This is a genomic window from Streptococcus mitis (genome assembly GCF_000722705.1).
Classification (GTDB): Bacteria; Bacillota; Bacilli; order Lactobacillales; family Streptococcaceae; genus Streptococcus; species Streptococcus mitis_P.
The window spans coordinates 461,373-519,043 of sequence record NZ_JPFW01000008.1 but is presented as its reverse complement, the minus strand read 5'-3'; the positions used below and the strand labels follow the sequence as shown (position 1 = coordinate 519,043).

Genomic DNA, 57,671 nt, shown 5'->3' with positions numbered 1-57,671 from the left:
ACACCAAGTGTAACGCCATTAAAAGTAACACCTGAAAATAAATCAACAACGAATATTCAAGGATTACCACAAGAAGCAACACCAACATTTAAACTTCCAAAAGGAGTAACAAATGCTGTAGTTACAGAACGTAAATTGATAGACCCAATCACTAAAGCTCTAACAAATTCTGTAACAGTAGATGGAAAAGGAACATTTACAATTAATGCAAATGGAAAAGTAACATTTACACCAGTACCGTCATATGTTGGTGATGTACCTGCCATTGAAGTACAAGGAACGATAACTGTCCTAAATGGTAATAATGATAGTACGACAATGACATCAAAAGCGACCTACAAACCAATTATTGTTCCAATTGAGTTAGAAAAAACTCCAGCGGAATCTACAAATGTTCAAGGATTGGTTCAAAAAGGTACTCCAACATTTACTCCACAAAGCGTAGATGTAAATGGTGTTGAAAAAACAGTTACTGTTAAACCAAATAGTTATAAACTTGTAAAAGATGGAACAGAAACTGATACAATTCCAGCATATAAAAAGGACACTCAAGAAGTCATTGGTAAATATACAATTGATCCACAAACAGGAGAGGTAACATTTACGCCTACGGATAAAACTTATACAGGTGAAGTAGAACCAGCAACTGTACAAGCAACAGGATCAAACAATGTAAAAGTACAAACAACCTATACTCCAATTATTAAACCTGTAAGACCTGTAGGAACAAATGCAGGTTCAGAAGGAATCCAAGGTGCGGTACAAGAAGGAACACCAACGTTTAAGTCAGGAAATGAAAATATTCCAATGACAGTAAGTGCAACAAATCCAGCGAAATTAGTAGATCCAACTACTAACCAACCAATTGAAGCAACAGAAATTGATGCTAAAAATACAGCTGGAGAAAAAGTTGGTAAGTACACAATTGATCCTGCAACAGGTAAAGTTACATTCACTCCAGAACCAGGATTCTCAGGAACACCAGTACCAGCAACAGTACAAGCAAAAGATGGTAATGGAACACCAACAACAGCAACTTATACACCAGTTGTAAAAGCAGCAGTACCATCAGGAGATAATCAAGTAACAACAGGAATCCAAGGTGCTGTACAAAAAGCAACACCAGTATTTACACCAGGTAAAAACACTGTAAATAATCAAGAAGTATCAGTACCATTTGAAGCAACAAGCAAAGCGAAACTAATCGATCCAAGCAAGACTGGAGAAGAATCTGAAGTAACAACGCTTGTAGTTGAAAACCAAGGAACTTATACAATTGATGACAATGGTCTTGTAACATTCACACCACTTCCAACATTCAAAGGGGAAGCGACAGCAGTATCTATCGTTCGTAAAGATAAAAATGGAACACCAGCAACAGCAACTTACAAACCAAGTGTTGTAGGAGTAACACCAAGCGCAACTGAAGCAACGACAACGAAAGTACAAGGTGCAACACAGGAAACACCAGTAACCTTCACGCCAGGTAAAGCAACAATTGGAACTGAAGAAAAATCAGTACCAATGGATCCAACTGCTTACAAACTATTAGGTGGACAAGAAGGTAAAACATCATTAGATACAGTTCCAGCAATGTCAGAAGATGGAACAAAAGAAGTAGGTACTTATACAATTAAAGTTGTAGATGGAAAACCAGTTGTAACATTTACCCCAACAGATAAAACTTATGCTGGAAAACTAAAACCAGTAACGGTTCAAGGTAAAGATACAAATGGCACAGAAGCGACTACAACCTATACACCAGTCATTACACCAATCGTACCAACAGCTGAAAATGGAACATCAGAAGGACCACAAGGTGTTGAACAAACAGGAAGTGTAACATTCAAGCCAGGTAAAGAACCAGGAACAGAAAACACACCTGTAGCGATTGATAAAACTAAGATGACACTACTAGGAACGGATGGAAATCCAGTAGAATCATTAACAGTAAGTAAAGATGGTAAAGTAATTGGTACTTATACACTTGTGAAAGATCCAAGTGGCCTACCAACTGGAGAAGTGAAATTCGTACCAAGTGATAAATCATATGTAGGAGAAGTTCCAGCAGCAACTGTACAAGTAAAAGACGCGAATGGAACACCAGCAACAGCAACTTACACACCAACATTTACAGAAGTAAATCCAACATCTAAACCATCAGAAACTACAGGTTTCCAAGGATTGCCACAAACATCACGTGTAGTTCTAGATGAAAAAGATGAAGCAGATAATACAACTGTAAACTTTGATAAAGGTAACGATAAAGTAGCCTTAGTTCCAAGTACATTAACATTAGTGAACGCGGATGGAGCAAAAGTTACAAGTGTAACAGTTCCAAATGAAGGAACATATGAATTAAGTAATGGTGCAATTACATTTACACCACTACCAACATTCCATGGAAAAGCTTCAGGAGTAAGTGTTCAAGCAGAAGACGTTAATGGTAAAGTAGCTAAAACTACGTATACACCAACAGTGACTGAAGTAAGACCTGTAGGAACAGATGCAGGTTCAGAAGGAATCCAAGGTGCAGTACAAGAAGGAACACCAAGCTTCAAGTCAGGAAATGAAAATATTCCGATGACAGTAAGCGCAACAAATCCAGCTAAATTAGTAGTAGATGGACAACCAGTAGCTGATACTACAATTCCTGCAAAAGATGACCAAGGTCAACAAGTAGGAACATATACAATTGAACCAGCAACAGGTAAAGTTACCTTTACACCAAACCCAGGATTCTCAGGAACACCAGTACCAGCAACAGTACAAGCAAAAGATGGTAATGGAACACCAACAACAGCGACTTATACACCAGTTGTAAAAGCAGCGGTACCATCAGGTGATAACCAAGTAACAAGTGATATTCAAGGTGCAAAACAAACAGTAACACCAGTATTTACACCAGGTAAGAATACTGTTAATAATCAAGAAGTATCAGTACCATTTGAACCAACAAGCAAAGCGAAACTAATCGATCCAAGTAAGACAGGAGACGAAAGAGAAGTAACAACGCTTGTGGTTGAAAACCAAGGAACTTATACAATTGATGACAATGGTGTAGTAACATTCACACCACTTCTAACATTCAAAGGGGAAGCAACAGCAGTATCTATTGAACGAAAAGATAAAAATGGAACAGTTGCAACTGCTACGTTCAAACCAAGTGTAGTAGGTGTAACACCAAGCGCAACAGCGGCAACAACTACGAAAGTACAAGGTGCAACACAGGAAACACCAGTAACCTTCACGCCAGGTAAAGCGACAATTGGAACAGTAGAAAAAACAGTTCCAATGGATTCAACATCTTACAAACTATTAGGTGGACAAGAAGGTAAAACATCATTAGATACAGTTCCAGCAATGTCAGAAGATGGAACAAAAGAAGTAGGTACTTATACAATTAAAGTTGTAGATGGAAAACCAGTTGTAACATTTACCCCAACAGATAAAACTTATGCTGGAAAACTAAAACCAGTAACGGTTCAAGGTAAAGATACAAATGGCACAGAAGCGACTACAACCTATACACCAGTCATTACACCAATCGTACCAACAGCTGAAAATGGAACATCAGAAGGACCACAAGGTGTTGAACAAACAGGAAGTGTAACATTCAAGCCAGGTAAAGAACCAGGAACAGAAAACACACCTGTAGCGATTGATAAAACTAAGATGACACTACTAGGAACGGATGGAAATCCAGTAGAATCATTAACAGTAAGTAAAGATGGTAAAGTAATTGGTACTTATACACTTGTGAAAGATCCAAGTGGCCTACCGACTGGGGAAGTGAAGTTCACTCCAACAGATAAATCATATGTAGGAGAAGTTCCAGCAGCAACTGTACAAGTAAAAGATGCGAATGGAACACCAGCAACAGCAACTTATACACCAACATTTACAGAAGTAAATCCTACAGGTAAGGATTCAACAACTACAGGATTACAAGGCTTTGCTCAAAAATCTCCAATCGTCTTCAATCAAAAAGATGAAGAAGATAAAACAACTGTTAACTTTGACACTGGTCACGAAAAAGTAACATTTAAACAAGATACTTTAACATTAGTGAACGCAGCTGGAGATAAAGTGACAACAGTTACTGTACCAGATGTTGGAACTTATGAATTAAAAGATGGCGTGATTACATTTACACCGTTGAAAACATTCAAAGGGAAACCTGAAGGTGTAACAGTACAAATTGAAGATGCTAATGGTAAAGTTGTTAAGCAAAAATATGTACCTAATGTAGTAGAAGTTCTTCCAACAGGAAAAGATACAACATCAACAGGACTTCAAGGAAAAGTACAAACAGGAAAACCTGAATTTACACCAGGTTCTCCAGAAGTACCAATGGACGATGAAGTACCAGCAACATTTGAAGATGGAAATGTAACTAAGACAGTTGATAAAGTAGGAACATACGCAGTAGCTAAAGATGGAACAGTAACATTCACACCAAACAAAGACTTCTCAGGCGAAGCGCCAGAAGTAACGGTTAAACGTGTAGATAAGAATGGAACATCCGTAACAGCGAAGTACAAACCTACAGTTACAAAAGTAACACCAACAGGAACAGATACAACATCAACAGGACTTCAAGGAAAAGTACAAACAGGAACACCAGTGTTCACACCAGGTTCTCCAGAAGTACCAATGGACGATGAAGTACCAGCAACATTTGAAGATGGAAATGTAACTAAGACAGTTGATAAAGTAGGAACATATACAGTAGCTAAAGATGGAACAGTAACATTCACACCAAACAAAGACTTCTCAGGCGAAGCGCCAGAAGTAACGGTTAAACGTGTAGATAAGAATGGAACATCCGTAACAGCGAAGTACAAACCTACAGTTACAAAAGTAACACCAACAGGAACAGATACAACATCAACAGGACTTCAAGGAAAAGTACAAACAGGAACACCAGTGTTCACACCAGGAAATCCAGAAGTACCAATGGATGATGAGTCACCAGCAACATTCGAAGATGGAAACATCACGAAGACGGTAGACAAAGTAGGAACATACACAGTAGCAAAAGATGGAACAGTGACATTCACACCAAACAAAGACTTCTCAGGCGAAGCGCCAGAAGTAACGGTTAAACGTGTAGATAAGAATGGAACATCCGTAACAGCGAAGTACAAACCTACAGTTACAAAAGTAACACCAACTGGTAAAGACATAACATCAACAGGACTTCAAGGAAAAGTACAAACAGGAACACCAGTGTTCACACCAGGAAATCCAGAAGTACCAATGGACGATGAAGTACCAGCAACATTTGAAGATGGAAACATCACGAAGACTGTAGATAAAGTTGGAACATTTACAGTTGCTAAAGATGGAACAGTGACATTCACACCGAATAAAGAATTCGTTGGCGAAGCACCAGAAGTAACGGTTAAACGTGTGGATAAGAATGGAACATCTGTAACAGCTAAGTACAAACCTATAGTAGCTAAGGTATTACCAAGTGGTGAAAGCTCAGAAACAGAAGGAGCAAAAGGAAAACCACAAACATCGACAGTTGTCTTCGATAAGAAAGATGAAGATAAATCAACAGTAAACTTCAATAAAGGTGATGAAACAGTATCTCTTAACCCATCGACATTAACATTGGTAGATAAGGATGGAAATCCATCTACGGAAGTGAAAGTCCCAGGTGAAGGAACATATACATTAGCCAATAATGTCATTACATTCACACCAGAAAAAGACTTTGCTGGAAAAGCTACTGGAGTAACGGTGCAAGTTAAAGATATTAATGGTACATCTATTGAGAAAACTTATACGCCAACTGTTCGTGCTGTTACAACATTTGTAGATCCTTCAGGTAACCCAATTACAGTTGATAAGAACAATAAACCAGTTGAGTCTGAAGTAGATGGTTCTAAACAACCAACGAAAGATATCTATGGATATAAATTTGTTCGTACAGAAACTGATAATAAAGGCAATACAAAACATATTTATGAACAAGCTGAAGGAAAATCTGTTAAAGTAACTTATGTATCAACTACTGGTGAGACATTGAGTGATTCACAAACAGTAGAAACAAAAGATAAGTTTATTGGAACAGATTACGATGCATCAATTGAAGCGTTGAAACTTGAACGTATCGAAAAAGACGGCAAAGTATATCTATTGAAAGAAAGAAAAGCTGATTCAGCTACAGAAACTGGAAAACTAAGTGATAAAGAACAAACAGTTACTTATGTATACGAAGAAGTAAAAGAACCAGCTTCAAATCAAAAATATGGTAATGTAGTGGTTGTCTATAAAGACAAATTTGGACGTCCAATTTCAGGTACTACTGAATCTGGCAAAGAAGTTACAAGCACAGTAATTGATACACCAAATTCACCATTAACAACTAAATATGATACGACTGATCATAAACCTCAAACGATTACTACTAAAGATGGTAAGAAATATAAACTAATTAAAGTATTGAAAACATCTGATGCAGAAAAATCAGGGGTTAAAGCTAGAACTTCAGTGATTACGTATGTTTATGAAATGTTAGATAATACAACGGAATATCCAGAAGCACATATCGGATTAGTGTTAGTAAACTATTTAGATGTAGAAGGTAACCCAATTTCTGGTAAAACACCAGAAGGTAAAGTTGTACCAAATATGGTAGTTGATACTGAAGCAGACTTAGTTGGTAAAGATTACGATACAACTGATCATAAAGTGTCAACGATTATTGTTGAAAACGGTGATGTATATGAACTTCTAAAAGTATCAGAAACATCCGTTGAAAAGGGTAAACTTACAGAAGGTGAAACAAATGTTGATTACATTTACCGTAAAGTAGTTACAATATTTGTTGATGAAAATGGTAAAGAAATTAAAACACCAGAAAAAGGAAGAACAGATAAGAAAGATATTCCAGAATATACTTTCAAAGAAACGAAGAAAGACGCAAATGGTAATACTGTATATGTATATACTAAGAAATCCTCTTCAACACCTGTTACACCAACTCCAACACCATCAACTCCAAGTAAGGAAAAAGAAACTTTATACATAGATGCAAACGGTAAACCTCTTCAACCAGCTAAGAAGGGTCAACATCCGCAAGATAACATTCCAGGCTATGAATTTGTTGGTACAGAAACAGATGCAAATGGCAATGTACGTCATCTATATCGTAAGATTCAATCTACAATTCCAGTTGAGCCAGTTCAACCAACTGCTCCAACTATGCCTGAACAACCAGCACAACCAGAAGTGCCAACTAGTCCAGCGCAACCAGTTCAACCAACAGAAGTGAAAGAAGTTGAAGCTAAACGTGAATTGCCAAATACTGGTACAGAAGATCATGCTAGCCTTGCAGCACTTGGACTTCTTGGTGCCTTGAGTGGATTTGGACTTCTTGCTAGTAAGAAGAAAGAGGACTAATCAATAGCATTGATGTTCATTGTTTGTAGTGAACAAGAAATCCTTAAAACTGATGAATCAGATGATTCATCAGTTTTTTGGCTCTATGTAGGCGTGCCGTATATCTGAGGCATAAGGTAACCGCCCAATAACTAAGTATATTGAAAAATCTCCAGACTAGAGAACTCACAGATAGTTCCTAATCTGGAGATTTCTTATCTGCGCTTTTCCTATATGGTTTCATACTTCTATAAGATGTATTTATTCTTTTCTGTCTAACTTTATTTTATAATTTTCATCATTTTTTGACTTTATTCCCAATACTTATTCCAGATAAAATAAAAATCAAATTCTTTTTATTTTATTGGTAAAAATGATATAATGTATCAAGTTATATATGTCTAGTCTATTATGCATATATATATATATATATATATATAAAGGTGGAAATTATGTTTAAACTATCGAGACAAGAAAAAGATCATCGTTATTTTTGTGGGAATAAATATGAAAAATATTCTATCAAAAAACTAAAAATTGGTGCAGCAAGTGTATTGGTTGGGACAGGATTTTTATTCGGTTACAATTTGGATCAAGTAAGCGCTAATGAGCAAAGTACTGAGACTACAACTATTGTAACATCAAAGGATGGAGATGGTGCTCAATCCACAGACAAGCTAAATCTTACAACTGAACCAAAACAAGAGAATACTCCAGAACGAGTTACAGAAACACCAAAATCTGAATCAAAAGTAGATGTAGTTTCAGAAACAAGTTCGCAAGCGATTGAAACTAAGGAAGTATTAGAAAATAAATCAAACAAAGTAGACAAAGAAACTGTCAACTCATCTATGTTGAGAGCTAACTTAGCAGATTTGGAAGCTCAAATTGAACGTATCCGAGGAAATAAAAAACAAGCCTCTCAAATTCAAAATGCTGAAAAACTTGTTGCAGAAGCTAGACAATATCTAGAAGCTTTAGATACTACTCAAAAAGAAGTAGATACTAAAGCAAAACAAATTAGTTCATTAACTTCAATCTTAAAATCAATTAAAGCAGAAGAAACAGTAAAAGAAAGTAAAAATCAAGACAGCCGTAATGGTAAAAAGATGGAAGAAGGAGTAAGTTTCAGAACAGATACAGCTGCGGGTACAGGTATCTCAGCAGATGTAAAAGATGCAACAAGTACACCAGCTGCGACAAGAGATGGTTATACTGATAGAGCTACTGCGGAATCACTAACAAAACAAATTACATGGTTAGATTTTGGTGATGTTGCTAACTGGCAAAATGTAGATAACGAAGGTGGAAAGATTTACTTAAAAGAAGGTTCAATTTATAAAAAAGAAGTGATTTCAGGATACGTTATTAATATTAAAGTGAAATCATTGAAACCTTTCCAAGCAACAGAAATCTATAGAAAACGTATGGAAGCAGCTAATGCTTCAGAAGAAGAAAAAGCAACTTTCAATCCAAATGCTACAAATCAATTTTTTGGTGTTAAAAGTGGACCTGCTAGAATAACAGCTAACAAACAAGATGATACATGGTCTGAAATTCGAAATAATGGAATTAATACAGAAAATAAGAAAACAGCGATTGGTTCTGAAAGCGATTGGTCAAATGTAGGGGTTCAATTTGAAATTAGTGCAACTTATAAGGGTAAAAACGTTCGCCCTGCAGTTATTATGAATGATTCCGAGAGTGCGAACCATGGAGAAAATATCATTTTAACAACAAATGGTAGCCCGTGGGAGCGAGTTCTTGAATTGAAAAAAGAAAGGTTTGTAGGAGGAACATTTACACCTACACCTTATAAACCAATCAATAATTATAATTTAAGACATGAAGATTATCCGCAATCAGGAAGTCAAAATAATGCAAGTGATTTATTATGGCATTCAAGAGAAGGTCTTCTAACTTTTGCTGACGGAAGAAAGCTGGCACCGAAATACTTTACTAATCCTGATCAAGAAACGGGTGGTCTAGGAACAGGAGTATTTGGTCCTGTAACTTCTTCTGGTGGATATAGTCTTCCAGTATTGATGACAAAAGATGCAACTGAAGTTGGATTATATATTTTATCATCAGGAATACAAACTGCTATGATGGGTGTGATTCCAATTGATGAAGGAGATGCTCCTGAAAGTTATGGAAAAGCATCTCATACGATTAATACTGTAAATGGTGTAACGGGTGGTGAAGTAAAACAACCATATTTAGGAAGTACACGACCAGATATGGATACAGGCACTACTAAAGATTGGTATGGTGATGATAATGATATCGATGCTGACGAAGGTGTAAATCAATTACTTCCTGAAAACCTTAAAGGAAGTGAAGGAAATATAATTAAAGCTAATATTTCTAAATCTGGGAACTATACATTAAATGTTCAAGCACATACAGGTGGTGCAGAGAAAGCTTACATTCGTTCTTGGATTGACTTTAATAAAAATGGTCAATTTGATGCAGATGAAGCTTCTGAAATTGCTACTATTACAACAGATGGTACTGTAAAATTAAACTTTAAAAATAAGAGATCAGCTGATGTAGAAACGCTACTAGAGGCAGGAGCAAGAGTTCGTATTGCAACTGAAGAATCAGAAATTGAAAATCCTACAGGAACTGCATTTTCTGGGGAAGTAGAAGACTTTATTGCAAAAATTACACATCCACCAAAAGGTGAGAAGAAAACAACTGTTGGGAACATAAAAGAAACTCAACGTGAAGAGATTCACTTCACAGCACAAGGTAAAAATGTATATCTAGAAGATCATCCTAATGCAGAGATTGATACAACTGTTCAACCGACATATATTGATAATAAAACTGGTCAAGAAGTGACATTATCAAGTGATGGTACTTATACAGTTGAAGGCGAAGGTACTTATAAATTTGCTATTTCTGACAATGGAAAAGATGTAAAAGTTGAATTTACCCCAGCAGATGGTTTTGTTGGTAAAGCAAATGGTATTACAATTCGTCGTCAAGATACGAATAAAACTACAACAGATTGGGGTACTCCTGATGCTACAACTCTTCCAAATGTAAATGATTCATTAAATACAATGGATGGATTGTATATTCCAGAAGTAACAGTTCCAACTTCAGTAAATGCAACTCCAGTTAATGCTGAAAGTCAAAACTTACAAGGATTACCACAAAAAGGTAAACCAACATTTAATGTAGAATCTGCCAAAGAACCAGTGACAGCTTCAGCTAAATATCCAGCAAAATTAGTGGATCCAAGAACAAATGTAGTTACAGAATTAACAACAGTAGATGCATTTGAACAAGGGACAACTAACAAAATTGGTACCTATACAATTGTACCTGAAACAGGAGAAGTTACATTTACACCAAACAAAGATTTCAAAGGAATTCCATCACCAGCAACGATTTCTGCTGACGTAGAATTAACGCATGATAAAGATGGTAATATTACGAAGAAAACTTTAACAGCTAACTATACACCAACAATTATTCCTGTTGTACCAACTGCGGAAGCTTCAACAACAAGTGATATAATTGGGAAAAAACAAGTATCTCCAATCAAGTTAGATACAGAAGAAACTGGAGACGATAAAGGTAAGACAGTGAACTTCAACAAAGGTGCTCAAACAGGACCAAATGGAGAACGTGTTGAACTAAATCCAGATACTCTAACATTATTAGATGGGGAAAATGAAGTAACAAGTGTTACAACAACTGATGGTAAGTATGAATTAGACAAAGCTAACAAGACCATTACATTTACTCCAAATGCAACTTTCACAGGTGTAGCTAAACCTGTTAGCGTTCGAATCAAAGATGCGAATGGTACAAAAGTGGATACTACTTACACTCCAACAGTTACAGATGTAACAATGGAAGGTACTCCTAAGGAGACAGAAGCGCCTCAAGGGCAAACACAAACAGGAACGCCAGAATTTACAGTATCTAATCCAGATGTTCGTATTACAGGATATAAATTAATTAATCCAACAACAAACACTCCAGTAGAAGATGAAGAAATTGAAGTACCAAATCAAGGAACATATAGAATTGATAAAACAACTGGGACAGTGAAGTTTATTCCAAAAGCAGGATTCACAGGGCCAGCGGATGGAATTAATGTACAAGCGGTGACTGATGTTGGAAAAACACATGAAGCGAAGTATACACCAACAGTAAATCCGTTTGTTATCATTGCTGTGAGTCAAGAGTCTAAAAATATCCAAGGTGTACCACAAGAAGGAACTCCAACATTTACAATTCCTGAAGATGTCACAAGTGCTTCTATTACAAGTCGTAAATTAGTTGATCCATCAGATAACACACCAAAAGACTCAGTAACGGTAGAAGGAAAAGGAACATTCGTTATTGACGAAACTGGTAAAGTAACCTTTACACCAGTACCAAGTTACACAGGTGAAGTACCAGCAATTGAAGTAAAAGCAACAGCAACAGTAACAAATGAGAAGAACGAAACTGCAACAGTTACTCAAACAGCAACATACCAACCAGAAATTGTTCCTCTAGAGTTAGGTAAAACACCAGCAACTTCAACAAACTTACAAGGATTAGAACAAAAAGGAACACCAACATTTACTGGAAGTACAGTAGAAGTAAATGGTGAACAAAAAGAAGTAACGATTACACCAAATAGTTACACACTTGTAAAAGATGGAGCTGAAGTAACAACAACTCCAGCATACAAAAAAGGAACAACTGAAGAAATTGGTACGTACACAATTAATCCAGCAACTGGAGAAGTAACACTTACACCAACAGATAAGACTTATACAGGTGAAGTAGAACCAGCAGTTGTACAAGCAACAGGATCAAATAATGTAAAAGTACAAACAACGTACACACCAACAATTACTCCAGTAACTCCAACAGCTGAAAAATCTGAAACAAGTGATGTACAAGGAAAAGTACAAACATCACCAATCAAGCTAGATACAGAAGAAACTGGAGACGATAAAGGTAAGACAGTTAACTTTGATAAAGGAACTCAAACAGGACCAAAAGGAGAACGTGTAGAGTTAGATCCTGAAACTCTAACTTTATTAAATGAAGCTGGCGAAGAGGTAACTAGTGTAACAACACCTCAAGGTAAGTATGAGTTAGACAAAGCTAACAAAACAATTTCGTTCACACCAAATAAAGACTTTGTAGGAACAGCAACACCAGTTAAAGTTCAAATCAAAGATGTGAATGGAACAAAAGTTGAAACAACTTATACTCCAACAGTTACAGATGTAACAATGGAAAGTGTTGATAAGACATCAGAAGCACCACAAGGACAAACACAAACTGGAAAACCAGAATTTACAATTTCAAGTCCAAATGTGCAAATTACAGGATACAAACTAGTAGATCCAGTAAGCAAAACACCTGTAGATAGTACTGAAATCGAAGTTCCAGAACAAGGAACATACAAGATTGACAAGACAACTGGTCAAGTAACATTCATTCCAAAACCAGGATACACAGGAACAGCTGACGGAATCACAGTACAAGCAACAGATGAAAACGGAGAAACAAAAGATGCGAAGTATACACCAAAAGTAACTCCATTAACAGTAACTCCAGAAAACAAAACTTCTAAAAATATCCAAGGTCTACCACAAGAAGGAACACCAACCTTTACAATTCCAGAAGGTGTACCAAATGCATCAATTACAAGTCGTAAACTAGTTGATCCATCAGACAACACACCAAAAGACTCTGTAACAGTAGAAGGAAAAGGAACATTTGTCATTGACGAAACTGGAAAAGTAACCTTCACACCAGTACCAAGCTACACAGGTGAAGTACCAGCAATTGAAGTAGAAGCAACAGTAACTGTAACAAACGAGAAGAATGAACCAGCTACAATTACTTCAAAAGCAACATACACACCAGAAATTGTACCTGTAAAACCAACAGCTGAAAGCTCAACAACAAGCGATGTACAAGGTAAAGTACAAACTTCATCAATCGTGCTAGATACTGAGGAAACTGGAGACGATAAAGGGAAAACTGTTAACTTCAATAAGGGAATTGAGCAAGGTCCTAAAGGTGAAAGAACAGAATTAAATCCAGATACATTAACATTATTAAATGAAGCTGGAGAAGAGGTAACTAGCGTAACAACTCCTCAAGGTAAGTATGAATTGGATAAAGCTAATAAAACTATTACCTTTACACCAAATAAAGACTTTGTAGGAACAGCAACACCAGTTAAAGTTCAAATCAAAGATGTGAATGGAACAAAAGTAGAAACTACTTACACTCCAACTGTTATCGAAGTAACGCCAATAGGTAAAGATTCAGCAACGACTGGACCACAAGGAATTGCTCAAACATCACCAATCGTATTCAATCAAAAAGATGAATCTGATAATACAACAGTAAACTTTGAAACAGGTCATGAAAGAGTTGAATTAAAACAAGATACATTAACATTAGTCAATGGAAATGGTGAAAAAGTTACAACGATTACTGTACCAGCAGTTGGAACATATGAATTGAAAGATGGTGCGATTACATTTACACCAGTTAAGACATTCACAGGAACAGCTGAAGGAGTAACCGTTCAAGTTGAAGATGAGAATGGTAAAGTTGTTACGAAGAAATATGTACCAACAGTTACACCAGTAACACCAGAAGGAACACCTGCAGAAACAACAGGAATTCAAGGAGCAACACAAGAGGGAACACCAACATTCAAACCAGGAAACCCTAATGTGCCAATCGATGAAACAGTAGCACCAACATTAGAAGGTGCAAATCCTGAAGGAAAAGTTGTAGTACCAGGAGAAGGAACATACACAGTTGACAAAGACGGTAAAGTAACCTTCACTCCAGAACCACAGTTCACAGGAACAGCAAAAGGAGTAACAGTAAAACGTGTAGATAAGAACGGAACACCAGTAACGGCTAACTACACACCAACAGTAACACCGGTAGTACCAACAGGTGAAAATTCAGAAACTGAAGGACCAAAAGCACAACCTCAAACATCAACAATCGTGTTTGATAAGAAAGATAATGATACAACTACAGTAAACTTCGATAAAGGTCACGATTCAGTGCCATTAGATTCAACAACTACAACATTAGTTGGGAAAGATGGACTACCAACTACAGAAGTAAAAGTTTCAGGTGAAGGTACATATACATTAGCTAATAATGTGATTACATTTACACCAGAATCAGATTTTGCTGGAAAATCTACAGGAGTATCAGTACAAGTGAAAGATGCAAATGGAACAGTAGTAACGAAGACTTACACACCTACAGTTCGTCCAGTTACAACATTTGTAGATGCTTCAGGAAATTCAATCACAGTTGATAAAAACAATACACCAGTTGTGCCTGAAGAAGATGGTAAACAACCGAATAAAGATATCTATGGATATAAATTCGTTCGTACAGAAACTGATAATAAAGGTAATACGAAACATGTTTACGAATTAGCTAAAGGTCAATCTGTTAAAGTCACTTATGAAACAACTACTGGAGAGGGATTGAAAGATCCAGCAACAGTACAACCAAAAGATACATTGGTGGGAACAGACTACGATGCTTCAACAGAAACAATCAAGTTAGAACGTATCGAAAAAGATGGTAAAGTATATCTACTGAAAGAAAGAAAAGCTGATTCAGCTTCTGAAAATGGTAAAGTAAGTGATAAAGAACAAACCATCACTTATGTTTATGAAGAAGTAAAAGAACCAGCACCAAAACAAAATTACGGTAGTGTAGTAGTAGTGTATACAGATAAATTTGGACGTCCAATCTCAGGTATTACTGAAACAGGTAAAGAAGTAGGAAATACAGTATTGGATACATCAAATGCACCATTAAATACTAAATACGATACAACTGACAATAGACCACAAACAATTACTACAAAAGATGGTAAGGTTTATACACTGAAGAAAGTTACGAAGAACTCTGATGCTGAACAATCAGGTGTTAAAGGTAGAACTTCTGTTGTAACTTATGTTTATGAAATCTTAAATAACACTGAAGAATTCCCAGAAGCACACATCGGAGTAGTATTAGTAAACTATCAAGATGAAGAAGGAAATCCAATTTCAGGAAAAACTCCAGAAGGAAAAGCTATTACGAATGTAGTAGTAGATACTGATGCAACTTTAGTAGATACTGAGTATGATACAACTGACAACAAACCTTCAGTCATTATCGCTGAAAATGGCGATGTCTATGAACTTGTAAAAGCTTCAGATACATCAGTTGAAAAAGGTAAAGTTGTAGAAGGTGCAACAATTGTCGACTATGTATACCGTAAAGTTGAGACGAAATTCGTTGATGAAAATGGTAATGAACTTAAATCACCTGAAAAAGGTAGAAAAGATAAATCAGATATCTCAGGATATGAGTTCAAAGAAACGAAGAAAGATGAAAAAGGAAATAGAGTTCACGTTTATCAAAAAGTTTCAACTCCTCGTGAAGAGAATGAATCTAAAGTGAACAAACCATCTGAAAAAGTTACATCATCAAATCCATCTACTTCTACACCATCTATTGATTCTGTTTTAACAACGTTTGTGGATGAAAACGGTAATGTGATTATCCGTGAAGAAAATGGTTCACATCCAGGTAGAGAAATAGAAGGATATGAGTTGATTGGTGTCAAACGAGATTCTAGAGGCAATGTTCGCAATGTTTACCGTAAGATTCAATCTCAAAAACCAGTACAACCGGTAGAGCCAGCAACTCCAGCAATGCCTGAACAGCCAGCTAAATCAGAGGTACCAGCAACTCCAGCACAACCAGTACAGCCAACAGAAGTGAAAGAAGCTGAAGGTAAACGCGAATTGCCAAATACTGGTACAGAAGACAATGCTCGTCTAGCAGCACTTGGACTTCTTGGAGTATTGAGCGGATTCGGTCTTGTAGCTCGTAAGAAGAAAGAAGACTAAGCTTTCTAATTGATATGATTTGTTTGCAATGAGCATATCATCCCTTAAGAGCCTGGGACAAAATAGTTCTCAACCACAAAAAGCTAGAGATTTCCAATTGCGGAACTCTAGCTTTTTATATTTAAGTTTAGATTTTTATCCCAGATTCTTTTTGGGAAATTAGAGAAATGCATAGTAAGAGAGTTCTAACAAGGTATTGAAAAATCTCCAGACTAGTGAACTAAATTCATAGTTTCTAGTTTGGAGATTTTATATTTGAGCCACTTTTTTTGTATTAGTTCAGTCTAGGGTAAATGGACATCTAATACTCTTCGAAAATCAAATTCAAACCACGTCAGCGTCGCCTTACCGTACTCAAGTACAGCTTGCGGCTAGCTTCCTAGTTTACTTTTTGATTTTCATTGAGTATAAAATATTTTCATCTTTCTGTCTGATTTAGTATGACCGATTTCCCTTTACTTTCCATATTTTTGGTAAAAATCAACTTTTACTTGGATGAAGGTTTTAGCTTCACGTAGGAGTTGGAGGAGCGTGGCACGGGTTTCAAATTCTTCTCTTGTCTTGGGCAGACTGCGGTTGCGAAAGACTTCTAGATAGCGTTCGATTTCATCTAGCAAATCAGAAGCAGGATTTTTCTGGCTTAGTTGCCCTGCAATTTTTGAAAAGAGTTGTGCTAAAATCAGGCTTTCACTGGCAGCAAGGTGGCAAGTGTTAATCTGCTGGGCCATATTTCGTAGGATACGACTTTGTCGCTGTCTCATCTCAAAGTAGTGGATATGGTAGTCGGTTTGGTGAAAGAGGTGGTCAGAGTGATCTAGGTAGACCAGTCTGAGGGCTTCTTCCAAAAGGGTGTCTAATTCTTCTACCAGCTGTGCTCGATTGCGCCCATCCCCTCTGGATAAATAATATTTAAAGCGCTGGAGTATATCTTTTAACTTTTCTTCCACCAGCGTGTAGTAGTACTGGATTTCCTTCTCTCGTGAAGGCATATAGAGATTAACTAGTAAGGCAAACCCTGTACCGATAGCAAAGAGAAGAAATTCATTGACTAGAAGGTCTAGAGAGGTTGACTCTTGTACCAAGAGATGGCTAACCAAAACGCTACTTGGTGTGATACCAATTTCCCAGCCCATCTTGTAGGCTAGAGGCACATAAAGAGCCAGATAGAGACCAAGGCTCCAGATATGAAATCCGCTCAAGTGAAAAGCCAGAACACCGATAGCCAGAGCTAGAAGCATGGAAAAGAGTCGATTTTGTGCCAGTTTTAAGGTGCTTCTACGGGTATCAGATAAACTTAAGAGAGCGATAATTCCAGCTGAGACAGCTGAAGAAAGATTGAGAAAATAAGCGACAAAACAGGCTAGACAGGTAGCTAAGACGAGTTTGGTCGTACGTTGGCTAATAGACATAAGAATTTCCTAATAAGTTAGAATAAAAGCGGAAAAGACAAGACCTGAGCAGGCTTGTCTTTATGTGTTATTTTTTACGGGCTGCTGCGTATTCGGCAACGGCAGTAAAGAGGACATCTGTAGAAGAGTTAATAGCTGTTTCGCATGAGTCTTGAATGACACCAATCACAAATCCAACCCCCACAACTTGCATGGCAATATCATTAGAAATGCCGAAAAGACTACAAGCGACTGGGATAAGGAGGAGGGAACCACCAGCGATACCAGAAGCGCCACAGGCTGAGATGGCTGCTACCACACTAAGGACAAAGGCTGTCGCAAAGTCAACAGGGATTCCAAGAGTATTTACTGCAGCAAGGGTCAAAATGTTAATAGTAATAGCGGCCCCTGCCATGTTGATAGTAGAACCGAGTGGGATAGAAACTGAATAGGTATCTGGGTTGAGTCCAAGGTCATGACAGAGCTTCATGTTGACAGGGATGTTAGCAGCAGAACTACGAGTGAAGAAGGCTGTCACACCACTGACACGCAAACATTTCCAAACGAGGGGATAAGGATTTCTCTTCATAAAGAGGAAGGCAATTAGCGGATTGACTACCAGAGCAACAAAGAACATAGTTGTCACCAAGAGGGCAAGCAAGATTCCATAGTTTGCAAGACTGCCAATTCCTTTATCGGAGATAGTTTTAAAGACAAGGCCTAGGATTCCAAATGGAGCTAGGTTGATGATCCATTCGACAATTTTAGAAGTCACATCGGCTATGGTGTTCAACAATTCTTTACTATTTTTGCTGGCTTCTCTCATGGCAATCCCGAAAATTACTGCCCAAGATAGGATTCCAATGTAGTTGGCTGTGACGAGGGCATTGACAGGGTTGTCTACGAGTTTAAGCAAGAGATTGCTAAGAACCTGACCTATACCATCAGGAGGCGTAACCTCTGTATTAGTACTATTTAAGGTAATTTCAACTGGAACGATGAAACTAGCAAAGACAGCCACAAGTGCCGCTGCAAAGGTTCCTACTAGATAAAGGAAGATAACAGTTTTCATATTGCTATCCTGTCCCTTTTGGTGTTTGGAAAGGGCATTGGCAACGAGGGCAAAGACTAGAATCGGTGCGATGGCCTTGAGACCACCAACAAAGAGATCTCCGAGTAGGCCGATTCCAGATACAGTAGGAAGTGTTAATCCTAGGATTCCTCCACAAAGCATACCAATCAAAATACGTTTGATTAGGCTTGCCTTATTCCAAGTATGAATGAGTTTTTTCATAATAACCTCCTTATACTCTTCGAAAATCAAATTCAAACCACGTCAGCTTCACCTTGCCGTACTCAAGTACAGCCTGCGGCTAGCTTCCTAGTTTGCTCTTTGATTTTTATTGAGTATTAGTTGTGTAATGTTTATGATTATAGTATAAATATGAACTAAAATCAAGAATTTTCTGTCTATTTTTGAAATTATTTTTGAATATTTATGGAGAATGACACTCTGTGAAAGTATGGTATAATAAATGAAAGGAGTTTTCTATGCAAGAATTTATTCAAACCTATCTCAATAAGCTTGATGTAACAGCGATTATCGAGAGTATCTTAACCAAGCTACTTTCTCTGTTATTTCTATTTTTGCTATTCTACATAGCTAAGAAAATGCTCCATACTATGGTGCAGAGAATTGTCAAACCTTCTCTAAAAATGTCTCGCCACGATGTCGGGCGTCAGAAAACCATCTCACGTCTGTTAGAAAATGTGTTTAATTATACCCTTTATTTCTTTTTACTTTACTGTATCTTGTCTATTTTAGGTTTGCCAGTTTCTAGTTTGCTGGCTGGCGCTGGAATTGCTGGGGTGGCTATTGGGATGGGAGCCCAAGGTTTTCTGTCTGATGTGATCAATGGTTTTTTCATCCTCTTTGAACGTCAACTGGATGTGGGAGATGAAGTTGTTTTGACAAATGGTCCTATTACTGTATCGGGTCAGGTTGTCAGCGTCGGTATTCGGACAACGCAACTCAGAGGAGAAGACCAGGTTCTACACTTCGTTCCCAATCGCAATATCACTGTCGTCAGCAATTTCTCTCGTACAGACCAGACCTGAAATGTTAGCAGATTTATGGTACAATAGAAAGAGTTTGGTAAAGGAGAGAAGATGTTTTTAGAAAAACAGTTGGGCAATGGTTGTGCCTGGATTAACCTAGATTTGGACAAGTTGAAAAAACTAGAAGACCTTTCTGAAATCTACGGTTTGGACAAGGAAACCATTGAATACGCACTGGATAGGAATGAGCGCGCCCACATGGATTATCACCGCGAAAATGGGACTGTGACCTTTATCTACAATGTCTTGAACTTGAAAAAGGACAAGGAATACTACGAAGCCTTTCCCATGACCTTTATCGTGGAACATCGTCGCCTGATTACCATTAGTAATACCAAGAACGCTTATGTCATTGAACAGATGACTCGTTATCTGGACAGTCATGACACGCTTTCGATTTACAAGTTTCTCTTTGCCAGTCTGGAAATCATCAGCAATGCCTACTATCCTGTCATCGAGCAGATGGACAAGAGTAAGGATGAGGTCAATGGCCTCTTGCGTCAGCGGACGACCAAGAAAAATCTCTTTGCTCTGTCTGACTTGGAGACTGGTATGGTTTACCTCACTGCGGCTGCTAAGCAAAATCGCATGTTGCTGGAACATATCCAAGGGCATGCCCTTTATCGCAGTTTTAACGAAATTGAGAGAGCAATTTGATGATGCCATGATTGAGGCTCATCAGCTAGTGTCCATGACAGACTTGATTTCTCAAGTTCTCCAACAACTATCAGCATCTTACAACAACATTCTAAACAATAATCTGAATGATAATTTGACAACATTGACCATCATTTCAGTCTTGCTAGCCGTTCTGGCAGTCGTGACAGGCTTTTTCGGAATGAATGTTCCGCTACCTTTAACAGATGAGCCCCATGCTTGGCTCTACATCAGTTTGGCTAGTGCAGGTTTGTGGATTGTTTTGTCATTGTTATTAAGGAAAATTGCGAAAAAAAGTTAAGAAAAGGAGCCAGAATGGCGATTGAAAATTACATGCCAGATTTTGCTGTGGAAGCAGTTTATGGTCTGACAGTCCCAAGCCTGCAGGCGCAGGGAATCAAGGCTGTTTTGGTCGATTTGGACAATACCCTCATTGCTTGGAACAACCCTGATGGGACACCAGAAATGAAGCAATGGCTACATGACCTCCGTGACGCGGGTATTCGCATTATCGTAGTGTCAAATAACACCAAAAAACGAGTTCAACGCGCAGTTGAAAAGTTTGGGATTGATTACGTTTATTGGGCCTTGAAACCCTTCACATTTGGGATTGACCGTGCCATGAAGGAATTTCACTATGAGAAAAGTGAAGTGGTCATGGTCGGTGACCAGCTGATGACCGATATTCGAGCAGCCCACCGTGCAGGCATTCGCTCAATCTTGGTCAAGCCCTTGGTCCAACACGATTCTATCAAGACGCAGATTAACCGAGCTCGTGAGCGCCGTGTCATGCGAAAAATCACTGAAAAGTACGGACCGATTACATATAAAAAAGGAATTTAAATATGGAAGAAATTCTCTGTATTGGTTGTGGAGCAACCATTCAGACGACAGACAAGACTGGTCTTGGTTTTACCCCCCAGTCGGCACTTGAAAAAGGTTTGGAGACTGGCGAAGTCTATTGCCAACGCTGTTTCCGTCTCCGCCACTACAATGAAATCACGGATGTCCAGTTGACGGACGATGATTTCCTCAAGCTCTTGCATGAGGTGGGAGACAGTGATGCCTTAGTGGTCAATGTCATTGATATCTTTGATTTTAATGGCTCTGTCATCCCAGGTTTGCCACGTTTTGTATCGGGTAACGATGTCCTCTTGGTAGGAAATAAAAAAGATATCCTGCCTAAGTCAGTTAAGCCTGGTAAGATTAGCCAGTGGCTCATGGAGCGTGCCCATGAAGAAGGACTTCGTCCCGTTGATGTCGTCCTAACTTCAGCCCAAAACAAACATGCCATTAAGGAAGTCATTGACAAGATTGAACACTACCGTAAGGGCCGTGATGTCTATGTGGTCGGGGTAACCAACGTTGGAAAATCAACTCTTATCAATGCTATTATCCAAGAAATCACAGGTGACCAGAATGTCATTACGACTTCACGTTTCCCAGGAACAACCTTGGACAAGATTGAGATTCCGCTTGACGATGGATCTTATATCTACGATACACCAGGAATCATCCACCGTCACCAAATGGCTCATTACTTGACGGCTAAAAACCTCAAGTATGTCAGCCCTAAAAAGGAAATCAAGCCCAAAACCTATCAGCTCAATCCTGAACAAACCCTGTTTTTAGGTGGACTCGGACGATTTGATTTCATTGCGGGAGAAAAGCAAGGTTTCACAGCCTTTTTTGACAACGAATTGAAACTCCATCGTACCAAGCTTGAAGGTGCTAGTGCTTTCTACGATAAGCACGTCGGAACCCTTCTGACACCACCAAATAGTAAGGAAAAAGAAGATTTTCCAAAACTAGTTCAGCATGTATTTAACATTAAGGAAAAGACAGACCTAGTCATCTCAGGCCTAGGCTGGATTCGCGTAACAGGCACAGCCAAAGTCGCCGTCTGGGCACCAGAAGGCGTCGCCGTCGTCACACGAAAAGCAATTATTTAAACACAGAAAGGAAAGGGTTATCTGAATTTGGGCGAGCAGGGCGAGCCCATAGAGAATACTTTTCGCTGTGGTGTCAGTTGGTACAAGTGCTTGTACCAACTGCGGAAAATTTGAGACCTTAGGCTTAAATTTTAGTCATGAAAGTCCGAAGGACTTTGCTGACGTCCGTCACCACTTCAGAAAAGTATAAAAAGAAACTCTTTTAAGAAAATTATGTCATTAACATCAAAACAACGTGCCTTCCTCAACAGCCAGGCACACACTCTTAAACCCATCATCCAAATCGGGAAAAATGGACTGAACGACCAAATCAAAACCAGTGTCCGTCAGGCTCTTGACGCCCGCGAATTGATTAAAGTAACGCTCTTGCAAAACACAGATGAAAACATCCACGAAGTAGCTGAAATTTTGGAAGAAGAAATCGGTGTGGATACTGTCCAAAAAATCGGACGCATCTTGATTTTGTTTAAACAATCTAGCAAGAAAGAAAATCGCAAGATTTCTAAAAAAGTCAAAGAAATCTAAAAAACTACTCCAAATAACTGTTTTTACAGAGAAATAAAGGAGACTAGCCTATGGCAATCGAACTATTGACTCCCTTTACCAAGGTAGAGTTGGAGCCAGAAATCAAGGAGAAAAAACGCAAGCAAGTCGGGATTTTAGGGGGAAATTTTAACCCTGTTCACAATGCCCATCTGATCGTTGCGGACCAAGTACGCCAACAGTTGGGATTGGATCAGGTTCTGCTTATGCCTGAATACCAACCTCCTCATGTAGATAAAAAAGAAACCATCCCTGAACACCATCGTCTCAAGATGCTTGAATTGGCGATTGAGGGGATTGAAGGTCTGGACATTGAAACTATTGAGTTGGAGCGCAAGGGCATTTCCTATACCTACGACACCATGAAGATTTTAACAGAGAAGAATCCAGATACGGATTATTACTTTATCATCGGTGCCGACATGGTGGACTATCTACCTAAGTGGTACCGAATTGATGAACTGATTGATATGGTTCAGTTTGTGGGGGTTCAACGCCCACGCTACAAGGCAGGGACTTCCTATCCCGTTATCTGGGTGGATGTGCCTCTCATGGATATCTCATCCAGCATGGTGCGTGACTTCCTTGCCCAAGGTCGGAAACCCAACTTTCTCCTGCCTCAGCCTGTACTAGACTACATTGAGAAGGAGGGGCTTTACTGATGGCCTATCAAGACTATATCAATTGCTCTCGCGAGGCTTTGTTGGAAAAAATGGCAGAGCTTCTGCCTGAAAAACGCTTAACCCATTGCTTAGGTGTGGAGCGTGCAGCCATAGAACTGGCCCAGCGATTTGGAGTCGATACCGAGAAAGCAGGACTAGCAGGCCTTCTTCATGACTATGCTAAAAAGCTGTCAGATCAGGAATTTCTGAATTTGATTGACCGTTATCAGCTGGATCTTGACCTCAAAAACTGGGGCAATAATGTCTGGCATGGCATGGTTGGAATTTACAAGATTCAAGAAGACTTGGATTTGCATGATCAAGAAATCCTGCGAGCCATTGAAATCCATACAGTCGGTGCCGGTCAGATGACTGATCTTGATAAGGTTATCTACGTCGCAGACTATATCGAGCATAATCGTGCCTTTCCAGGAGTGGATGTAGCACGTGAGATTGCAAGTCTATCACTTAATAAGGCGGTGGCCTACGAAACAGCTCGTACTGTGGAGCATCTAGCTCATCAGGGATTCCCTATCTATCCCCAAACCCTTGAAACCTATAACGCCTTTGTGCACTATTTGAAAGAGGACTAAATGAAGACGGCTTTTATAATCATTGATGTTCAGAATATTTTAGTGGAAACTGGGTTCCAGACAAAAAGTCTATTGGAAAAAATTTCTTATTTACAAAACCAGGCTAGAAGCAAGAATATAGAAATTATTTATGTTCAACATATTGAGAACTCTGAAGCTCAAACATCAGAAGATTGGCAGTTATCTGAGCTTTTAAGTCGAAAACCTAATGAAAAGGTCTTTCAGAAGAAGTATAACAGTATTTTCAAAGAAACTGGTTTAAAAGAATACTTGGATAAACAGGGGATTGAAAAATTAGTTTTATGTGGTATGCAGACAGAATATTGTGTGGATACCTCTGTCAAGGTTGCTTTTGAATATGGCTATCAGCTTATTATTCCAGAAGGAACTTGCACAACGTTTGATGGGGATGACATTCCAGCAGAAACGATTAATGAATTTTATGAGGACATTTGGGAGGAGCGCTTTGCAGATGTTCTAGATTACAAACATATTTTCTAGAAAGAGGACTAAATGAACGAAAAAGAATTACTAGAACTAGTCGTGAAAGCGGCTGATGAGAAACGTGCGGAGGATATCCTCGCACTTGACGTACAAGATTTGACCAGCGTGACGGACTACTTTGTTATCACTAGCTCGATGAATAGCCGTCAGTTGGACGCTATCGCTGATAACATCCGTGAAAAAGTAGCTGATGCAGGCTTTAAAGGTAGCCATGTTGAAGGCGATGCAGCTGGAGGCTGGGTCTTGCTGGACCTTGGTGCTGTCGTTGTGCATATTTTCTCAGAAGAAATGCGTGCCCACTATAACCTAGAGAAGCTATGGCATGAGGCAGACTCAGTAGATATTTCAGAAGCTCTTGCTTAGAAGACGAACTCAGTTGCAGTCAACTGGGTTTTATTTGCTTATTTTAGAAGAAATTGATGGAAAGGTAAAGAGCGAGTGGTGTTTGCCATGGAGGCTCTTTGTATCATGATTATGGCAACTTATGAAACCTTTGCGGCTGTTTACGATGCTGTGATGGACGATAGTTTATACGATAAATGGACGGATTTTTCTCTGCGTCACTTGCCTAAGACCAAGGAGAGAAAGAAACTCTTGGAATTGGCTTGTGGGACAGGTATCCAGTCTGTGCGCTTTTCTCAGGCAGGTTTTGATGTGACTGGACTTGATTTGAGTGCGGATATGTTGAATATTGCGGAGAAGAGAGCGGCTTCAGCCAAACAAAAGATTGATTTTATCGAAGGCAATATGCTGGATTTGTCCAAGGTGGGTCAATACGACTTTGTGACTTGTTACTCGGACTCAATCTGCTACATGCAGGATGAGGTGGAAGTAGGGGACGTCTTTAAGGAAGTGTATAATTCTCTTAATGAAGACGGAGTTTTCATTTTTGATGTGCATTCGACTTACCAGACAGATGAAGTTTTTCCAGACTATTCCTACCATGAAAATGCGGAAGATTTCGCTATGCTTTGGGACACCTATGAGGACGAAGCTCCTCACTCCATCGTCCATGAGTTGACTTTCTTTATCAAGGAAGCGGATGGTTCCTTTAGTCGCCACGATGAAGTGCATGAGGAGCGGACTTATGAGGTCCTGACCTATGATATTTTGCTGGAACAGGCTGGTTTCAAATCCTTCAAACTTTATGCGGACTTTGAGGACAAGGAACCAACAGAAACTAGCACCCGTTGGTTTTTTGTCGCGCAGAAGTAGGAGATTATCATGACCATCACAGGTATTATCGCGGAGTTCAATCCTTTTCATAATGGGCACAAATACCTGCTGGAACAGGCAGTGGGGCTGAAAATCGTGGCTATGTCAGGGAATTTCATGCAGCGAGGAGAGCCTGCTATCGTGGACAAGTGGATACGGGCCCAGATGGCACTGGAAAATGGCGCAGACTTGGTAGTGGAATTGCCCTTTTTAGTCAGTGTTCAGGCGGCGGATTTTTTTGGCCAAGGAGCTGTGGATATCTTGGCTCGCTTGGGCATTGATACTCTAGCATTTGGGACGGAGGAAGTTCTGGATTACCAGAAAATCGCTGACTTATACACAGAGCAGGCTACTGATATGGAGAAATTTGTGGAAAATTTGCCTGATTCCCTCTCTTATCCCCAGAAGACCCAGGCCATGTGGAAGGAATTTGCAGGTCTTGATTTTTCTGGCAATACGCCCAATCATGTTCTTGCTCTGGCCTATGCCAAGGCGGTTGATGGGTACAACATCAAACTTCATCCGATTCAGCGTCAGGGGGCGGGTTACCATTCTGTGGACAAGGATGTGGACTTTGCCTCGGCGACAGCTCTCCGTCAGCATCAAAGTGACAAAGATTTCTTAGAACGCTTTATGCCATCCGTTGCCCTCTTTGAGGAGGCGAGTAAGGTGATCTGGGAAGACTATTTTCCTTTGCTCCGCTATCAGATCTTGTCAAATCCCGACCTAACCACCATCTATCAGGTCAATCAAGAGATGGCTGTGCGCATCAATGATACCATCAAGACGGCACAGTCTGTGGAAGAATTGGTCGAAGCGGTTGCGACCAAGCGTTATACCAAGGCGCGTGTCAGACGCCTCTTGACTTATATCTTGGTGCAGGCCAGAGAAAGTGACTTGCCAGAAGGGATTCATGTTCTTGGCTTTACCGAAAAAGGCAGACAACATCTCAAGTCTCTGAAAGGACAGGTCAATCTAGTCAGCCGAATTGGCAAAGAACCTTGGGATACCATGACCCAAAAGGCAGACCAGATTTACCAACTGGGAAATCCAAGTATAGAAGAGCAGAATTTCGGCAGAGTACCGATTAGAATAGAAAAGAACTAGAATATGGATAGGATAAAAGAACCTACTAAAAGTTGGGAAATGACTTTCAGTTGGTTCTTTTCTTGTTCTCTGTTATAAAGTATTGAATACCTTATAAATTTGCTCTATTAGAAGCCTTGTTTATTCATTGAAAGCTTCCTTACCATCTATATTTATTTGATATTTTTTACAATTTCATTAAAGGAGGATATAATTTTTCCTTGTTTCTCTTTGGGTAACTTTGTTAGGTTGTCGAAAAGTATTTCTAGGGAGTCTTCGCTCTCTGAGTCATATGCTTGTAGTTTAAGGAAATCTTTTCTTTCTGTATAATATGCTTCTAGGTTAAAGAATTCTTCTACGGTAATGCCTAATGCTTTGATTACCGATTCAAGAGTTTTTATCTTAAAATCATATTTCATATTTTCCATGTTTTGAATTGCCTTGATACCCAAGCCAGCTAATTCTGATAATTTCTCTTGACTTAATCTCTGTTCTTTTCGACATTCACGGATTCGAAAAGCTATATGTTTTTGTAATCTATCATATTTCATGCTATATATCATTTTACTATCTATTTTCTTTAAAAATAAGTACAGCAAACTATACAAAATAAGAAAAGTACGGTAAAGTAGTATAAAAATAATAAATAGACTGAAAACCATACAATCGGAATTTAGATAAGATTGGTTCTAGATTAAAAGGTAGAGGGGAGATAGTAGTCATAGTCGTAATTGATTTGGCTACAAGTAAGGGATTTGTTAGTCTAAGCGACACTCGAAAATAGTATTTTGAACTATTTGTATCTAGTTTTCTATATAAAAGTAAAAAAGAAAGCTTTGTGCCTTCTTAAATAATTATGGGAAATCTAATGATTACAAATGATAAAGAAGTAAATCAGAACATCTGTTATTTGACTTCTTTGAGGATGAGTATCAAGGCATCTAAAACTCGGGAGCGTTGTTCAGTTGGAAGAGTTTTTAATTCATCAATAAGTAGAGAAATTTTTGGGTCTTCTTCTTTTAACTGTATATCAAAGAATGTATCTAAATCTACTTCTAATGCTTCCATTACTTTCTCTAGCGTTTGAATTTTTAAGTTAGTTGAAAGATTTTCTAATTTGTAGATATAATTAGTACCCAAATCAGCCATCTCTTCTAGTTGTTCTTGAGTATATCCTCTTTCTAAACGTAATAGACGGATTCTTTTAGAGATGTAATCTTGAAGATTGCTTTTGTTATTTGTCATGTAGTACCTCGCTACTTACATGATACAGTCAAAATGGTACAAATTTTAGACTTTTTAAAGTTATTTTATATATAAACAACCTTTAAAGGTTGTTTTGTGATATAATAAGTTTATAAAGAAAAAGAGGAAACAATATGAAAAAATCAACAATCGTAATGACAGCAGCAATTGCAGCAGCATCCCTATCCCACACAGTAGGCGCAGAAGAAGTCGCTCCAAAACCAGTGAATATGGAAGCTCCAAAGGTGGAGGTTGTGGAAACAACTACTCCTGCGGTAGCTACAAAAGAAGAAGTTGCTACAAAAGAAGCAGAAGCTAAGAAAGTGGATCAAGAAGTAGTAGAAGCAAAACAGGTGGTCAAAGATGCCAAACGTGCTACAAATGAAGCGGATTCTCTTGTCAATGAGAAAACAGACGCTGTGAAAAAGGCGGAAGACTTTGCGAAGAAGGCAAGTCCAGCCGTTATTGCAGAAGCAGAAAAAGAAGTTGTGAAGGCTGAGTCTGCTGTTCCTGCAAAAGAAGAAATTGTTAAACAAGCAGAAGCAAAAGCTACAGAAGCAAGCCAAGCGGTATCTGCACAAGAAACAGTTGTAGCAGAAAAAGAAGCTACACAAACTGAAAAAGAAAAAGCACTTACAAGTGCCACAGAAGCGGTTCAAATCGCCACAGACGCAGTTAATGGCAAAGGCTTGGAAAATGCTAAGGAAGCACAAAAAGAAGCCGTAGAAGCGGAAAAAACAAGCAAACAAGCGCAAACAGATGCAGAGACTGCTCTTGCAGAAGCAGAAAAAGCAAATCAAGCTACAAACGCGCAAATTGAAGATACAAAGGCAGATATTGCTACAAAAACCCAAGCGGTATTAGATGCCAAAGCAGAACAAGAAAAAGCGGAAAAAGCGGTGGCGGATATTACTGCTAACTACAACCAGGCAGTGTCTGTTTTAGATTCTATTAAAAATACAAAACATAATACAATTAAACTTGCTCCTGAATTTATTGAAGCTGTGAAAGAACGTATGCAACTTCAAGAAGATTTCCGCAGATCTAAAAACAAAAGCAATTTTGATTTTAGTAGATTTCCTAAAACTTTTAATAAAGTAAAAGAAACACAAATGGGCACTCCTGCCTTAAATCAATTTATTCCACTTGAATCAGATTTAGCTGATGAAACTAAATATGACGTTAATCATATCCCAGAAGATTTTAAACGCGATTTAACATTTTTCGCTGCTGACTTAATTAATCAAATGCGAGAACAAGTAGGCTTGTTGGATGTAAAAGTTACGGCTGATTCATTTACTTTTGCAGAAAAAATTGCAAAAGAATATACAAAAGCAAAAGTAACAAATGTTCTTTTAGATAGTTATCGTAAACAAAAAGGTGGCTTTGGGCATTATGCTATTGGCATTAATAAAGTTGCTAAGGAATATGGTTTAGATGATGGCAATTCAGAAAGTGAACGCATTAATTTAGAAAACAAAGGGGTTCAATCTTATGAGGTTGCAGTAAGCTTCACAGCTACAGATGAAATTGATTCAGATGTTTTTCGATTAACTAAATCAGAAATGCGTAAGTTTATGTATACTACATTAGTACGATTGATTTCAACTGAAAACGATTTTGGTCATACAAGTGCAACAATTGGTTTTGATAAAGAAGTTGAAACTCAATACTTTGGGGGAGTTGCGCAAAGTCACACAAAGACTCTTTATAGAGATCATGTTATAGCAGGAATTCCTGAATCATACATGACTAATTCTACATTTGATCGCAATGAAATTGAAAATCCATATACAAAAGCAAGAAAAGCTAATAAAATTAAAGAAGCTGAAGCTCTTGTAAATTCTAAAAAAGTCGAAAAAACACAAGCTGAACAAGCTCTTCAAACTGCATCTCAAAATGTCAATTCTGCTGAGACTGCTCTCAATTCTGCAAAAAATCTCTTGAAATCTCAAGAAGCAGAATTGAAAGATACAGTAGCCTTGAAACAAGCTCTTCAATCAGCTACAACAACACACAATCAAGCAGTTGTTTCCTTGTCAAATGCAAATGCCTTGGTTGCTACCTTGTCTGCTACAAAGGCAGATAAAGAAGCGAAGTTGGCAGAGTTAAAAGCAACTGCAAAACAAGCAGAGAAAGAGTTCAACCAAGCCAAAGCAGAAACAAAAGCTGAGAAAGCAACTCTCTCTTCTCTTCAAGAGAAAGCAGAAGAAACTACCCAAGCGGTATCAGTTGCCAAAGAAGCACTTAACCAAGCGAAAGCACAAGTTGTTTCTTCAAAAGAGTTGGTTGAAGATTTGAAAGTAGCTGCAAAAGAGCTTGAAACTCGCAAGGCAGAGTTGAAAGACGCAGAAGAAGCGCTCAAAGAAGCCAAAGCAAATCAAGCAACTGCACAAGAAGTGCTTGAAGCAAAAGAAAAAGTAGCCAAAGAAGCGAATAAGGCTTATGCGACAGCAAAAGCAAGTTACGAAGCAGAGCAAGCTCGTCTTCAAGCAGAAGAATTGAAGAAACATCCTGTAACAGAAAAGGGTATCCCTGAAGTTCGTCCAGCTCTTCCAGAGTTCGCACTTCCAACAATTCCATCTGTTCCAACAACTCCTAGCACACCTGTTGCTCTTGTAGCTCCGGTTGTTCCATCAACTCCACGTGTTGAAGTTCCTGTTGTGAATAACAATAGTGGGGTATTTGGCCAAGATAAAGCCAAAGTAGATGTAGTTGCCAAACAAAAAACGGAAACTAAGACTACAAAAGATTCTCAAGCTGGTAACTGGATTGAGTCAGCTGGTCGCTGGTGGTATCAGCACGAAGATGGTTCATACACTACTAATGGTTGGGAACTAATCAAGGGTAGATGGTATTACTTTGATAATACGGGCTGGATGCAAACTGGCTGGGTCAAAACTGGTGGCTCATGGTATTACTTGAATGAAACAGGTTCACTGGCTACAGGCTGGGTCAAAGACAATGGCACATGGTACTATCTTAAAGATAGCGGTAAAATGGCTACTGGTTGGGTAAAAGATAATGATACATGGTATTATCTTGATAGCGCTGGAGCTATGAAGACAGGCTGGTTTACAGTTTCTGGTAAATGGTACTATGCCTATAGCTCAGGGGCTTTGGCAGTGAATACTACTACACCAGATGGCTATACGGTCAATGCCAACGGTGAGTGGGTATAAAGGACTACATGAAGAAGGTAAATGATGAATTTGAAGCTTTGGTAGTGCCCCTTTTGAAGAGCGACTGGAACAGTATTCAGGAAACCCTGAGAATCGCTCAAAATAAGGAACTTTCTGACAAAATCTTACGTGGAATGGCCCGAATTCGCGCAGGACATTAGTCTAATTTACAGAGAATACCTGAGTGAAATCTTGCTATTGTTAGAAACAACTTCTTGTATTTAATGATTATTAGAAAGTCTACTGAAAGGTGGACTTTTTGGTACATATTTGGGATCTGATATTTGTTAATAGCAATTATTTCTCTTAAGAAAATCAATCAAAGCGGGGATGTTTTTAGTATAATAAATTACCGTGTTTATCGTCTGTCCATATTAATGAGTGATATTCTGTGGTATAATTATAACAATGTTGATAAAAATAGAAACTATGAGAAATATAATGACGAGGATTCTTAATTTTATTCTGAATTTCAAACTATTGAAATATTTATTGAAAAGACCATCATGGAGTAGTAATGTTAGAATTATTGAATGGTACAAAATATTTATAGCTAGTATATGGGTACTGTATCTTGCACTTGAGATTGAACAATTTAAGCGCTTTGCTTCACCTATCTATAAATTTGTATCTAATTATAATCGTTTAAAAGATATTATTTTAATTTTGTATGAGAATCGTGTAATAATATTGTTAGTACTGACTATACCAACAATTTTAGACATAATTTTTAAAAAAGTTAGTTATAAAAAAGTTAGTTATAAAAAACTGGATCCAGAGCTATTTCCGGAATATGATTTGGATGACTATCCTTTTCAAACTCATCTGGTTGAATTTTTAAATAGCCCGGACTCTATTCATAATGTGTATTGGTTGGATGGTTCTTGGGGGAGTGGGAAAACATTTTTCATAAAGACGTTTTTTGAAAATCAAATTTACAAAAAGAAAGAAATCTACTATATTTCCTGCTTTGGGATAAAAACAAGAGAGCAAGCCGAGAAAATATTGATTAATGAGATAGAAAAACAATCCACACTCGGAAATTTGGACTTTATTCCACTTGTTGGAGGAGTTTTTAAATGGTTCTTTAAAACAGTTGGAACGGATTTAATGAAGCGAAATTCTATCATTATTTTTGATGATTTCGAACGAGTTTCATATGCAGAAACATCAGATAAGCCTTCAGATTACAATGATTTATTGGGTTATATTGATTATCTTTCTGAGAATAAAAGATTTAAAATTATTGTAATTTTAAATAGTGAGGAAATTAAGTCAACAAAGAAGAATCTCATTGATAATAAATTTAAGTTAAATCAAAATCGAATGCTATCTACAGAAGAGGTCATAGATAGTATTTTGAGAAAAAGTAAATTGAAGGATAGTAATCTTGGGCAAATATTAGCGTTAATATATAAAATTTATTACGCAGATAGAGATGAAAGAGCTATTCAAATTAAAAATAAGGATTCAAAAGTAGAAAAACAAAGTTTAAGAGCGTTTCAGAAAGACATAGAAGATTTATCATATTTAAGTGATCCGGAAGAGATAAGGAAATATGTTATTGATTGTATGAATGGACGGGGAAGAGACGAGAGTACCATAAAATCACTTTTTAAATATTTTGAAGAGATTCCGTTTTTATCAGATTCATTTCTTTACTTTGAATTTTTTATATTTCGGGAAGGAACGGAGTTAACTCCAAAAAATGATTATATCGATAGTTATAAATCTTTTCAATTTGCTTCAAAGAAAATATCATATTTCGATGATTTGCTATCGTGTTTATGGCTAGAAGGAAAAAGAGATAAAGAGTTTAGATATCTCGGTATTTCCAGTGATTCAACTTATTCAATTATCAAAAACTATAGTCCTAGTGAAATTGAAGAGATACTCGTTAACATATATTATGACATTTTAGAAGGGAATGAGAAAAAAGATTATCAGATAGATGATATCGATGAATTACTATGTAATGAAGAATATCAGTATTTTCTAAATTATCGCCTACCTACGAAGTTAAATCAACAAATTACAATTAATCATATTCCATTAGATGAATTAATACAAGAGAGTTTTGAAATAAATAGATCTTTGTCTGAACTTCAAGCTAAATTTCAATAGTTCATATTCTATTTTAGGTTTGTGAAAATCACTTTTTTATGGTAGAATGTAAAAGAATGTATGTCATTCATAATAAAAATTAAATGAGGTAAAAACATGGAAATCATGTCGCTTGCGATTGCTGTTTTTGCCGTCATCATTGGTTTAGTCATTGGATATGTCAGCATCTCAGCTAAGATGAAATCATCTCAGGAAGCTGCAGATTTGATGCTTTTAAATGCTGAACAAGAAGCAACTAATTTACGTGGACAAGCTGAGCGTGAAGCAGATTTACTTGTTAATGAAGCTAAACGTGAAAGCAAGTCTCTTAAAAAAGAAGCACTATTGGAGGCCAAAGAAGAAGCCAGAAAATACCGTGAAGAAGTGGACGCTGAATTCAAATCAGAACGTCAAGAACTCAAACAAATCGAAAGTCGTTTGACAGAGAGAGCTACTAGCCTTGACCGTAAGGACGACAATTTGACGAGTAAAGAACAAACACTTGAACAAAAAGAACAAAGTATTTCTGATAGAGCGAAAAACCTTGATGCGCGTGAAGAGCAATTGGAGGAAGTCGAAAGACAAAAAGAAGCAGAACTAGAGCGTATTGGTGCTCTGTCTCAGGCAGAAGCACGAGATATTATCTTGGCTCAGACAGAGGAAAACTTGACCAAGGAGATTGCCAGTCGTATTCGTGAAGCTGAGCAAGAGGTCAAGGAACGTTCTGATAAAATGGCCAAGGACATCTTGGTTCAAGCTATGCAACGTATCGCTGGTGAATATGTAGCGGAGTCAACGAACTCAACGGTTCACCTGCCAGACGATACTATGAAGGGACGCATTATTGGTCGTGAAGGTCGTAACATTCGTACCTTTGAAAGTTTGACAGGAGTTGATGTGATTATCGACGATACACCAGAAGTGGTAACCTTGTCAGGTTTTGACCCGATTCGTCGCGAGATTGCCCGTATGACTATGGAAATGTTGCTCAAAGATGGTCGTATCCACCCAGCTCGTATCGAAGAGTTGGTTGAGAAAAATCGTCAAGAGATTGACAATAAGATCCGCGAATATGGTGAGGCTGCTGCCTATGAGATTGGTGCGCCAAACCTTCATCCAGACTTGATGAAAATCATGGGTCGCTTGCAGTTCCGTACTTCATATGGACAAAATGTCTTGCGTCATTCGATTGAGGTTGCTAAGTTAGCTGGTATTATGGCCAGCGAACTTGGTGAAAATGCGGCTCTTGCTCGTCGTGCTGGATTCCTTCATGACATTGGGAAAGCTATTGATCGTGAGGTTGAAGGTAGCCACGTTGAAATCGGTATGGAATTGGCTCGTAAGTACAAGGAACATCCAGTTGTGGTCAATACGATTGCTAGCCACCACGGCGATGTTGAAGCTGAAAGCGTGATTGCAGTAATCGTTGCTGCAGCAGATGCCTTGAGTGCAGCCCGTCCAGGTGCTCGTAGTGAGTCTCTTGAAAGCTATATCAAGCGTCTCCATGATTTGGAAGAAATTGCTAACGGCTTTGAGGGAGTGCAAACTAGCTTTGCCCTTCAAGCAGGACGTGAAATTCGCATCATGGTCAATCCAGGACAAATCAAGGACGACAAAGTCACAATCTTGGCTCACAAAGTTCGTGAGAAAATTGAAAATAATCTCGATTACCCAGGAAATATCAAGGTAACCGTGATTCGCGAGCTTCGTGCAGTAGATTATGCTAAATAAATAAGAAAGAGCAGTTGAAAAATTACTGCTTTTTTGTTACACTAGATAGAAAGACTGTAGAAGGATAGTTTGCACTAAATGCTACTATCTGAAGGGAAATCTTATTTTATTTTTACAGACTGACTAAAAGGAGACACAATGGCAGACCGAGGCTTACTAATCGTTTTTTCTGGTCCCTCAGGGGTTGGAAAAGGAACGGTTAGAAGAGAGATTTTTGAGAGTTCTGAGAACCAATTTCAATACTCTGTATCGATGACGACACGCGCACAACGTCCTGGAGAAGTGGACGGTGTTGACTATTTCTTCCGTACTCGTGAAGAGTTTGAAGAGCTGATTCGTCAAGGACAGATGTTGGAATACGCAGAATATGTCGGCAACTACTATGGAACGCCTCTGACCTATGTCAATGAAACCTTGGACAAGGGAATTGATGTTTTCCTTGAAATTGAAGTTCAGGGCGCTCTTCAGGTTAAGAAAAAGGTTCCAGATGCTGTCTTTATCTTCCTGACACCACCAGATTTGGATGAATTGCAAGATCGTTTGGTAGGACGTGGAACAGACAGCGCAGAAGTGATTGCCCAACGAATCGAAAAAGCCAAGGAAGAAATTGCTCTCATGCGTGAGTATGATTATGCGATTGTCAACGATCAGGTGTCCCTAGCTGCTGAGCGTGTCAAACGTGTGATCGAAGCAGAGCACTTCCGTGTGGATCGTGTCATTGGTCACTATCAGGAGATGTTACCAAAATCTCCAACTACCCGATAAAATTTAGAAAATAGGTACAAGCAAATGATGTTAAAACCCTCTATTGATACCTTGCTTGACAAGGTTCCTTCAAAATATTCACTCGTAATCTTGGAAGCAAAACGTGCCCACGAATTGGAAGCAGGTGCGCCAGCAACTCAAGGTTTCAAGTCTGAAAAATCAACTCTTCGCGCTTTAGAAGAAATCGAATCAGGAAACGTTACCATTCACCCAGATCCAGAAGGAAAACGTGAAGCAGTGCGTCGCCGTATCGAAGAAGAAAAACGCCGCAAAGAAGAAGAAGAAAAGAAAATCAAAGAGCAAATCGCTAAAGAAAAAGAAGATGGTGAAAAAATTTAAGGTTGGGGGGACTCAATCTTATTTTTTCTATTGCAAGAATGTACTGACAAGAAGGAGGTGAGAAGATGGCTATAGCCAAGATTATTGTTGATGTGCCCTTGATGCAGACGGACCAGCCCTATAGTTACAGGATTCCTGAGGAATTTGAGGGAATGCTGGAAGTTGGAATGCGGGTTCATGTGCCTTTTGGTAAGGGCAATCGCCTGATTCAAGGGATTGTTCTTGGTTTGGAGTCCCAATCAGATGAAGAAGAGATGGAGCAAGATTTAAAAGATATTGCCGAGGTGTTGGATTTTTCACCTGTTCTCATGCAAGAACAACTCTGGCTAGCTGACGAGCTACGTAAATCTGTCTTTTCCTACAAAATCGCCATCCTCAAGGCCATGCTACCAGGATTTCTGAACTCCAGCTATGACAAGATTCTCTATCCTCTGGCAGGTCTGAGTCAGGAAGACAGAGAGCGTTTGTTTGGTTCAGAAGATTCGCTTGCCTTTTCTTCTCTGGATTTAGGTAAGCAAGCCGAAATGATGCGTTTGACTAGGAAAGGTCTGCTTGGTCTGGAATATCAGGCGATCGATCAAAAGAAGGTCAAGACCCAGTCTTGGTATGAGGTTGACCTTGCTCAATTAGAAAATGTAGAGATTTCTGCTCGTGCTAAGAAAAAGTTGGAACTGAGAGACTATCTGCTGTCTCATCCTGAGAGTGCTTCCTTGGCTAGTTTGCTAGAGTTCTATTCGCGGGAGCAAGTCAACTTCTTTGTGGAACAAGGTGCTGTTACCATAGTCCAAAAGGAAGTGCAACGCTCGGCTGCTTATTTTGAAGGGATCGAAGTAAGTCAGCCTCTGGAGTTGAATCCAGAACAAAGACAGGCGCGTGATGCGGTTGTCAGCGCGATTGGCAGTCATCAGCCTCCCTTCCTCCTTCAAGGGATTACAGGAAGTGGGAAGACGGAGGTTTACTTGCAGATTATCCAAGGGGCCTTGGACAAGGGCAAGACAGCTATTTTGCTGGTGCCTGAGATTTCCTTGACTCCACAGATGACAGAGCGTTTTATTGCTCGCTTTGGTGAGAAAGTGGCTATTCTTCATTCAGGCCTGTCCAATGGTGAAAAGTATGATGAATGGCGCAAAGTGGAACGTGGAGATGCCCAAGTTGTTGTGGGTGCCAGATCTGCCATCTTTGCCCCCCTGAAAAATCTAGGTGTTATGATTATCGATGAGGAGCATGAAGCGACTTATAAGCAGGACAGCAATCCCCGTTACCATGCCAGAGAGGTGGCTATTTTACGGGCCCAGTATAATCAAGCGGCTCTGGTACTCGGGTCTGCGACACCAAGTCTGGAAAGCCGTGCGAGGGCTGGAAAAGGTGTCTATCAACACTTACGTCTGACCCAGCGAGCCAATCCTTTAGCCACGATTCCTGAGGTTCAAGTGATTGATTTTCGGGACTATATCGGACAAAACGAGACATCAAACTTTACGCCCCCTTTGCTAGAAGCCATTCAAGACCGTCTGGCTAAAAAAGAGCAGGTAGTTCTCATGCTCAATCGCCGTGGTTATTCTAGCTTTGTTATGTGTCGGGAGTGTGGGACGGTGGATACTTGTCCTAACTGTGATATTTCCCTGACCTTGCACATGGATACCAAGACAATGAACTGCCATTATTGTGGTTTTTCGAAAGACATTCCTCAGGCCTGCCCTAACTGTAAGAGTCGCAGTATTCGTTACTATGGAACAGGGACTCAAAAGGCTTATGATGAGCTAGCAGAGCTTTTTCCTCAGGCACGCATTCTGCGCATGGATGTGGATACGACGCGCAAGAAAGGCAGCCATCAAGCTCTACTTGACCAGTTTGGGCGAGGAGAAGCAGATATTTTACTAGGTACTCAGATGATTGCCAAGGGCTTGGATTTTCCCAATGTGACCCTAGTCGGAGTTCTTAATGCGGATACGGCCTTGAATCTACCAGATTTCCGTTCTTCTGAGAGAACCTTCCAGCTCTTGACTCAAGTGGCAGGTCGGGCAGGCCGTGCTGAAAAAGCTGGGCAGGTCTTGATTCAGTCTTACAATCCTCAGCACTATGCTATTCGATTTGCCAAGGATCAGGATTACGAAGGCTTTTATGCTTATGAAATGGGAATTAGACGACAACTTGGCTATCCACCTTACTATTTCACGATTGGTATTACACTTTCTCACAAGAAAGAAGAAGTGGTTGTCAAACGTGCTTATGAAGTTATGAACATCTTGAGGTCAGGTTTGTCAGAGACCAGTAAGATTCTCGGGCCAACGCCAAAACCTATTGCTCGTACCCACAACCTCTATCATTACCAAATTTTGATTAAATATCGTTTAGAAGATGAACTGGGTCCGACTCTCAATCAGGTTCTGGCCTTGACTCAAGAACGAGAAAATAGTGAGCTCCGTCTCAGCATTGATCATGAGCCACAGCAATTTTTATAAGAAGGAGAAGATATGACAAAACTAATCTTTATGGGGACCCCCGAATTTTCAGCAACAGTCTTAAAAGGACTTTTGACAGATGACCGCTACGAAATTCTAGCCGTTGTGACCCAGCCAGACCGCGCTGTAGGCCGTAAAAAAGTAATCCAAGAAACTCCAGTCAAGCAGGCTGCCAAAGAAGCGGGACTTCCTATTTACCAACCTGAAAAATTATCTGGAAGTCCAGAGATGGAAGCTATTATGAATTTGGGAGCGGATGGAATCGTGACTGCTGCTTTTGGGCAGTTTCTCCCAAGTAAACTCCTTGATAGCATGGATTTTGCGGTTAACGTTCATGCTTCTCTCCTTCCAAAACACCGTGGTGGTGCGCCTATCCATTACGCCTTGATTCAAGGGGATGAGGAAGCTGGTGTGACCATTATGGAAATGGTTAAGGAAATGGATGCAGGGGATATGATTTCTCGTCGCAGTATTCCTATCACAGATGAGGACAATGTTGGCACCTTGTTTGAGAAATTAGCGCTAGTTGGTCGCGATTTGCTTTTGGATACTTTGCCTGCCTATATTGCTGGTGAGATTCAACCAGAACCGCAAGATCCGAGTCAGGTTAGCTTCTCGCCAAATATCAAGCCAGAAGAAGAAAAACTGGACTGGAACAAAACCAATCGTCAACTTTTTAACCAAATCCGTGGCATGAATCCGTGGCCTGTTGCCCATACTTTTCTCAAGGGCGACCGCTTTAAGATTTATGAAGCCCTACCAGTAGAAGGTCAAGGCAACCCAGGAGAGATTCTCTCTATCGGCAAGAAAGAATTGATTGTTGCAACGGCTGAAGGAGCTCTATCTCTCAAACAAGTGCAGCCAGCTGGTAAACCTAAGATGGACATTGCTTCCTTCCTCAACGGAGTTGGACGTACATTGACTGTAGGAGAACGATTTGGTGACTAAAGTAGAAACGGCTAGAAGTCTAACCCTAGCAGTATTAGAGGATGTTTTTATCAGTCAAGCATACTCAAATATCGCCTTAAATAAGCATCTCAAGGGAAGTCAACTTTCGGCAGCAGATAAGGGCTTGGTGACCGAGCTGGTCTATGGAACGGTAGCCCGCAAATTGACTCTGGAATGGTACCTATCCCACTTTATCGAAGACAGAGACCAGTTAGACAGCTGGCTCTATGTTCTGCTTCTTATGAGTGCCTACCAGCTCCGCTATTTGGATAAGATTCCAGACCATGCTGTGGTCAATGAAGCAGTAGAATTGGCCAAAGTCCGTAAAAAAGGCAGTGAAAAATTGGTCAATGCCCTCCTTCGCCGTATCTTGCGTGAAGGTTGGCCAGATATTGCCAGTATCAAACGGAAAAACAAGCGTGATTCCATTGCCTATTCTCTCCCAGTTTGGCTAGTTGCCAAGCTCAAGGAAGAATACGGTGAAGAGCGAGCGCAAGCTATTTTTGAAAGTCTTTTGGTGAGAAACAAGGCCAGTATTCGTGTAACTGATTTAAGCCGAAAAGAGGAAATCCAAGCCTTGTTGGAGGCTAGTGCTTCATCTTTGTCTGTTTCTGGTCTGGTTAAGGAGCAAGGGCATTTTGCAGGTCATGATTTGTTTGCAGAGGGAGCCATTACCATCCAAGACGAATCTAGTCAATTGGTTGCTCCGACTTTGAATTTGCAGGGAGATGAGCGAGTGCTTGATGCCTGTGCGGCTCCAGGTGGGAAAACAGCCCATATAGCTTCTTATCTAACGACAGGTCAGGTTACGGCTTTGGACCTTTACGATCACAAGTTGGACTTAATCCAAGAAAATGCTCAACGTCTGGGAGTTGTAGATCGGGTTCAAACGCAAAAATTGGATGCCAGAAAGGTGCATGAGTTTTTTGGTCAGGATTCATTTGATAAGATTTTAGTGGATGCTCCCTGTTCAGGAATCGGTCTTTTGCGCCGAAAACCAGACATCAAATACAATAAAGAAACGGCAGATTTCGCGTCCTTGCAGGAAATTCAGCTCGAAATATTAGGTAGTGTTTGTCAAACACTAGGCAAAGGTGGTATAATAACTTATAGTACCTGTACTATTGTCTCAGAGGAGAATTTTCAAGTCGTGGAGGCGTTTTTAGAAAGTCATCCTGAGTTCGAGCAGGTAAAACTAGAACATGAATGTAAGGATATCATGAAAGACGGCTGTATCCTCATTACACCTGAATTGTATGGAAGTGATGGATTCTTCATCAGTCAATTTCGCAAGATATCGGATTAGGAAGGAACTGACACATGGAAATTTCATTATTAACAGATGTTGGTCAGAAACGAACAAATAACCAAGACTATGTCAACCACTATGTCAATAGAGCTGGGCGTACTATGATTATTTTAGCTGATGGGATGGGAGGTCATCGCGCAGGGAATATCGCTAGTGAAATGGCAGTAACAGACCTAGGTATAGCTTGGGTTGATACCCAGATCAATACAGTCAATGAAGTGCGTGAATGGTTCGGCAATTACCTAGAAATTGAAAATCAAAAGATTCATCAACTTGGGCAAGATGATGCCTATAAAGGAATGGGAACAACTCTAGAAGCTGTTGCTATTATTGGCAATCAGGCTATCTATGCCCATATTGGCGATTCTCGTATCGGTTTGATTCGTGGGGAAGAATACCACCAGTTAACGAGCGACCATTCTTTGGTCAATGAATTGCTTAAGGCAGGTCAATTGACACCAGAAGAAGCAGCTAGCCATCCACAGAAAAATATTATTACTCAATCTATCGGTCAAAAAGATGAAGTTCAACCTGATTTTGGAATAATTACCCTTGAGCCAGGTGACTATCTCTTGCTTAATAGTGATGGTTTGACCAACATGATTTCAGGCAGTGAGATTTGTGATATTGTAACCAGTGATATTCCTTTGGCAGATAAAACAGCGACGCTCGTGCGTTTTGCTAACAATGCAGGAGGTTTAGACAACATTACGGTTGCCCTTGTTTCTATGAACGAGGAGGATGCAGAATGATCCAAATCGGCAAGATTTTTGCCGGACGCTATCGGATTGTGAAACAGATTGGCCGAGGAGGCATGGCAGATGTCTATTTGGCCAAGGATTTAATTCTAGACGGAGAAGAAGTGGCAGTGAAGGTCCTGAGGACTAACTACCAGACGGACCCGATAGCTGTAGCTCGTTTTCAACGTGAAGCGAGAGCTATGGCAGATCTAGACCATCCTCATATCGTTCGGATAACAGATATTGGTGAGGAAGACGGTCAACAGTATCTTGCAATGGAGTATGTTGCTGGGCTAGACCTCAAACGCTATATCAAGGAACACTATCCTCTTTCTAATGAAGAAGCTGTCCGTATCATGGGACAAATCCTCCTAGCCATGCGTTTGGCCCATACCAGAGGGATTGTTCATAGGGACTTGAAACCTCAAAATATCCTCTTGACACCAGATGGGACTGCCAAAGTCACAGATTTTGGGATTGCGGTAGCCTTTGCTGAGACGAGTCTGACCCAGACCAACTCGATGCTGGGTTCGGTTCATTACTTGTCACCAGAGCAGGCGCGTGGTTCGAAAGCAACTGTACAGAGTGATATCTATGCCATGGGGATTATTTTCTATGAGATGCTGACAGGCCATATCCCTTATGATGGGGATAGCGCGGTGACCATCGCCCTTCAGCATTTCCAGAAACCACTGCCATCGGTTATAGCTGAAAATCCGTCTGTGCCTCAGGCTTTGGAGAATGTTGTCATCAAGGCAACTGCCAAGAAATTGACAGATCGTTACAAATCAGTAGCTGAAATGTATGTGGACTTGTCGAGTAGTTTGTCTTATAATCGTCGCAATGAACCAAAGCTGGTCTTTGACGATGCGACTAAGGCGGACACCAAGACTCTACCAAAAGTATCCCAGAGTACCTTGACATCGATTCCTAAGGTGCAAACACAAAGTCCGAAGCCACAGACTGCGAAGCCGAGTCAGCAGGTTTCAGAAGACAATTACGTGACCAAGCCTGTTAAGAAACGGAAATTTAGAGTTCGTTATATGATTTTGTTGGCCAGCATTGTATTGGTGGCAGCCTCTCTGATTTGGATATTATCCAGAACTCCTGCAACCATTGCCATTCCAGATGTGGCAGGTCAGACAGTGGCGGAAGCCAAGGAAACCCTCAAGAAAGCCAATTTTGAGATTGGCGAGGAGAAGTCAGAGGCTAGTGAAAAGGTGGAAGAAGGGCGGATTATCCGTACAGATCCTGAAGCTGGAAAGACTCGAAAAGAAGGTTCGAAAATCAATTTGGTTGTCTCATCAGGCAAGCAATCTTTCCAATTGAGTAATTATATCGGCCGTAAATCCACGGATGTTATCGCAGAACTCAAGCAGAAGAAGGTTCCTGAAAATCTCATCAAGATCGAGGAAGAAGAATCAAGTGAGAGCGAAGCAGGAACTGTTCTCAGACAGAGTCCAGCTGCTGGAACAACCTATGATTTGAGCAAGGCATCAACGATTACCTTAACCGTTGCTAAGAAAGTAACCAGTGTTGCCATGCCAAGTTATACAGGTTCTAGTCTTGAATTTACTAAAAACAATCTTGTTCAAATTGTCGGTATTAAAGAAGCCAATATTGAAGTTGTAGAAGTGTCGACAGCTCCCGCTGGAACGGCTGAAGGTACAGTCGTTGAACAGAGTCCAAAAGCAGGTGATAAGGTTGATTTGACTAAGACGCGTGTCAAGATTTCAATTTACAAACCGAAAACACCGCCGTCAACGTCATCACCAGCACCAGCTCAACGTGGAAACCAAGGTTCTACTACAACACCAAGTCAGGGGAACCAACAAGGAAATCAACGAGGGAATGCACCTGCTCCTACCCAATCAAGTAGTGAAGGTAACCACGAAAATTCTCGTGATTAAATGAATCTTTGTCATGATTTCATGGCAAAGATTTTTTTTGACTCCAGATTTGTGATAAAATAGAAGGAGTTGATAAAGGGAGGAAAGCATGGAAGAATCAAGAGAATTAAATGCTGTCATCGATGTGATTATGCTAGCGGGGACTATTCTCCTTAAAAGTGGCTCGGAGATTCATCGTGTAGAAGATACCATGATTCGGATTGCGCATTCGCAGGGGATTGTGGATTGCAATGTTCTTGCCATGCCTGCCGCTATCTTTTTCTCGATTGAAAATACCAATATTTCGCGCATGAAGCGTGTGACCTCCTCTTCTTATAACATTGAAAAAGTCTGCGATGTGAACCAGATTTCTCGTCAGCTGGTTAGGGGGCAGATTGATTTAGAAACAGCCTTCAAGCAATTGACGGCCTTGCAAGCTCAACCCCTTCCCTATACCAAGTTCCAGGTGACTCTGGCTGCGACCTTTAGTGCTCCGTTCTTTTCAGTTATGTTTAGTGGAAATATCTACGACGCACTTGGGGCAGGAGTGGCTACCTTATTTGGTTTTGCCTTTTCCCTTTATGTGGAGAAGTTTATCCGAATTCCTTTTGTGACAGCATTTGCTGGGGCCTTCGTCTTTGGGATGATTGCCCAGTTTTGGGCTCGCTATACAGGATTTCCTTCAACGGCAGATTTGATTATAGCTGGTGCGGTTATGCCTTTTGTACCAGGAATTGCCTTAACAAATGCGGTTCGGGATATCATGACCAACCACATAAACTCTGGTATGAGTAAGATGTTTGAATCCCTGCTCATTACCCTTGCTTTAGGGGCAGGAACTTCTGTCGCCTTAGTATTGATGAACTAATATGACACTAATGACCTTTTTATTACAAGCAGTAGCAAGTCTTCTTGCTATTATTACCTTTTTAATCGTACTCAATGTTCAACGGTCTATGCTCTTACCAGGAGGGATTTTGGGCATGGTTGTCTGGCTAATCTATCTCTTGCTCAAGGAACCGACCAATATCATTGTAGCCACCTTTATTGCGGCTATTATCGGTTCTTGTGTTAGTCAGATTTTAAGTATTCTTTACAAGACCCCTGCTGTGGTCTTTATCTTGGCCATCTTGGCACCCTTAGTTCCAGGCTATCTTTCTTATCGAACAACTGCCTTTTTTGTGACGGGGGATTATAGTCATGCCATTGCTAGTGCAACTTTAGTTGTCATGTTGGCTCTGGTAATTTCTATTGGGATGGCTAGTGGAACAGTGATTCTTAGACTGTATTCCTATTTACGAAAACAGCAAAATAATTAGAATAATAAGGGACTTGCTTTGGTGAATCAAGTCTTTTTTCTCTCTTTTACTGCTATTTGTGATAAAATAGTAATGGACGATTTTTTACATGAATGATAAAACAGAGGTAAATATGACAATCGGTATTGATAAGATTGGTTTTGCGACCAGTCAATATGTCTTGAAATTACAAGACTTAGCAGAAGCAAGGGGAATTGACCCTGAAAAATTAAGTAAAGGACTCTTGCTCAAGGAATTGAGTATTGCCCCCCTAACTGAGGATATTGTGACCTTGGCGGCCAGTGCTAGTGACTCTATTTTAACTGAGCAAGAAAGACAAGAAATTGATATGGTCATTGTGGCTACCGAGTCAGGAATTGACCAGAGTAAGGCTGCAGCTGTCTTTGTGCATGGTTTGCTTGGAATTCAGCCTTTTGCTCGTAGTTTCGAGATTAAAGAAGCCTGTTATGGAGCGACAGCTGCCCTTCATTATGCCAAATTACATGTGGAAAATTCTCCAGAGTCCAAGGTCTTGGTCATTGCCAGTGATATTGCCAAATACGGTATTGAAACTCCAGGAGAACCCACTCAAGGTGCTGGAAGTGTGGCTATGTTGATTACACAAAATCCACGCATTATGGCCTTTAATAATGACAATGTAGCTCAGACCCGTGACATCATGGATTTCTGGCGACCAAATTACTCAACAACCCCTTATGTAAATGGTGTCTATTCTACCCAACAATATTTGGATAGTTTGAAAACGACTTGGCTTGAATACCAAACACGCTACCAGCTTACTTTGGATGATTTCGCTGCTGTTTGCTTCCACTTGCCTTATCCTAAATTAGCGCTAAAAGGCTTGAAAAAAATCATGGATAAGAACCTACCTCAAGAGAAAAAAGACCTCTTGCAAACGCATTTTGACCAGTCTATTCTCTACAGTCAAAAGGTGGGGAATATCTATACAGGTTCCCTCTTCCTCGGACTCTTGTCTCTCTTGGAAAATACAGATAGCTTGAAGGCTGGGGATAAAATCGCCCTCTACAGTTATGGAAGTGGAGCTGTGGCTGAGTTCTTCAGTGGTGAATTGGTTGAAGGATATGAAGTCTATCTGGATAAAGAGCGCTTGAACAAGCTCAACCAACGAACTGCCCTGTCTGTTGCAGACTATGAAAAAATCTTCTTTGAGGAAGTAGACTTAGATGAAACAAATTCTGCCCAGTTTACTGGCTATGAAAATCAAGATTTTACCTTGGTTGAAATTGTGGACCATCAACGCCGTTATAGCAAGGTTGAAAAATAATGAAGATAAGTTGGAATGGATTTTCTAAAAAATCATACCATGAGCGCCTCGAGTTGTTAAAAGCTCAGGCGCTCCTTAGTCCTGACAAGCAAGCGAGTTTGGATCAGGATGAACAGATTAGCGTGACTGTCGCAGACCAGCTGAGTGAGAATGTGGTGGGAACTTTTTCTCTACCTTATTCGCTAGTTCCAGAGGTCCTTGTCAACGGTCAGGAATACACAGTTCCTTATGTGACAGAAGAACCCTCAGTGGTTGCTGCGGCCAGCTATGCCAGCAAAATCATCAAGCGAGCAGGCGGTTTTACTGCACAAGTCCATGAGCGTCAGATGATTGGTCAGGTAGCCCTTTATCAAGTTGATGATCCAGATATAGCGCAAGAGAAGATTGCAAACAAAAAGACTGAGCTTTTGGAACTTGCCAATCAAGCCTATCCTTCCATTGTTAAACGCGGGGGTGGGGCGCGTGATTTGCATGTAGAGCAGATCAAAGGTGAAACAGACTTTCTCGTTGTTTATCTCCATGTCGATACCCAGGAAGCCATGGGAGCCAATATGCTCAACACCATGCTGGAAGCCTTGAAGCCAGTCTTAGAAGAACTGAGTCAGGGACAGAGTCTCATGGGGATTCTTTCTAATTACGCGACCGATTCTCTGGTGACAGCAAGCTGTCGCATCGCCTTTCGCTATTTGAGCCGTCAAAAGGATCAAGGACGAGAAATTGCAGAGAAAATTGCTTTGGCGAGCCAATTTGCGCAGGCTGATCCTTATCGAGCAGCTACCCACAATAAAGGGATTTTTAACGGTATTGATGCCATTTTGATTGCCACTGGTAATGACTGGCGTGCCATCGAAGCTGGAGCCCATGCTTTTGCCAGTCGAGAGGGGTACTATCAAGGTCTCAGTCGATGGATACTGGACCTTGAAAGAGAAGAATTGGTCGGTGAGATGATCTTACCCATGCCTGTAGCGACCAAGGGTGGCTCTATCGGCCTCAACCCTCGTGTAGCCCTTAGTCATGAACTACTGGGAAATCCTTCTGCCAAAGAATTAGCTCAGATTATCGTGTCCATCGGGCTTGCCCAAAACTTTGCAGCCCTCAAAGCCTTGGTGAGTACAGGAATTCAGCAAGGTCACATGAAATTGCAGGCCAAATCTTTGGCTCTCCTAGCAGGTGCTAGTGAGTCTGAAGTTGCTCCTCTAGTTGAGCAACTTATCGCAGATAAAACCTTTAACCTAGAGACAGCCCAGCGTTATCTAGAAAACTTAAGATTATAAAAAAACTCAGACGGATCGGTCTGAGTTTTCTTGTGTTTAAATACTTTTTCCAGGTAATAGGGTGACTGGTAAGAAGTAACCAGTTGTCGCAACTTCCTTGCCTTCGATCTTTTGTAAGAGGAGATCAACCGTTAGGCAGGCAATTTCTTCCATAGGTTGTTTGATAGTAGCCAGTTGAGGGTAGTAATTCTCGATAAAGTAGGTACCATCATAGCCGATGACTTTAAGCTTTTCAGGGACAGAAATGCCTAGTTCTTGGGCAATTTTAATGACCAGAATAGCTGTCAAATCATCAGAAGCAAAGATAGCATCTGGTTTTTGTCGAGTCAAGATATTCTTGATTTCCATTTCTTTTCTGACAGGAGAAAAGTCACTGGAAACATTGATAATAGGAGCTTTGGGGAGTACAGATGCAAAACCAGCGTGGCGTAGTCCAGTTGGAGAATTGGAATTGTCATTCCCTGTAATCATGATGATAGACTGGGCACCTGTCTTAACCAAGGTCTGGGCAGCAAGAACCCCACCAGCGTAGTTGTCAGAGGAAACGACAGGGATGTCTGGAGACAGGTTTCGGTCAAAGGAAATAATCGGCGCTGTCACGCGATTGTAGTCTTCAATTCCTAGGTTGTGACTACCAGAAATGATACCGTCCACCTGATTGGCTTCCAACATTTCGATGTACTCACGTTCTTTTTCAGAATCGTGCTCGCTGTTGCAGATGATGGTCTTGTAGCCATTTTTGAAGAGTTGGTGTTCCAATTTATCAATCAATTCTGCATAGAAAACGTTGGAAATATTGGGGAAAATCAAGCCGATTAACTTAGCTGATTTTCCTTGCAAACTACGAGCTAGGTTGTTGGGTTTGTAGCCCAATTCTCGCATGGCTTCATTAACCTTTTGAATGGTTTTCTCAGATAGATAACCTTTTTTATTGATAACCCGAGAAACGGTAGTAGGGCTGACGCCTGCAAGTTTGGCGACATCAGTTAGTTTTGCGACCATAATCTAATTCATAGTAAGTTCCAGTTGGGTTTCCAGATTTAATGAGGATACCATTTTGGTCCGCATGTGGGAAGACACGACCAGAAAATACTTTTTCTCCTTTATTGATGAAAATTTCAAAGACAGAGTTATCGATGAAGATTGTAGCAGTAGTAGCCTGATTCTCGATAGGGCAAGAGCGAGTTGTTCCAAATTCTTGGGCATACTGTTCACCAGCCTGGCTACGATCTACTGTCACTTGACCATTTACAAGGTCAAAGTTGATGGAAAGTCCCTTGCCTTCTTTGTCAGTCAGTAAGACAATCTCGCTCTGGCTATTAGCTTCCAAGTTGAGTTCAAGTTCGTAAGTGTTCTTGGTTTTGGAACGGTTTGAGAAAGGTTCTTCAGAAGCACGAAGGTCCTTGATAGCTGCGACTGGGTATTGGTAGAGTTTACCGTCTTTGATAGTCAGTTCTTTTACCAAAGAGAAGGTTCCTTGGTGGTCAAAACGGTCAGATGGATATGAAACATCTGGCAAACCAAGCCAGCTAACTGCTAGAGCACGCCCATCAGGAGCGTTGAAGGCTTGAGTTGCATAGGCTTCGAAACCATAGTCCATGTTTTGAAGTTGAGACACATCTACCATTTTGGCATTTTCAGGATCAAAGGAAGCCCCGATTTTATACATATTTGGATAGATATTGTCGTAATCTAGAACATCTTTATCCAATCCTTGTGGGCAGTAGAGAAGGACAGGTTGCTCCCCTACAAAGACCAGATTTGGGCATTCCATCATATAGGCAGTTCGGTCGTTAGCAAAGTCAAGGTCGCCAACAGCTTGCCAGTTTGTGTAGTCGTTGTCAATAGCCTTGTAGAGACGGACGAAGCCTTTTTTCTCCAAGTCCTGTCCACCGACGATGGCATAATATTGACCTTTAAAATTAAAAATCTGCGGATCGCGGAAGTGGTCGGTAGAGTCTGTAGGCTGATCGATCAAGAACTTGTCAATCTTCGTAATCTTGCCATCCTTGTCCATCAAAGCCCCAATCTGGTAAGGGTGACGGATCCAGTTTTCATCACGGACATTTCCTGTATAGAATAGGAACAAGTTATCGCCAAACTGCATGGCAGAACCAGAGTAGGCACCGTGGCTATCTAATGGAGTGTCAGGCAAAACTTTGACTCCAGTTTCTCTAAAGTGAACCAAATCATCACTTTCCAATTGCACCCAAGATTTCAAACCGTGGGCTGCACCAAAAGGAAAGTTCTGATAAAAAACAATCCACTTTCCGTCAAAGTAAGAAAAGCCATTTGGGTCGTTGAGAAGTCCTGTTTTTGGCTCAACATGATAATGAGTATGCCATGGAGATTGTGCCATATTTTCTTTAATATTTTGAATTTCTTCTTGCGTCCAGTCTTGATAAAGTCTGTAACGACGCTCAGTAGTCCATTCCATTCTTTCATTCCTCCAAAAATCTTATCACTTTTAATAGTAACCGTTTTCGGAAAAAAAATCAAGCTTTTTATGTTAAAAAAGAGAAAAAACTGTCAAACGTTTGTCATAAAATAAATGCAGGAAATCAATCACATTTTCAGGAAAATATGAAAGATAATGAAACAAAACCCTTTTTAACCAATATTTTAAACTTATTTTTTCAAGGAATACCTAATAAAACAGTCAAAATCAATCAATCTAAAGCGAGCTTACTAAGTGGATAGAATATTTTTTCTGCAAAACGCTTGACATATTTCTAAAACATGATAAAATAAAAGTCGTAGGGCGGATAAAATCGCTTTCAAACAAGAACAAAATTTTATATAAGGAGATTTTTGCAAATGAACAATCAGGAAATTGCAAAAAAAATCATCGATGCCTTGGGCGGACGTGAAAATGTCAATAGTGTAGCTCACTGTGCGACTCGTCTTCGTGTCATGGTCAAAGATGAAGGAAAAATCAATAAAGAAGTGATTGAGAACTTGGAAAAAGTTCAAGGTGCTTTCTTTAACTCAGGTCAATACCAAATCATCTTTGGTACTGGTACAGTAAACAAAATGTATGATGAAGTTGTTGCACTTGGTTTACCAACATCATCTAAAGATGACATGAAAGCAGAAGCTGCTAAACAAGGGAACTGGTTCCAACGTGCTATCCGTACTTTCGGTGACGTTTTCGTTCCAATCATCCCAGTTATCGTAGCGACAGGTCTCTTCATGGGTGTGCGTGGTCTTTTCAATGCTCTTGAAATGCCACTTCCAGGAGACTTTGCAACTTACACACAAATCTTGACAGATACAGCCTTCATCATCTTGCCAGGTTTGGTTGTGTGGTCAACCTTCCGTGTATTCGGTGGAAATCCTGCCGTTGGTATCGTTCTTGGTATGATGCTTGTTTCTGGCTCACTTCCAAACGCTTGGGTAGTCGCTTCAGGTGGTGAAGTAACGGCTATGAACTTCTTTGGTTTCATCCCTGTTGTTGGTTTGCAAGGTTCCGTTCTTCCAGCCTTCATCATCGGGGTTGTCGGAGCAAAATTTGAAAAAGCTGTCCGCAAGGTCGTTCCAGATGTCATTGACCTCTTGGTAACACCATTTGTGACACTTTTGGTCATGTCTATCCTTGGACTCTTTGTCATCGGACCAGTCTTCCACATTGTTGAAAACTATATCCTTATTGGTACAAAAGCAATTCTTGGCTTGCCACTTGGTCTTGGTGGTTTCTTGATTGGTGGGGTTCACCAATTGATCGTCGTGTCAGGTGTGCACCACATCTTCAACTTGCTTGAAGTGCAATTGCTTGCTGCTGACCATGCTAACCCATTCAACGCTATCATCACTGCGGCTATGACAGCTCAAGGTGCTGCGACTGTTGCGGTTGGTGTTAAAACTAAAAATCCAAAACTAAAAACACTTGCTTTCCCAGCTGCTCTTTCTGCCTTCCTCGGTATTACAGAGCCTGCTATCTTCGGGGTGAACTTGCGCTTCCGTAAACCATTCTTCCTCTCATTGATTGCTGGTGCAATCGGTGGTGGATTGGCTTCTATCCTTGGACTTGCTGGTAATGGTAGTGGTATCACCATCATCCCTGGTACAATGCTTTATGTTGGTAACGGACAACTTGCCCAATACCTTCTTATGGTAGCTGTATCATTTGCACTTGGTTTTGCTCTTACTTACATGTTTGGTTATGAGGATGAAAAAGAAGTTGCTACTGAAGTAGAGACAGAACGTTTGGTCCAAGAAGAAACAACTGGTAACATTCCAGCAGCTCTTCAAAATGAAACACTTGTAACTCCTATCGTTGGTGATGTTGTCGCTCTTGCTGATGTCAATGACCCAGTCTTCTCAAGCGGAGCTATGGGGCAAGGTATCGGTGCAGGTGTTATCCAACGTGGTGAGTTTATCGGCGGTGTGGGTCACCCTGAAATGGGTCATTATTATGTTGCTAGACACCCAATGGATATTGAAAAGGAATTCAACGGTGTTTGTCCTTTCCATAAGGGATGTTTGGAAGGCTATGCAGCTGGTCCAAGTTTGGAAGCTCGTACAGGTGTACGTGGGGAAAATATTGAACTCAACAATCCTGTTTGGGATGTTCAAGCCTACTATATCGCTCAAGCTGCGGTTAATGCGACAGTGACTTTCCGTCCAGACGTGATTGTCTTTGGTGGAGGGGTCATGGCTCAACAACACATGCTGGATCGTGTCCGTGAGAAATTTACATCTCTTCTCAATGGTTACCTACCGGTACCTGATGTGCGTGACTACATCGTGACGCCAGCAGTCGCAGGGAATGGTTCTGCCACACTTGGGAACTTTGTCCTTGCAAAAGAAGTTTCAAAATAAAGCACAAAATCCGCTTGGGAAACCAAACGGATTTTGTGGTTGAAAACAATGTTTTTGAGCCTTTCCTTAAGTGATTACGGACGGTAGCGACTTTCTTCGAAATTCCATACCTAAACTTTGAGCCTAATGTCTCAAAGTTTCCGAACACCTGAAACCATTAGATTTCAGGTGTTTCTATCACGGCGGAAAGGCTAGGTAAGTCCTCGCCTCACTATCGAAAAATAGGCATGATTTCCATACCAAAGTATATTTAGTATCAAGCTATAATCAATCTTCGCTCTAAAAATCCGCTTGGGAAACCAAACGGATTTTTTATGTGTCAAAGCATTTGCCAGAAAAAGTCAATAATATAGGTCAGACCGTAGGTATAAACCACTAGGGTAAAGGGCTTGGTCAGAATGATGATGGTCATATAGCGCTTGAAGCTCATCTTGGTCAGGGCAGCCAGCATACAGAGAAAGTCAGCTGGACTAATGGGCCAAATCATCATAAAGATAAAGAAACGGTCAAAACGATTGCCCTTATCCAACCAGCCGATATACTTGTCATAGGTGCGCTTGCTGACGACGGACTGGACAAAGGCAGCCCCATAGAGGCGCACCAGATAAAAGATAATAGCACAGCCAATCACAATCCCGATATAGTTGTAGATAGTCCCGATGATGTGTCCGTAGATAAAGACCCCAGCTACTGAGGTCAAGGCCCCAGGAATGATAGGGACAACCGTCTGTAAAATCTGTAAAAAGATAAAGAGAGGTGGCCCCCAGATACCTGCCTGTTGAATAAAGGCAGAGAGGGTTTCCTTGGACTGTAAAACCCCAGCCTGATAAGCCCAAATACAGAAAATTAAACTCCCAACCCCACCGACAATCGACGAGATATTGATAACCTGCTGCAAAAGGGGAGAAACAGCTTTCATTTGTTTATCCTGTGACATGTAAACTCCTCATAGATAGTATAACTCTACTATACCATATTTTAGAGGAGAAAGGGGGAATGAGTCTTTTTGTCATGGGAAGAGTGATGGAATTTGAGCCTAAACATGCTATAATAAAGGAAGCAGACATGTAGCAAAGGAGAGAGTATGATACAGGTAAAACCAGAACTGGAGATAGAAAAACAGCTGATCAACCAACTGGTGACTGGGGAAAGTCAATGGACATACAGAGAAGACCTCAAAACAGAAGAGCAATTATGGGAAAACTTCTTTGAAAAGCTAGCCCAGAACAATGTGGCTCTATTAGCAGGTCATCCCCTGACAGAACAGGAAAAACGCCAGATTAAGAATCAACTGAACTTTGTTAGCTACTATGATGCGGCCAAGTGGTTGGTCGGCGAAAATGGCATTGCCAAGGTTGAGGTTCAGAGAGAAGATGCTAGTTTGGGGACTATCCGTTTATCTGTCATCTGGAGAGACAATATCGCAGCTGGTAAGTCCAGTTATGAGGTTGTCAACCAAGTCGAGAGAGACAAGATAAATCCTCAGGATCAAGACCGCAGGCTAGATGTGACCCTCTTGATCAATGGCCTGCCAATGATTCAGATTGAGCTTAAAAGTCCCCGAGTTGCTTTTCTAGATGCCTTTCATCAAATCAAGAAGTATGATAGGGAAGGCAAGTTCCGTGGCATTTACTCTAGCTTACAGATGTTTGTTGTGACCAATAAGGTAGACACACGCTATATCGCTGCAGCTAGGGAAAATAAACTCAACAAGCAATTTCTAACCAAGTGGGTGGATAAGGATAATCAACCCGTAACGAGCTTGACCAGTTTTGCCCACGAAGTCCTTTCCATCCCTCGTGCCCACCAGATGGTCATGCAGTATTCTGTCCTTGATGATAGCAAGAAAGCTCTCATCCTCTTGCGTCCCTATCAGATTCATGCTATCGAAGCGGTGCAGGAAGCTTCTCGCCAGCAAGCATCAGGATATGTCTGGCACACGACAGGTTCAGGTAAGACCTTGACCTCCTATAAGGTGGCGCGGAATCTCCTCCAAATACCGTCTATCCAAAAGACAATCTTTGTCGTTGACCGCAGGGACTTGGATCAACAAACCACTTCATCCTTCCTCTCCTATGCTACCAATGATGTCATTGATATTGATGAGACGGACAATACCCATGATTTGGTCAAGCGACTAGGAAGTAATGATAAGCGTGTCGTAGTGACTACCATCCAGAAAATCACTACCATGATGCGCAAGTTTGAACAGGGACACTACCAACGAGATGCTGACAAAATCAAGGGCCTCCGAGTGGCCTTTGTCGTGGATGAATGCCACCGTGCCGTGACGCCACAAACACAAAAAGATATTAAGGACTTTTTCCCACAGTCGCTCTGGTATGGTTTTACAGGAACGCCTATCTTTAAGGAAAATAAACGCCAGCAGGTCGGTGATCTAGCCCAAACTACCCAGCAACAGTACGGAGACCGTCTCCATGAGTATACAGTTAAGGAAGCTATCCATGATGGAGCTGTTTTAGGCTTTAAGGTGGATTATCGCAATACCCTCATCACGGATAAATCCGAAAATGACATACCAGATACTGTCTATGAGGATGAGGAGCATATGCTAGAAGTCTTGGATGCCATTATCAATAAATCGCGCCAACAATTAGGCTTCCAAAAAGGAGTGGGTAAGACCTATAATGCTATCCTGACTGTCAAGTCAATTCCTCAAGCTCAGGCCTACTATGATCTCCTCAAAAGAGTCAAGGCTGGTCAGACACGTGTCAAGGTATCGGAGAGGGTCAAGCAGGTCCTTCCTGACTTTCCAAAGGCGACCATCACTTACTCGGTTACGGAGAATGAAGAAGACTCAAGAGCTAATCAAGACCACATGAAGCAGGTTTTAGAGGATTATAACCAAGAGTTTGATACCCACTTTACCATGGCGGATCTGCGTGGCTTTAATACGGATGTCAATAATCGTCTAGCTAGAAAACAGGACAAATACCTCTATCGCAAGGAGCAGTTGGACTTAGTCATTGTGGTCAATCGTCTCTTAACAGGATTTGATGCTCCTTGTTTATCGACTCTCTTTATCGATCGCAAGCCTATGCAACCGCAGGACTTGATTCAGGCCTTTAGCCGCACCAATCGAATCTTTGACAGCAGTAAGACCTATGGTCATATCATCACCTTCCAAAAGCCTCTAACCTTCAAGGAAGCAGTTGATAATGCCCTCAAACTCTACTCGAATGGTGGAGAAAACGAGGTCCTAGCGCCGAGTTGGGAAGAGGAAAAGAGGAACTTTTTACGGAGTTGTAGTGATTTCCAAAATCTCATCACAGATGATCCTGAGGAAGGACTCCAAATCGAACAAATCTCTACGCCTGAGTTGAGGAAACTAGCTAAAACCTATCAAGCCTTTGATAAATATCTAGCCTCTATCCGAGTGTACAAAGAGTATGATGAGGAAGAGCTTTACAGTCAGACGGGACTTGATGGAGAAAAGTTGGAAAGGTATCTGGGACTTTATCGAAATGTTCTTGCAGAATTAAAAAGCCGAGTAGAGGATGATGACGATGGAGAGCCACTTGATATCCATTATGAACTGGAGTCTATCCAAGTGGACGAAATCAACTATGCCTATATCTTGACCTTGATCCAAAGCCTGATTGAGCAAGGCCAGAGTCAAGAAAAGAACCTAAGCGCTCAAGATAAGGAAGCGGTGGATAACTATATTCAGAGTCTTGAGAAAACCAATCCAAATCTTGCCCAGATCATCACTGAACTGTGGAGAGAAGTCCAAGAACATCCAGAAAGCTATCGTGGTCAGTCTATCGCAAATATCTTGGATCAGATGATCGAGGCGGTCATCCAGCAACACATCCAAGTCTTTAGCAAACGTTGGTATGTCGGAGAGGATGAACTCCGTTACTATGTCGAACACTACCGTAAGGGAGCTAAAAAACAACTAGGAGAAAGCCAGCTGACCAAGAGCCAGCGTTATCAAGACTATAAGCTAGAGGTGGCGGATGCCCTCAATCCTCTCCTCTATAAAAAACAAATCAAGGAAGCCTATACCCAACTGGTGGAGGAAGTTATTGAGCCGTTGAGAGTTGGGAGATAAGGGGATAAATTATGGATAAATTGTTAGATAGTTTGCAAAATGTGTTTGGTAATAGATTGCTGGAATATTTTATGGAACAAGACAAGAAACATAAATATTTACAATTGGATGACTATCAAAAAGTAATTCAGAAATTTATTGAGGATGAACAGTTCTTTCGAACTAACTATTATAGTGGGAACCATGTTCATTTCACTCGTTTTCTGCTTGTTAGCATTGAGAAATTTAAAAATAATGATAGAACAATCGATTTTACAGAGTTAGATCATAAAGGTAAATTGATTTGGCAATTAGAACATATTATACCTCAAAGTAAATTTGAACCAGGAGATTCTAACAAGAATAATTTAGGGAATTTAACTTTATTACATGGAGATTTAAATGTAAAAATTTCAAACGAAAATTTTGAAGAAAAAAAGAAAGTCTTACATGAAGAAGACGAGTCAAAGTTTTACATTAATGAAGTTTTTAGAAGAAATAATTTTAAGAAATCTGATATTGATAAGAGATCAAATGATTTAAAAAATGATTTAGTTGATATTGTTAATAATCATTTTGATGCTTATTGTGAAAAAGTGTTGAAAATAAAGAATGAATCTAAAGCATTAAAAGAGTCAGAAAGAAGTGATTATGAAAAATCAGAATAGAAAAATTCCCAAAATTAGATTTAACAGATTTAATAGTGTTTGGGAAGAAGATAGAATTGCAGATATAGTCAAAATATCTGCTGGTGGTGATGTAGATAAAGTAAAATTGAAGGAAAGTGGAAAATATCCTGTTATTGCAAATGCTTTGACAAACAAAGGAATCGTTGGATTTTATGACGATTATAAAGTGAAAGCTCCTGCAGTGACTGTTACGGGTCGTGGAGATGTTGGATATGCAGTAGCAAGACATGAAAATTTTACTCCAATTGTTAGACTCCTGACTCTTCAATCGGAAAAAATTGATGTTGATTATCTTGAAAATCAGATTAATTCTATGAGAATTTTAAATGAATCTACGGGTGTTCCTCAATTGACAGCTCCACAACTTGGAAACTACAAAGTGTATCATCCTAAAATTGAAGAACAATCCGCCATCGGTACCCTTTTCCGTACCCTAGATGACCTTCTGTCTAGCTACAAGGACAATCTCGCCAACTACC

38 protein-coding genes and 2 pseudogenes (2 of these 40 cut by a window edge) are annotated in these 57,671 nt (G+C 40.1%); 33 read left to right on the top strand and 7 right to left on the bottom strand.

Annotation, left to right across the window (positions count from 1 at the left end):
* Positions 1 to 7,416: the 3' portion of an Ig-like domain-containing protein gene (locus SK642_RS10600; protein ID WP_033684175.1), read on the top strand. Its footprint begins 8,553 nt before the window's first position; the window shows 7,416 of its 15,969 coding nt (coding positions 8,554-15,969); the start codon falls outside the window, past its left edge; the stop codon is at positions 7,414 to 7,416.
* Positions 7,417 to 7,847: 431 nt separating this feature from the next.
* Complete coding sequence (locus tag SK642_RS10595; RefSeq protein WP_033684174.1) at positions 7,848 to 16,319, top strand: GEVED domain-containing protein; 8,472 nt, start codon at positions 7,848 to 7,850, stop codon at positions 16,317 to 16,319.
* 455 nt (positions 16,320 to 16,774) lie between these two features.
* Here the strand turns inward: SK642_RS10595 and SK642_RS07525 are convergent, their stop codons facing one another.
* Together SK642_RS07525 and sstT are read right to left on the bottom strand one after the other, a co-directional pair.
* Complete coding sequence (locus tag SK642_RS07525) at positions 16,775 to 17,728, bottom strand: aromatic acid exporter family protein (protein ID WP_033684173.1); 954 nt, start codon at positions 17,726 to 17,728, stop codon at positions 16,775 to 16,777.
* Positions 17,729 to 17,795: 67 nt separating this feature from the next.
* Positions 17,796 to 19,001: a serine/threonine transporter SstT gene (gene sstT / locus SK642_RS07520; protein WP_033684172.1), complete on the bottom strand. Its 1,206-nt coding sequence runs from the start codon at positions 18,999 to 19,001 to the stop codon at positions 17,796 to 17,798.
* A 257-nt stretch (positions 19,002 to 19,258) separates the two neighbouring features.
* Here sstT and SK642_RS07515 point away from each other — a divergent pair, with 257 nt between their 5' ends.
* The 11 genes and pseudogenes from SK642_RS07515 to SK642_RS07465 all read left to right on the top strand — a co-directional run bounded on the left by SK642_RS07515 (position 19,259) and on the right by SK642_RS07465 (position 27,058).
* Positions 19,259 to 19,825: a mechanosensitive ion channel family protein gene (locus SK642_RS07515; protein ID WP_033684171.1), complete on the top strand. Its 567-nt coding sequence runs from the start codon at positions 19,259 to 19,261 to the stop codon at positions 19,823 to 19,825.
* A 51-nt stretch (positions 19,826 to 19,876) separates the two neighbouring features.
* A pseudogene (locus tag SK642_RS07510) lies at positions 19,877 to 20,783 on the top strand (magnesium transporter CorA family protein).
* 14 nt (positions 20,784 to 20,797) lie between these two features.
* Positions 20,798 to 21,325: a YqeG family HAD IIIA-type phosphatase gene (locus SK642_RS07505; RefSeq protein WP_033684170.1), complete on the top strand. Its 528-nt coding sequence runs from the start codon at positions 20,798 to 20,800 to the stop codon at positions 21,323 to 21,325.
* A 2-nt stretch (positions 21,326 to 21,327) separates the two neighbouring features.
* Complete coding sequence (yqeH, locus tag SK642_RS07500) at positions 21,328 to 22,434, top strand: ribosome biogenesis GTPase YqeH (protein WP_033684169.1); 1,107 nt, start codon at positions 21,328 to 21,330, stop codon at positions 22,432 to 22,434.
* 213 nt (positions 22,435 to 22,647) lie between these two features.
* Positions 22,648 to 22,959 (top strand): ribosome assembly RNA-binding protein YhbY, encoded by a 312-nt coding sequence (yhbY, locus tag SK642_RS07495; RefSeq protein ID WP_000060169.1) that lies wholly within the window; start codon positions 22,648 to 22,650, stop codon positions 22,957 to 22,959.
* A gap of 50 nt (positions 22,960 to 23,009) precedes the next feature.
* Positions 23,010 to 23,639: a nicotinate-nucleotide adenylyltransferase gene (locus tag SK642_RS07490; RefSeq protein WP_033684168.1), complete on the top strand. Its 630-nt coding sequence runs from the start codon at positions 23,010 to 23,012 to the stop codon at positions 23,637 to 23,639.
* Positions 23,639 to 24,232, top strand: coding sequence for a bis(5'-nucleosyl)-tetraphosphatase (symmetrical) YqeK (gene yqeK / locus SK642_RS07485; RefSeq protein ID WP_033684167.1), 594 nt, complete (start codon positions 23,639 to 23,641; stop codon positions 24,230 to 24,232). Before SK642_RS07490 ends, yqeK begins: the two co-directional genes overlap by 1 nt.
* On the top strand, positions 24,233 to 24,733 hold the full coding sequence (locus SK642_RS07480) for a cysteine hydrolase family protein (protein ID WP_033684166.1): 501 nt from the start codon (positions 24,233 to 24,235) through the stop codon (positions 24,731 to 24,733). It begins immediately after the preceding gene.
* A 12-nt stretch (positions 24,734 to 24,745) separates the two neighbouring features.
* On the top strand, positions 24,746 to 25,099 hold the full coding sequence (gene rsfS / locus SK642_RS07475) for a ribosome silencing factor (protein ID WP_033684165.1): 354 nt from the start codon (positions 24,746 to 24,748) through the stop codon (positions 25,097 to 25,099).
* 111 nt (positions 25,100 to 25,210) lie between these two features.
* Positions 25,211 to 25,951: a class I SAM-dependent DNA methyltransferase gene (locus SK642_RS07470; protein WP_033684270.1), complete on the top strand. Its 741-nt coding sequence runs from the start codon at positions 25,211 to 25,213 to the stop codon at positions 25,949 to 25,951.
* A gap of 9 nt (positions 25,952 to 25,960) precedes the next feature.
* A complete protein-coding gene (locus SK642_RS07465; RefSeq protein ID WP_033684164.1) occupies positions 25,961 to 27,058 on the top strand; it encodes a nucleotidyltransferase in 1,098 nt (365 codons plus the stop codon).
* Between the two features lie 152 nt (positions 27,059 to 27,210).
* On the opposite strand, the gene SK642_RS07460 is transcribed toward SK642_RS07465, so the two are convergent.
* Positions 27,211 to 27,588 carry a helix-turn-helix domain-containing protein gene (locus SK642_RS07460; RefSeq protein ID WP_033684269.1) on the bottom strand — a complete coding sequence of 126 codons (378 nt, stop codon included), beginning with the start codon at positions 27,586 to 27,588 and terminating at the stop codon, positions 27,211 to 27,213.
* A 355-nt stretch (positions 27,589 to 27,943) separates the two neighbouring features.
* Positions 27,944 to 28,282, bottom strand: coding sequence for a helix-turn-helix domain-containing protein (locus tag SK642_RS07455; RefSeq protein ID WP_033684163.1), 339 nt, complete (start codon positions 28,280 to 28,282; stop codon positions 27,944 to 27,946).
* Between the two features lie 134 nt (positions 28,283 to 28,416).
* Here SK642_RS07455 and SK642_RS11100 point away from each other — a divergent pair, with 134 nt between their 5' ends.
* From SK642_RS11100 to SK642_RS07380, 15 genes are all read left to right on the top strand, one after another.
* Positions 28,417 to 31,464, top strand: coding sequence for an SEC10/PgrA surface exclusion domain-containing protein (locus SK642_RS11100; protein ID WP_051734076.1), 3,048 nt, complete (start codon positions 28,417 to 28,419; stop codon positions 31,462 to 31,464).
* Positions 31,465 to 31,472: 8 nt separating this feature from the next.
* A complete protein-coding gene (locus SK642_RS07445; protein ID WP_051734075.1) occupies positions 31,473 to 31,625 on the top strand; it encodes a hypothetical protein in 153 nt (50 codons plus the stop codon).
* A gap of 331 nt (positions 31,626 to 31,956) precedes the next feature.
* Complete coding sequence (locus SK642_RS07440; protein WP_235230864.1) at positions 31,957 to 33,588, top strand: P-loop NTPase fold protein; 1,632 nt, start codon at positions 31,957 to 31,959, stop codon at positions 33,586 to 33,588.
* A 96-nt stretch (positions 33,589 to 33,684) separates the two neighbouring features.
* Positions 33,685 to 35,298 carry a ribonuclease Y gene (locus SK642_RS07435; RefSeq protein WP_033684161.1) on the top strand — a complete coding sequence of 538 codons (1,614 nt, stop codon included), beginning with the start codon at positions 33,685 to 33,687 and terminating at the stop codon, positions 35,296 to 35,298.
* Between the two features lie 138 nt (positions 35,299 to 35,436).
* A complete protein-coding gene (gene gmk, locus SK642_RS07430) occupies positions 35,437 to 36,063 on the top strand; it encodes a guanylate kinase (RefSeq protein ID WP_033684160.1) in 627 nt (208 codons plus the stop codon).
* A gap of 24 nt (positions 36,064 to 36,087) precedes the next feature.
* Positions 36,088 to 36,402: a DNA-directed RNA polymerase subunit omega gene (gene rpoZ / locus SK642_RS07425; protein ID WP_000979235.1), complete on the top strand. Its 315-nt coding sequence runs from the start codon at positions 36,088 to 36,090 to the stop codon at positions 36,400 to 36,402.
* A gap of 65 nt (positions 36,403 to 36,467) precedes the next feature.
* Positions 36,468 to 38,864 carry a primosomal protein N' gene (locus SK642_RS07420; protein WP_033684159.1) on the top strand — a complete coding sequence of 799 codons (2,397 nt, stop codon included), beginning with the start codon at positions 36,468 to 36,470 and terminating at the stop codon, positions 38,862 to 38,864.
* 12 nt (positions 38,865 to 38,876) lie between these two features.
* Positions 38,877 to 39,812: a methionyl-tRNA formyltransferase gene (fmt, locus tag SK642_RS07415; RefSeq protein ID WP_033684158.1), complete on the top strand. Its 936-nt coding sequence runs from the start codon at positions 38,877 to 38,879 to the stop codon at positions 39,810 to 39,812.
* Positions 39,805 to 41,118 (top strand): 16S rRNA (cytosine(967)-C(5))-methyltransferase RsmB, encoded by a 1,314-nt coding sequence (rsmB, locus tag SK642_RS07410; protein WP_033684265.1) that lies wholly within the window; start codon positions 39,805 to 39,807, stop codon positions 41,116 to 41,118. The genes fmt and rsmB overlap by 8 nt, the downstream gene beginning before the upstream one ends.
* A gap of 14 nt (positions 41,119 to 41,132) precedes the next feature.
* Entirely contained in the window at positions 41,133 to 41,873 is a 741-nt protein-coding gene (locus SK642_RS07405) for a Stp1/IreP family PP2C-type Ser/Thr phosphatase (RefSeq protein WP_033684157.1), read from the top strand.
* On the top strand, positions 41,870 to 43,771 hold the full coding sequence (pknB, locus tag SK642_RS07400) for a Stk1 family PASTA domain-containing Ser/Thr kinase (RefSeq protein WP_033684156.1): 1,902 nt from the start codon (positions 41,870 to 41,872) through the stop codon (positions 43,769 to 43,771). The genes SK642_RS07405 and pknB overlap by 4 nt, the downstream gene beginning before the upstream one ends.
* An 88-nt stretch (positions 43,772 to 43,859) precedes the next feature.
* Positions 43,860 to 44,618 carry a threonine/serine exporter family protein gene (locus tag SK642_RS07395; RefSeq protein ID WP_033684155.1) on the top strand — a complete coding sequence of 253 codons (759 nt, stop codon included), beginning with the start codon at positions 43,860 to 43,862 and terminating at the stop codon, positions 44,616 to 44,618.
* A 1-nt stretch (position 44,619) separates the two neighbouring features.
* Entirely contained in the window at positions 44,620 to 45,069 is a 450-nt protein-coding gene (locus SK642_RS07390) for a threonine/serine exporter family protein (protein WP_033684154.1), read from the top strand.
* A 112-nt stretch (positions 45,070 to 45,181) separates the two neighbouring features.
* On the top strand, positions 45,182 to 46,354 hold the full coding sequence (locus tag SK642_RS07385) for a hydroxymethylglutaryl-CoA synthase (RefSeq protein WP_033684264.1): 1,173 nt from the start codon (positions 45,182 to 45,184) through the stop codon (positions 46,352 to 46,354).
* Positions 46,354 to 47,628, top strand: coding sequence for a hydroxymethylglutaryl-CoA reductase, degradative (locus SK642_RS07380; RefSeq protein WP_033684153.1), 1,275 nt, complete (start codon positions 46,354 to 46,356; stop codon positions 47,626 to 47,628). Before SK642_RS07385 ends, SK642_RS07380 begins: the two co-directional genes overlap by 1 nt.
* A 36-nt stretch (positions 47,629 to 47,664) precedes the next feature.
* Here SK642_RS07380 and SK642_RS07375 read toward each other — a convergent pair whose 3' ends face one another.
* Positions 47,665 to 48,630 (bottom strand): LacI family DNA-binding transcriptional regulator, encoded by a 966-nt coding sequence (locus tag SK642_RS07375; protein WP_033684152.1) that lies wholly within the window; start codon positions 48,628 to 48,630, stop codon positions 47,665 to 47,667.
* Entirely contained in the window at positions 48,611 to 50,065 is a 1,455-nt protein-coding gene (locus SK642_RS07370) for a sucrose-6-phosphate hydrolase (protein ID WP_033684151.1), read from the bottom strand. The genes SK642_RS07375 and SK642_RS07370 overlap by 20 nt, the downstream gene beginning before the upstream one ends.
* A 380-nt stretch (positions 50,066 to 50,445) precedes the next feature.
* Here SK642_RS07370 and SK642_RS07365 point away from each other — a divergent pair.
* Positions 50,446 to 51,975, top strand: a pseudogene (locus SK642_RS07365) (sucrose-specific PTS transporter subunit IIBC); the annotation flags it as partial.
* A complete protein-coding gene (locus SK642_RS10980) occupies positions 51,961 to 52,449 on the top strand; it encodes an ROK family protein (RefSeq protein WP_033684261.1) in 489 nt (162 codons plus the stop codon). The pseudogene SK642_RS07365 and the gene SK642_RS10980, both read left to right, overlap by 15 nt.
* 319 nt (positions 52,450 to 52,768) lie before the next feature.
* On the opposite strand, the gene SK642_RS07355 is transcribed toward SK642_RS10980, so the two are convergent.
* The gene (locus SK642_RS07355; RefSeq protein ID WP_000076170.1) at positions 52,769 to 53,386 is read right to left on the bottom strand and encodes a TVP38/TMEM64 family protein; all 618 of its coding nucleotides are present in this window, start codon (positions 53,384 to 53,386) and stop codon (positions 52,769 to 52,771) included.
* 147 nt (positions 53,387 to 53,533) lie between these two features.
* Here SK642_RS07355 and SK642_RS07350 point away from each other — a divergent pair, with 147 nt between their 5' ends.
* The 3 genes in view from SK642_RS07350 to SK642_RS07340 are tightly spaced (at most 11 nt apart) and all read left to right on the top strand, a layout consistent with a single transcriptional unit that may run on beyond the window.
* Positions 53,534 to 56,524, top strand: coding sequence for a type I restriction endonuclease subunit R (locus SK642_RS07350; RefSeq protein WP_033684150.1), 2,991 nt, complete (start codon positions 53,534 to 53,536; stop codon positions 56,522 to 56,524).
* 11 nt (positions 56,525 to 56,535) lie between these two features.
* Positions 56,536 to 57,171 carry an HNH endonuclease family protein gene (locus tag SK642_RS07345; RefSeq protein ID WP_051734072.1) on the top strand — a complete coding sequence of 212 codons (636 nt, stop codon included), beginning with the start codon at positions 56,536 to 56,538 and terminating at the stop codon, positions 57,169 to 57,171.
* A protein-coding gene (locus SK642_RS07340; RefSeq protein WP_033684149.1) for a restriction endonuclease subunit S crosses the window boundary here: on the top strand, positions 57,155 to 57,671 show its 5' portion. 662 nt of this gene lie beyond the right edge of the window; 517 of the gene's 1,179 nt are visible here — the first part of the coding sequence; its start codon is at positions 57,155 to 57,157; the stop codon falls past the right edge of the window. Before SK642_RS07345 ends, SK642_RS07340 begins: the two co-directional genes overlap by 17 nt.

Excerpts from the sequence above, each read along its gene's own strand:
- SK642_RS10595 (WP_033684174.1), top strand. The coding sequence starts at position 7,848 with ATGTTTAAACTATCGAGACAAGAAAAAGATCATCGTTATTTTTGTGGG.
- SK642_RS07525 (WP_033684173.1), bottom strand. The coding sequence starts at position 17,728 with ATGTCTATTAGCCAACGTACGACCAAACTCGTCTTAGCTACCTGTCTA.
- sstT (WP_033684172.1), bottom strand. The coding sequence starts at position 19,001 with ATGAAAAAACTCATTCATACTTGGAATAAGGCAAGCCTAATCAAACGT.
- SK642_RS07515 (WP_033684171.1), top strand. The coding sequence starts at position 19,259 with ATGCAAGAATTTATTCAAACCTATCTCAATAAGCTTGATGTAACAGCG.
- SK642_RS07505 (WP_033684170.1), top strand. The coding sequence starts at position 20,798 with ATGGCGATTGAAAATTACATGCCAGATTTTGCTGTGGAAGCAGTTTAT.
- yqeH (WP_033684169.1), top strand. The coding sequence starts at position 21,328 with ATGGAAGAAATTCTCTGTATTGGTTGTGGAGCAACCATTCAGACGACA.
- yhbY (WP_000060169.1), top strand. The coding sequence starts at position 22,648 with ATGTCATTAACATCAAAACAACGTGCCTTCCTCAACAGCCAGGCACAC.
- SK642_RS07490 (WP_033684168.1), top strand. The coding sequence starts at position 23,010 with ATGGCAATCGAACTATTGACTCCCTTTACCAAGGTAGAGTTGGAGCCA.
- yqeK (WP_033684167.1), top strand. The coding sequence starts at position 23,639 with ATGGCCTATCAAGACTATATCAATTGCTCTCGCGAGGCTTTGTTGGAA.
- SK642_RS07480 (WP_033684166.1), top strand. The coding sequence starts at position 24,233 with ATGAAGACGGCTTTTATAATCATTGATGTTCAGAATATTTTAGTGGAA.
- rsfS (WP_033684165.1), top strand. The coding sequence starts at position 24,746 with ATGAACGAAAAAGAATTACTAGAACTAGTCGTGAAAGCGGCTGATGAG.
- SK642_RS07470 (WP_033684270.1), top strand. The coding sequence starts at position 25,211 with ATGGCAACTTATGAAACCTTTGCGGCTGTTTACGATGCTGTGATGGAC.
- SK642_RS07465 (WP_033684164.1), top strand. The coding sequence starts at position 25,961 with ATGACCATCACAGGTATTATCGCGGAGTTCAATCCTTTTCATAATGGG.
- SK642_RS07460 (WP_033684269.1), bottom strand. The coding sequence starts at position 27,588 with ATGAAATATGATAGATTACAAAAACATATAGCTTTTCGAATCCGTGAA.
- SK642_RS07455 (WP_033684163.1), bottom strand. The coding sequence starts at position 28,282 with ATGACAAATAACAAAAGCAATCTTCAAGATTACATCTCTAAAAGAATC.
- SK642_RS11100 (WP_051734076.1), top strand. The coding sequence starts at position 28,417 with ATGAAAAAATCAACAATCGTAATGACAGCAGCAATTGCAGCAGCATCC.
- SK642_RS07445 (WP_051734075.1), top strand. The coding sequence starts at position 31,473 with ATGAAGAAGGTAAATGATGAATTTGAAGCTTTGGTAGTGCCCCTTTTG.
- SK642_RS07435 (WP_033684161.1), top strand. The coding sequence starts at position 33,685 with ATGGAAATCATGTCGCTTGCGATTGCTGTTTTTGCCGTCATCATTGGT.
- gmk (WP_033684160.1), top strand. The coding sequence starts at position 35,437 with ATGGCAGACCGAGGCTTACTAATCGTTTTTTCTGGTCCCTCAGGGGTT.
- rpoZ (WP_000979235.1), top strand. The coding sequence starts at position 36,088 with ATGATGTTAAAACCCTCTATTGATACCTTGCTTGACAAGGTTCCTTCA.
- SK642_RS07420 (WP_033684159.1), top strand. The coding sequence starts at position 36,468 with ATGGCTATAGCCAAGATTATTGTTGATGTGCCCTTGATGCAGACGGAC.
- fmt (WP_033684158.1), top strand. The coding sequence starts at position 38,877 with ATGACAAAACTAATCTTTATGGGGACCCCCGAATTTTCAGCAACAGTC.
- SK642_RS07405 (WP_033684157.1), top strand. The coding sequence starts at position 41,133 with ATGGAAATTTCATTATTAACAGATGTTGGTCAGAAACGAACAAATAAC.
- pknB (WP_033684156.1), top strand. The coding sequence starts at position 41,870 with ATGATCCAAATCGGCAAGATTTTTGCCGGACGCTATCGGATTGTGAAA.
- SK642_RS07395 (WP_033684155.1), top strand. The coding sequence starts at position 43,860 with ATGGAAGAATCAAGAGAATTAAATGCTGTCATCGATGTGATTATGCTA.
- SK642_RS07390 (WP_033684154.1), top strand. The coding sequence starts at position 44,620 with ATGACACTAATGACCTTTTTATTACAAGCAGTAGCAAGTCTTCTTGCT.
- SK642_RS07385 (WP_033684264.1), top strand. The coding sequence starts at position 45,182 with ATGACAATCGGTATTGATAAGATTGGTTTTGCGACCAGTCAATATGTC.
- SK642_RS07380 (WP_033684153.1), top strand. The coding sequence starts at position 46,354 with ATGAAGATAAGTTGGAATGGATTTTCTAAAAAATCATACCATGAGCGC.
- SK642_RS07375 (WP_033684152.1), bottom strand. The coding sequence starts at position 48,630 with ATGGTCGCAAAACTAACTGATGTCGCCAAACTTGCAGGCGTCAGCCCT.
- SK642_RS07370 (WP_033684151.1), bottom strand. The coding sequence starts at position 50,065 with ATGGAATGGACTACTGAGCGTCGTTACAGACTTTATCAAGACTGGACG.
- SK642_RS10980 (WP_033684261.1), top strand. The coding sequence starts at position 51,961 with ATGGGGCAAGGTATCGGTGCAGGTGTTATCCAACGTGGTGAGTTTATC.
- SK642_RS07355 (WP_000076170.1), bottom strand. The coding sequence starts at position 53,386 with ATGTCACAGGATAAACAAATGAAAGCTGTTTCTCCCCTTTTGCAGCAG.
- SK642_RS07350 (WP_033684150.1), top strand. The coding sequence starts at position 53,534 with ATGATACAGGTAAAACCAGAACTGGAGATAGAAAAACAGCTGATCAAC.
- SK642_RS07345 (WP_051734072.1), top strand. The coding sequence starts at position 56,536 with ATGGATAAATTGTTAGATAGTTTGCAAAATGTGTTTGGTAATAGATTG.